General features: G+C 34.9%; 59 protein-coding genes. 17 read left to right on the top strand and 42 right to left on the bottom strand.

What is annotated here, in order from left to right; all coding sequences use genetic code 11:
• Positions 1 to 131 precede the first annotated feature (131 nt).
• The 12 genes from atpG to AABL87_RS14815 all read right to left on the bottom strand — a co-directional run bounded on the left by atpG (position 132) and on the right by AABL87_RS14815 (position 11,937).
• Positions 132 to 992: an ATP synthase F1 subunit gamma gene (gene atpG / locus AABL87_RS14870; protein WP_006257833.1), complete on the bottom strand. Its 861-nt coding sequence runs from the start codon at positions 990 to 992 to the stop codon at positions 132 to 134.
• Between the two features lie 65 nt (positions 993 to 1,057).
• Complete coding sequence (gene atpA / locus AABL87_RS14865) at positions 1,058 to 2,632, bottom strand: F0F1 ATP synthase subunit alpha (protein ID WP_006257834.1); 1,575 nt, start codon at positions 2,630 to 2,632, stop codon at positions 1,058 to 1,060.
• Between the two features lie 41 nt (positions 2,633 to 2,673).
• The gene (gene atpH, locus AABL87_RS14860) at positions 2,674 to 3,210 is read right to left on the bottom strand and encodes an ATP synthase F1 subunit delta (RefSeq protein ID WP_006257835.1); all 537 of its coding nucleotides are present in this window, start codon (positions 3,208 to 3,210) and stop codon (positions 2,674 to 2,676) included.
• A 13-nt stretch (positions 3,211 to 3,223) separates the two neighbouring features.
• Positions 3,224 to 3,724, bottom strand: coding sequence for a F0F1 ATP synthase subunit B (locus AABL87_RS14855; protein ID WP_006257836.1), 501 nt, complete (start codon positions 3,722 to 3,724; stop codon positions 3,224 to 3,226).
• A 94-nt stretch (positions 3,725 to 3,818) separates the two neighbouring features.
• Complete coding sequence (gene atpE, locus AABL87_RS14850) at positions 3,819 to 4,013, bottom strand: ATP synthase F0 subunit C (protein WP_006257837.1); 195 nt, start codon at positions 4,011 to 4,013, stop codon at positions 3,819 to 3,821.
• A 55-nt stretch (positions 4,014 to 4,068) separates the two neighbouring features.
• Positions 4,069 to 5,247 carry a F0F1 ATP synthase subunit A gene (gene atpB / locus AABL87_RS14845; protein WP_006262511.1) on the bottom strand — a complete coding sequence of 393 codons (1,179 nt, stop codon included), beginning with the start codon at positions 5,245 to 5,247 and terminating at the stop codon, positions 4,069 to 4,071.
• A gap of 105 nt (positions 5,248 to 5,352) precedes the next feature.
• The gene (locus tag AABL87_RS14840; protein WP_006257839.1) at positions 5,353 to 5,751 is read right to left on the bottom strand and encodes a hypothetical protein; all 399 of its coding nucleotides are present in this window, start codon (positions 5,749 to 5,751) and stop codon (positions 5,353 to 5,355) included.
• Entirely contained in the window at positions 5,751 to 5,966 is a 216-nt protein-coding gene (locus AABL87_RS14835; protein ID WP_006257840.1) for an AtpZ/AtpI family protein, read from the bottom strand. Before AABL87_RS14835 ends, AABL87_RS14840 begins: the two co-directional genes overlap by 1 nt.
• A 6-nt stretch (positions 5,967 to 5,972) precedes the next feature.
• Positions 5,973 to 6,368 (bottom strand): bactofilin family protein, encoded by a 396-nt coding sequence (locus tag AABL87_RS14830; RefSeq protein WP_006262510.1) that lies wholly within the window; start codon positions 6,366 to 6,368, stop codon positions 5,973 to 5,975.
• A 24-nt stretch (positions 6,369 to 6,392) separates the two neighbouring features.
• Positions 6,393 to 8,996: a type IX secretion system periplasmic lipoprotein PorW/SprE gene (gene porW, locus AABL87_RS14825; protein WP_445929837.1), complete on the bottom strand. Its 2,604-nt coding sequence runs from the start codon at positions 8,994 to 8,996 to the stop codon at positions 6,393 to 6,395.
• A 768-nt stretch (positions 8,997 to 9,764) separates the two neighbouring features.
• Complete coding sequence (locus AABL87_RS14820; protein WP_041888289.1) at positions 9,765 to 10,460, bottom strand: ABC transporter ATP-binding protein; 696 nt, start codon at positions 10,458 to 10,460, stop codon at positions 9,765 to 9,767.
• Position 10,461: 1 nt separating this feature from the next.
• Positions 10,462 to 11,937 (bottom strand): DUF5687 family protein, encoded by a 1,476-nt coding sequence (locus tag AABL87_RS14815; RefSeq protein WP_341277550.1) that lies wholly within the window; start codon positions 11,935 to 11,937, stop codon positions 10,462 to 10,464.
• A 253-nt stretch (positions 11,938 to 12,190) separates the two neighbouring features.
• Between AABL87_RS14815 and AABL87_RS14810 the strand changes: the two genes are divergently transcribed.
• Positions 12,191 to 12,598 carry a hypothetical protein gene (locus tag AABL87_RS14810; protein WP_006257845.1) on the top strand — a complete coding sequence of 136 codons (408 nt, stop codon included), beginning with the start codon at positions 12,191 to 12,193 and terminating at the stop codon, positions 12,596 to 12,598.
• A gap of 92 nt (positions 12,599 to 12,690) precedes the next feature.
• Positions 12,691 to 13,116 carry a c-type cytochrome gene (locus AABL87_RS14805; RefSeq protein ID WP_016649957.1) on the top strand — a complete coding sequence of 142 codons (426 nt, stop codon included), beginning with the start codon at positions 12,691 to 12,693 and terminating at the stop codon, positions 13,114 to 13,116.
• 75 nt (positions 13,117 to 13,191) lie between these two features.
• Here the strand turns inward: AABL87_RS14805 and AABL87_RS14800 are convergent, their stop codons facing one another.
• The 11 genes from AABL87_RS14800 to trhO form a co-directional block, all read right to left on the bottom strand.
• Positions 13,192 to 14,172 (bottom strand): TerC family protein, encoded by a 981-nt coding sequence (locus AABL87_RS14800; protein ID WP_006262505.1) that lies wholly within the window; start codon positions 14,170 to 14,172, stop codon positions 13,192 to 13,194.
• Between the two features lie 198 nt (positions 14,173 to 14,370).
• Complete coding sequence (locus AABL87_RS14795) at positions 14,371 to 15,366, bottom strand: NAD(P)H-dependent glycerol-3-phosphate dehydrogenase (protein WP_006257848.1); 996 nt, start codon at positions 15,364 to 15,366, stop codon at positions 14,371 to 14,373.
• A 329-nt stretch (positions 15,367 to 15,695) separates the two neighbouring features.
• On the bottom strand, positions 15,696 to 16,853 hold the full coding sequence (locus tag AABL87_RS14790; protein WP_341277549.1) for an iron-containing alcohol dehydrogenase: 1,158 nt from the start codon (positions 16,851 to 16,853) through the stop codon (positions 15,696 to 15,698).
• Between the two features lie 77 nt (positions 16,854 to 16,930).
• Positions 16,931 to 17,518, bottom strand: a complete 588-nt coding sequence (gene nadD / locus AABL87_RS14785) for a nicotinate (nicotinamide) nucleotide adenylyltransferase (protein ID WP_006266056.1) — start codon at positions 17,516 to 17,518, stop codon at positions 16,931 to 16,933.
• 10 nt (positions 17,519 to 17,528) lie between these two features.
• Positions 17,529 to 18,098 (bottom strand): guanylate kinase, encoded by a 570-nt coding sequence (gene gmk / locus AABL87_RS14780; protein WP_326367674.1) that lies wholly within the window; start codon positions 18,096 to 18,098, stop codon positions 17,529 to 17,531.
• A gap of 30 nt (positions 18,099 to 18,128) precedes the next feature.
• Positions 18,129 to 18,977, bottom strand: coding sequence for a YicC/YloC family endoribonuclease (locus AABL87_RS14775; RefSeq protein ID WP_326367777.1), 849 nt, complete (start codon positions 18,975 to 18,977; stop codon positions 18,129 to 18,131).
• Between the two features lie 799 nt (positions 18,978 to 19,776).
• Entirely contained in the window at positions 19,777 to 20,304 is a 528-nt protein-coding gene (locus AABL87_RS14770; RefSeq protein ID WP_006266054.1) for a dihydrofolate reductase family protein, read from the bottom strand.
• A 163-nt stretch (positions 20,305 to 20,467) separates the two neighbouring features.
• A complete protein-coding gene (locus AABL87_RS14765) occupies positions 20,468 to 20,824 on the bottom strand; it encodes an arsenate reductase family protein (protein ID WP_006262499.1) in 357 nt (118 codons plus the stop codon).
• Position 20,825: 1 nt separating this feature from the next.
• A complete protein-coding gene (locus AABL87_RS14760) occupies positions 20,826 to 21,056 on the bottom strand; it encodes a ferredoxin (RefSeq protein ID WP_041888273.1) in 231 nt (76 codons plus the stop codon).
• Positions 21,056 to 22,297: a U32 family peptidase gene (locus AABL87_RS14755; RefSeq protein WP_006257856.1), complete on the bottom strand. Its 1,242-nt coding sequence runs from the start codon at positions 22,295 to 22,297 to the stop codon at positions 21,056 to 21,058. The genes AABL87_RS14760 and AABL87_RS14755 overlap by 1 nt, the downstream gene beginning before the upstream one ends.
• A gap of 11 nt (positions 22,298 to 22,308) precedes the next feature.
• Complete coding sequence (gene trhO / locus AABL87_RS14750) at positions 22,309 to 23,667, bottom strand: oxygen-dependent tRNA uridine(34) hydroxylase TrhO (protein ID WP_006262497.1); 1,359 nt, start codon at positions 23,665 to 23,667, stop codon at positions 22,309 to 22,311.
• A 360-nt stretch (positions 23,668 to 24,027) separates the two neighbouring features.
• Between trhO and AABL87_RS14745 the strand changes: the two genes are divergently transcribed.
• Positions 24,028 to 24,357 (top strand): DUF4870 domain-containing protein, encoded by a 330-nt coding sequence (locus tag AABL87_RS14745; RefSeq protein WP_341277548.1) that lies wholly within the window; start codon positions 24,028 to 24,030, stop codon positions 24,355 to 24,357.
• Positions 24,358 to 24,420: 63 nt separating this feature from the next.
• Here AABL87_RS14745 and AABL87_RS14740 read toward each other — a convergent pair whose 3' ends face one another.
• The 6 genes from AABL87_RS14740 to AABL87_RS14715 all read right to left on the bottom strand — a co-directional run bounded on the left by AABL87_RS14740 (position 24,421) and on the right by AABL87_RS14715 (position 28,268).
• Positions 24,421 to 24,867: a DinB family protein gene (locus AABL87_RS14740; RefSeq protein WP_341277547.1), complete on the bottom strand. Its 447-nt coding sequence runs from the start codon at positions 24,865 to 24,867 to the stop codon at positions 24,421 to 24,423.
• Positions 24,868 to 24,948: 81 nt separating this feature from the next.
• The gene (locus tag AABL87_RS14735; RefSeq protein WP_253112509.1) at positions 24,949 to 25,326 is read right to left on the bottom strand and encodes a VOC family protein; all 378 of its coding nucleotides are present in this window, start codon (positions 25,324 to 25,326) and stop codon (positions 24,949 to 24,951) included.
• A gap of 82 nt (positions 25,327 to 25,408) precedes the next feature.
• Complete coding sequence (locus tag AABL87_RS14730) at positions 25,409 to 25,825, bottom strand: lipocalin family protein (RefSeq protein ID WP_253112512.1); 417 nt, start codon at positions 25,823 to 25,825, stop codon at positions 25,409 to 25,411.
• Positions 25,826 to 25,850: 25 nt separating this feature from the next.
• Positions 25,851 to 26,276 (bottom strand): lipocalin family protein, encoded by a 426-nt coding sequence (locus AABL87_RS14725; RefSeq protein WP_041888261.1) that lies wholly within the window; start codon positions 26,274 to 26,276, stop codon positions 25,851 to 25,853.
• Between the two features lie 281 nt (positions 26,277 to 26,557).
• Positions 26,558 to 27,136 (bottom strand): peptide deformylase, encoded by a 579-nt coding sequence (gene def, locus AABL87_RS14720; RefSeq protein WP_016649949.1) that lies wholly within the window; start codon positions 27,134 to 27,136, stop codon positions 26,558 to 26,560.
• Positions 27,137 to 27,203: 67 nt separating this feature from the next.
• Complete coding sequence (locus AABL87_RS14715) at positions 27,204 to 28,268, bottom strand: WG repeat-containing protein (RefSeq protein ID WP_341277546.1); 1,065 nt, start codon at positions 28,266 to 28,268, stop codon at positions 27,204 to 27,206.
• 574 nt (positions 28,269 to 28,842) lie between these two features.
• Here AABL87_RS14715 and recA point away from each other — a divergent pair.
• Positions 28,843 to 29,847 carry a recombinase RecA gene (gene recA, locus AABL87_RS14710; protein WP_006257865.1) on the top strand — a complete coding sequence of 335 codons (1,005 nt, stop codon included), beginning with the start codon at positions 28,843 to 28,845 and terminating at the stop codon, positions 29,845 to 29,847.
• Between the two features lie 414 nt (positions 29,848 to 30,261).
• Positions 30,262 to 31,143: a hypothetical protein gene (locus AABL87_RS14705; protein ID WP_006262491.1), complete on the top strand. Its 882-nt coding sequence runs from the start codon at positions 30,262 to 30,264 to the stop codon at positions 31,141 to 31,143.
• 66 nt (positions 31,144 to 31,209) lie between these two features.
• Here AABL87_RS14705 and AABL87_RS14700 read toward each other — a convergent pair whose 3' ends face one another.
• Positions 31,210 to 31,968 (bottom strand): lysophospholipid acyltransferase family protein, encoded by a 759-nt coding sequence (locus AABL87_RS14700; protein WP_341277545.1) that lies wholly within the window; start codon positions 31,966 to 31,968, stop codon positions 31,210 to 31,212.
• Positions 31,969 to 32,105: 137 nt separating this feature from the next.
• Here AABL87_RS14700 and trpS point away from each other — a divergent pair, with 137 nt between their 5' ends.
• Positions 32,106 to 33,086: a tryptophan--tRNA ligase gene (trpS, locus tag AABL87_RS14695; protein ID WP_006257868.1), complete on the top strand. Its 981-nt coding sequence runs from the start codon at positions 32,106 to 32,108 to the stop codon at positions 33,084 to 33,086.
• 69 nt (positions 33,087 to 33,155) lie between these two features.
• On the opposite strand, the gene dprA is transcribed toward trpS, so the two are convergent.
• A complete protein-coding gene (gene dprA, locus AABL87_RS14690; RefSeq protein WP_445929836.1) occupies positions 33,156 to 34,265 on the bottom strand; it encodes a DNA-processing protein DprA in 1,110 nt (369 codons plus the stop codon).
• A gap of 197 nt (positions 34,266 to 34,462) precedes the next feature.
• On the opposite strand from dprA, the gene AABL87_RS14685 reads away from it, so the two are divergent.
• The 3 genes from AABL87_RS14685 to AABL87_RS14675 all read left to right on the top strand — a co-directional run bounded on the left by AABL87_RS14685 (position 34,463) and on the right by AABL87_RS14675 (position 36,790).
• Complete coding sequence (locus tag AABL87_RS14685) at positions 34,463 to 35,404, top strand: HU domain-containing protein (protein WP_006262488.1); 942 nt, start codon at positions 34,463 to 34,465, stop codon at positions 35,402 to 35,404.
• A gap of 80 nt (positions 35,405 to 35,484) precedes the next feature.
• The gene (locus tag AABL87_RS14680; protein WP_006257871.1) at positions 35,485 to 35,997 is read left to right on the top strand and encodes an acyl-CoA thioesterase; all 513 of its coding nucleotides are present in this window, start codon (positions 35,485 to 35,487) and stop codon (positions 35,995 to 35,997) included.
• A 4-nt stretch (positions 35,998 to 36,001) separates the two neighbouring features.
• Entirely contained in the window at positions 36,002 to 36,790 is a 789-nt protein-coding gene (locus AABL87_RS14675) for a S1/P1 nuclease (RefSeq protein ID WP_341277544.1), read from the top strand.
• A gap of 88 nt (positions 36,791 to 36,878) precedes the next feature.
• Here AABL87_RS14675 and AABL87_RS14670 read toward each other — a convergent pair whose 3' ends face one another.
• Entirely contained in the window at positions 36,879 to 38,312 is a 1,434-nt protein-coding gene (locus tag AABL87_RS14670; protein ID WP_341277543.1) for a hypothetical protein, read from the bottom strand.
• Between the two features lie 238 nt (positions 38,313 to 38,550).
• On the opposite strand from AABL87_RS14670, the gene hflX reads away from it, so the two are divergent.
• The gene (gene hflX, locus AABL87_RS14665; RefSeq protein WP_006257874.1) at positions 38,551 to 39,783 is read left to right on the top strand and encodes a GTPase HflX; all 1,233 of its coding nucleotides are present in this window, start codon (positions 38,551 to 38,553) and stop codon (positions 39,781 to 39,783) included.
• 262 nt (positions 39,784 to 40,045) lie between these two features.
• On the top strand, positions 40,046 to 41,050 hold the full coding sequence (gene asnA / locus AABL87_RS14660) for an aspartate--ammonia ligase (protein ID WP_006257875.1): 1,005 nt from the start codon (positions 40,046 to 40,048) through the stop codon (positions 41,048 to 41,050).
• Between the two features lie 47 nt (positions 41,051 to 41,097).
• On the opposite strand, the gene AABL87_RS14655 is transcribed toward asnA, so the two are convergent.
• Genes AABL87_RS14655 through AABL87_RS14635 form a run of 5 tightly spaced genes read right to left on the bottom strand, consistent with a single transcriptional unit; the run spans position 41,098 to position 44,519 of the window.
• A complete protein-coding gene (locus AABL87_RS14655) occupies positions 41,098 to 41,952 on the bottom strand; it encodes a DUF3078 domain-containing protein (RefSeq protein ID WP_006257876.1) in 855 nt (284 codons plus the stop codon).
• Positions 41,953 to 42,008: 56 nt separating this feature from the next.
• Complete coding sequence (locus AABL87_RS14650; protein WP_341277542.1) at positions 42,009 to 42,524, bottom strand: DUF2480 family protein; 516 nt, start codon at positions 42,522 to 42,524, stop codon at positions 42,009 to 42,011.
• Between the two features lie 2 nt (positions 42,525 to 42,526).
• Positions 42,527 to 42,847 (bottom strand): iron-sulfur cluster assembly protein, encoded by a 321-nt coding sequence (locus tag AABL87_RS14645; RefSeq protein ID WP_006262485.1) that lies wholly within the window; start codon positions 42,845 to 42,847, stop codon positions 42,527 to 42,529.
• 11 nt (positions 42,848 to 42,858) lie between these two features.
• A complete protein-coding gene (locus tag AABL87_RS14640) occupies positions 42,859 to 43,278 on the bottom strand; it encodes a SufE family protein (protein WP_006262484.1) in 420 nt (139 codons plus the stop codon).
• Between the two features lie 26 nt (positions 43,279 to 43,304).
• Positions 43,305 to 44,519 (bottom strand): aminotransferase class V-fold PLP-dependent enzyme, encoded by a 1,215-nt coding sequence (locus AABL87_RS14635; RefSeq protein WP_006262483.1) that lies wholly within the window; start codon positions 44,517 to 44,519, stop codon positions 43,305 to 43,307.
• 188 nt (positions 44,520 to 44,707) lie between these two features.
• On the opposite strand from AABL87_RS14635, the gene AABL87_RS14630 reads away from it, so the two are divergent.
• From AABL87_RS14630 to AABL87_RS14605, 6 genes are all read left to right on the top strand, one after another.
• Positions 44,708 to 45,565, top strand: coding sequence for a heme/hemin ABC transporter substrate-binding protein (locus AABL87_RS14630; RefSeq protein ID WP_341277541.1), 858 nt, complete (start codon positions 44,708 to 44,710; stop codon positions 45,563 to 45,565).
• Between the two features lie 6 nt (positions 45,566 to 45,571).
• Positions 45,572 to 46,603 carry a FecCD family ABC transporter permease gene (locus AABL87_RS14625; protein ID WP_006262481.1) on the top strand — a complete coding sequence of 344 codons (1,032 nt, stop codon included), beginning with the start codon at positions 45,572 to 45,574 and terminating at the stop codon, positions 46,601 to 46,603.
• 2 nt (positions 46,604 to 46,605) lie between these two features.
• Positions 46,606 to 47,382: a heme ABC transporter ATP-binding protein gene (locus tag AABL87_RS14620; protein WP_006257883.1), complete on the top strand. Its 777-nt coding sequence runs from the start codon at positions 46,606 to 46,608 to the stop codon at positions 47,380 to 47,382.
• An 11-nt stretch (positions 47,383 to 47,393) separates the two neighbouring features.
• A complete protein-coding gene (locus AABL87_RS14615; RefSeq protein WP_341277540.1) occupies positions 47,394 to 48,434 on the top strand; it encodes a hemin-degrading factor in 1,041 nt (346 codons plus the stop codon).
• 436 nt (positions 48,435 to 48,870) lie between these two features.
• The gene (locus tag AABL87_RS14610) at positions 48,871 to 49,848 is read left to right on the top strand and encodes a ribonucleotide-diphosphate reductase subunit beta (RefSeq protein ID WP_006257885.1); all 978 of its coding nucleotides are present in this window, start codon (positions 48,871 to 48,873) and stop codon (positions 49,846 to 49,848) included.
• A gap of 39 nt (positions 49,849 to 49,887) precedes the next feature.
• Positions 49,888 to 51,582 (top strand): ribonucleoside-diphosphate reductase subunit alpha, encoded by a 1,695-nt coding sequence (locus tag AABL87_RS14605; protein WP_006257886.1) that lies wholly within the window; start codon positions 49,888 to 49,890, stop codon positions 51,580 to 51,582.
• A 706-nt stretch (positions 51,583 to 52,288) separates the two neighbouring features.
• On the opposite strand, the gene sufD is transcribed toward AABL87_RS14605, so the two are convergent.
• The 5 genes from sufD to AABL87_RS14580 all read right to left on the bottom strand — a co-directional run bounded on the left by sufD (position 52,289) and on the right by AABL87_RS14580 (position 57,522).
• The gene (sufD, locus tag AABL87_RS14600) at positions 52,289 to 53,608 is read right to left on the bottom strand and encodes a Fe-S cluster assembly protein SufD (RefSeq protein WP_006257887.1); all 1,320 of its coding nucleotides are present in this window, start codon (positions 53,606 to 53,608) and stop codon (positions 52,289 to 52,291) included.
• A 53-nt stretch (positions 53,609 to 53,661) separates the two neighbouring features.
• A complete protein-coding gene (gene sufC, locus AABL87_RS14595; protein WP_006257888.1) occupies positions 53,662 to 54,414 on the bottom strand; it encodes a Fe-S cluster assembly ATPase SufC in 753 nt (250 codons plus the stop codon).
• Positions 54,415 to 54,478: 64 nt separating this feature from the next.
• Complete coding sequence (sufB, locus tag AABL87_RS14590; RefSeq protein WP_036471293.1) at positions 54,479 to 55,927, bottom strand: Fe-S cluster assembly protein SufB; 1,449 nt, start codon at positions 55,925 to 55,927, stop codon at positions 54,479 to 54,481.
• 105 nt (positions 55,928 to 56,032) lie between these two features.
• The gene (locus AABL87_RS14585) at positions 56,033 to 56,362 is read right to left on the bottom strand and encodes a HesB/IscA family protein (protein ID WP_006257890.1); all 330 of its coding nucleotides are present in this window, start codon (positions 56,360 to 56,362) and stop codon (positions 56,033 to 56,035) included.
• Positions 56,363 to 56,997: 635 nt separating this feature from the next.
• Complete coding sequence (locus AABL87_RS14580; protein ID WP_341277539.1) at positions 56,998 to 57,522, bottom strand: hypothetical protein; 525 nt, start codon at positions 57,520 to 57,522, stop codon at positions 56,998 to 57,000.
• Positions 57,523 to 57,671 lie beyond the last annotated feature (149 nt).

Genomic DNA, 57,671 nt, shown 5'->3' with positions numbered 1-57,671 from the left:
TTTCTAAGCTCTTTTCCGTCAATCGACAAACAAACAGACAGCACATGTCAAAAAACGTCTTAAATCTATTAATAACACAAAAAAAGGGATACTCAGACGAGTATCCCTTTTCTAAAAGTATAATATTCAGATTAGTTGTTTAATGCCTCAGCACCACCAACAATTTCTAGAATTTCATTTGTAATAGCAGCTTGACGAGCTTTGTTGTAACTTAACGTTAATTCATCACGTAAGTCTTTAGCGTTATCAGTTGCTTTGTGCATTGCAGTCATACGAGCTCCATGTTCAGAAGCTACAGAGTCTGCAACAGCTTTTAATAATTGAGTTTTTAAAGAAAGAGGAATTAATGTATTAATAATCTCTTCTTTAGAAGGCTCATAAATATAGTCGGAACTAGCATTTTCACTAGATTCCACTGGTAACAATGGTAAAAACTGCTCTGTTACTACATCTTGTGTAGCAGCATTTTTGAACTGATTGTAAACGATCTGAATTGAATCATATTTCTCTTCAACGAAAGCTTCCATCATTTGTTCAGCTATAACAGCACAATTTGCAAAATCTACATGATCAAACAAATCACTTCTATTCTCAATTACAGTAAAAGATTTACGTAATATATCGTGACCTTTTTTACCAATTGTCAATAAATCAACATTAACGTCTTTATATTGAGTAGCTTTAAGTGTATTAATTTGTTTAATAATATTCGCATTAAAACCACCACACAAACCTCTGTTTGAAGTAATAACCACAAGAAGAACATTCTTAACCTCTCTAGTTTGAGAATATACTCCTGAATTATCACCCTCTAAAGTTGCGCTAACATTTTGAATCAATTCAGTCAACTTTTCTGAATATGGACGCATAGCCATAATAGTATCAGTAGCTTTTTTAAGCTTAGCTGCAGATACCATCTTCATAGCAGATGTAATCTGCATTGTTGATCCAATTGATGAAATCCTATTACGTATTTCTTTAAGGTTTGCCATTGTAAATTGTATATAAATTTATCTACAAGTGAAGATAATCAACACTTGTAGACAAACATTATTTCTTAATATTTTGCAGAAATTTCTTTAGCTACTTTCTCAAGCACAGCAGTAATTTCGTCTGTGAATTTACCAGCTTTTAACTGATCTAATACATCTCTATGACGAGAGTTTAAAGCATCTAAATAGTCTTTTTCAAACTCTTTTACTTTAGATACTGGTACGCTTCTAAGAAGGTTTTTAGAACCTGCATAGATAATAGCTACCTGATCCTCTACAGTATATGGATCGTTAACAGCTTGTTTTAAGATCTCAACGTTACGTTGTCCTTTAGAGATAACGTTCATTGTAGCAGCATCTAAGTCAGAACCAAACTTAGCGAAAGCTTCTAACTCACGGTATTGAGCTTGGTCAAGTTTTAAAGTACCAGCTACTTTCTTCATTGATTTAATCTGAGCAGAACCTCCAACACGAGATACAGAAATACCAACATTAATAGCTGGACGTACACCTGAGTTAAATAAATCAGACTCTAAGAATATCTGTCCATCAGTAATCGAAATTACGTTAGTTGGGATATAAGCAGAAACGTCACCAGCTTGAGTTTCGATAATAGGTAAAGCAGTTAATGAACCACCACCTTTAACGAATGGTCTGATAGACTCTGGTAAATCATTCATGTTCTTAGCGATTTCATCATCACCGATAATACGAGCAGCACGCTCTAATAATCTTGAGTGAAGGTAGAAAACGTCTCCAGGATAAGCCTCACGACCTGGTGGACGACGTAAGATTAATGACATCTCACGGTAAGCTACCGCTTGTTTAGATAAATCATCATAGATAATTAATGCAGGACGTCCTGTATCACGGAAGTACTCTCCGATAGCAGCTCCAGCCATTGCAGCATAAACTTGCATTGGAGCTGGATCCGAAGCATTTGCAGCTACGATAATAGTATAGTCCATTGCACCTTTATCTTCTAAAGTTTTAGCAATTCCTGCTACAGTAGAAGCTTTTTGTCCAATAGCTACATATATACAATATACTGGTTGTCCAGCATCGTAAAATTCTTTTTGATTTAAGATAGTATCGATACAAACAGTTGTTTTTCCTGTTTGACGGTCACCAATTACTAACTCACGTTGTCCACGTCCGATTGGAATCATGGCATCAACAGATTTAATACCTGTTTGTAACGGCTCAGTTACAGGTTGACGGTAGATTACCCCAGGAGCTTTACGCTCTAATGGCATCTCATATAAATCACCTTCGATAGCACCTTTACCATCGATTGGAAGACCTAATGTATTAACAACACGTCCTACCATTTTCTCACCTACTTTAAGTGAAGCGATACGACCTGTTCTTTTTACTGTAGATCCTTCTTTAACACCAGTAGGAGCTCCTAACAATACAATACCTACATTATCCTCTTCAAGGTTCTGTACCATTGCTTCTAGTCCATTCTCGAATACAACTAGCTCTCCGTATTCAGCGTTTGTTAACCCGTATACACGAGCAACACCATCTCCTACTTCAAGTACTGTTCCTACTTCTTCTAAAGAAGCCTCTGAGCTAAATCCAGATAATTGTTTCTTTAAAATCGCTGATATTTCAGCTGGTTTAATTTCCGCCATTTTTATCTATGTTTATACACGAACATTCGTGCGGTGATTTTTTAATTAGTTAATTCTCTTTTTAAAACTTGTAATTGATTCGCTATTGAAGCATTGTACTGTTTATCTCCCATTTTCAAGATAAATCCTCCTAAGATAGAAGCATCTACTATATTTGAAACAACAATTTGTTTTCCAGGAGCTAAACTTTGAACTTTAGATAAAACTTTACTCTCTAAAGCGGCATCCATTGGAACAGCCGTAGTAACTACAACTCTCTCTATACCTTTCAAAGCTTCGTATTGCTCTTGAAACTGTAAAGCGACTGTACCTAAGATTTCAAATCTATTGTTCGCTTTAAGCACTTTAAACAATTCTTTAGTACTTTGATCAACATTAGCGAATACTTCTAACAAAGCATTTAATTTAATCTCACCACTCACGATAGGATTAGTTAAAAACACTTTTAAGTCTTCACTTTGAGATACTGATTCAGAGATCAAGATCATATCGCTATTAATAGCCTCAGCATTTCCTTTTTGACCAGAAACTTCTAGCATTGCTTTTGCATATCTTGCAGCTGCTCTAGTGCTTACCATAATGATCCTTTTATTAGTTTAATTTAACTTCGTCTAACATCTTCTCAACCAATTTAGATTGAGCTTCCGTGTTAGCTAATTGTTCTTTTAATAATTTCTCAGCAATTTCAATAGAAATAGAAGAAACTTGAGTTTTTAACTCAACGATAGCAGTAGCTCTTTCACTTTCGATAGCAGCTTTTGCTTGAGCAATCATTTTTGCTCCTACAGCTTCACCTTCAGTTTTAGCGTCAGCTAACATTTTTTCTTTAATCTCACGAGCTTCTTTAATTAAAGCATCACGCTCAGCACGAGCTTCTGCTAATAATTTCTCGTTATCAGCTTTTAAATTAGCCATTTCTCTTTTAGCATTTTCAGCAGCTGCTAATGCATCAGCGATACCCTCTTCACGAGCCTCTAAAGCATTTACAATTGGTTTCCATGCAAATTTTCCTAGGATGAATACAATCACCAATAAAATGATGAACTGCCAGAAAAATAATCCAAAACCGAAATCGTTAATTAATTTATCCATTATCTAAAATTATACTTTTTAATACCTATGTTGTTTAATTAAGAAGTTTATCTGCAACCAACCGTTACAGATAAACTCTTTTACTTGTCTTGGATTATTTACCTAAGATTAAAGCACCGAATGCTAAACCTTCCAATAAAGCTCCAATAATGATCATTGCAGTTTGGATTTTTCCAGCAGCTTCTGGTTGACGAGCGATAGCGTCCATTGCAGAAGATCCGATTTTTCCTAATCCGTAACCAGCTCCGATTACGATTAAACCTGCACCAATAATGTTTGGTAATGTCATAGTGATTGATTTATATTAATTAAACAAATTTTATTTTTATTCTAATTTAATTCTATTAATGATGAGCCTCATCATGTTCGTGCTCTGCAACAGCCATTCCGATAAACAATGAAGATAACATTGTAAAGATGAACGCTTGTAAGAACGCTACTAAGATCTCTAATACAACTAAGAACGTTGATAAGAAGAATCCTATCCCTACTGCTCCAGCAGTACCTAAAGCTTCTTTCATCACGAAGATAATAGCGATAAGTCCAAATACTACTGAGTGACCTGCTGTAATGTTAGCGAATAAACGAACCATCAATGAGAATGGCTTAATTAATGCTCCTAATACTTCGATAGGTGCTAACATTAATTTCATTGGTGCTGGTACACCTGGCATCCAGAACATGTGCTTCCAATAATCCTTGTTAGCAGAGAACTGTGTAATTATGAATGTAAAGATTGCCAAACACGCAGTTACCGAAATACTTCCTGTAACGTTGAATCCTAGTGGAGTCAATCCTAATAAGTTCAATAAGAAAATTAAAAAGAATACTGACAGTAAGTATGGCATGAACTTTTTGTATTTGTCCTTTCCGATATTTGGAATAGCCATCTCATCACGAACATAAAGCACCATTGGTTCTAAAGCTCTTGCAAAACCTTTAGGCAAGTTGTTCGGTCCTTTTTTGTATGTCTTAGCCAAGCTTAAGAACATAAGGAAGATTAATACTGTAGTAAATAATAATGAAGCCACATTTTTAGTGATAGAAAAATCTAATGGCTTTTCATTTGTAGGATGATGTTCAGCATCGTACTCGATAGTACCAGCTGCATCAGTTTTGTATATCTTACTGTGATATAACTTGTAGTGTTGTCCATCTTTTTCAACTACTTTGTTACCGTAGTCAAATTCTGATGACATAAATACTTTAAGACCATTGTCTATTAAAATAACTGGCAGTGGAAACCCGTAGTGTTTACCAGTAGCCTCGTCTGAGAAGAATATGAAAGAGTAATCATCTGCTAAGTGGTGCGTGATGTGATCTTGCACTTTTTCAGCTTGTGTTTTCTCTCCTTCTACATGCTCTGTACCTTCTACAGCAGCGATTGTTTCTTCAATTGACTGCTCTGTTTCTTGAATAGATTCTTCAAGCTTCTGAGCATTACTTTGTGCGTACGAAAATACCGACGATGCTGTAAAAATTACAGCTGCTAATAAATTCAGTGATTTCTTCAGAGTCACCATACCTTAACTTCTTGAATATTTATGGTTCTTAAAATTTTGTGCAAAAGTACAATAAATCTTAGACTTTCATACTTTCTTGCGAAACTTTTTTTTATTATCTTTTTGTTAACTAACCTTCTTATTTAAAATACGATATGCAATAAATGCATCCCCGCCTAGATAAATCAAGACAACTAACAGAAAATTATACTTAAATAGTTCATCTACATTCTCGCTGTCTAATCCTTCTCTTACGAATAGGTAACTAGCCAATAATCGAACTGTAATAAAGCCTAAAAACACGTATCCTAAGCTATTAGGCATACTTGTTTTTATTCCTTGCATAGCAAATAACATTCCTATAGAAAAAATAAATTCAAAGCCATAAAAACCCGCTAATGAATAACCTAATTCTACAAATGACTGACCAAAATCAGTATATGTGAAAAGTGCAAAATGAATTGCAAATATAACTGCTAAAACCCCAAAAAGTTTTAAACTTAAACTTACTGTTTCCTTATCCATTAATCTTTATTTAATTGATTTACTTGTTTTATAACTTGGTACAAAGCTAATCCTACTCCAATTAACGTACAAATTTTATTTGCTAATCCGTCAACTAAATTATATTTATCATCTAACCAAGTACCTAACAAGTGAAACAAGTAAATAGTTACCCCCATCTGAATAGGGATATTAATTAAACTTAACCAACGGTTTGGCCCTGAATTTTTTTTCACTCCTACTTATTTTCCTTTCTTACCTGAACCTTGTTCTCCGTTTCCTGCTATAGCCATATCGCATTTCACTTGAATTTTAGCTCCTGGTACAACCGAAAGTCTTCCTACTAATAAGTCTCCCTTTACATCTGCAGTCTCCTTGATATGTAGTAAATCTTTCACCTTCAGAACACCCTCTACTAGGCCCTCTATATCAGCATTTTCACACTCCACATTTCCGATGATTTGGGCTTGAGGCCCTACAACCACTCTTCCTTTTACTTTTAGATTACCGTGTAAGACACCATCTAAACGCAAATCCGTCACTGCTTCAATATCTCCTTTAATTATTGTAGCCTCAATAATTCTATTTGTTTTACCTAAATGATCTATAGACCCGTCATTCTTCGTTTTTTGGAACATAATTTTTACTTTTTTTCTTCAACCTTATTCTGATGGAGCAATATATTTCTCCCAATTTTTCTTTATCTGAACGATTACGTAGTTATCAGTACTTATAGTGACAGCATTACTATCCACACTTCTTGCTGCATAGACTGCATCCTCCTTATTCTTAAATCCATGTAATACAAAGAATTCTCCAACACCGATATACGGGTCTTCAGAATACTTTATTCCCTTACTACTATTAGCAGTTGCAAACTGTATAAATCTACGGCTTATCAACTGATTACTACTCGACTCTTTGTCCTGAACTAGTAACACTACTTTCCAATTATTTGATTCCCCTGTAGAAAATTCTCTAGCTTCTAACATCGGAATCGTTGTCTTTAACAACTCCTCTGCTTCTCTTCCTTCACGAGAAGAGCTATAGGTCAGAGCCACAAAATTCAATGCTTCTTTATATGACTCGATTCCCTTCAATCGACCAATCACATGTGCTTTCAGCAACTCCAGTTTACTCACATACCCTTCATCATCGAATCGCTCTAAGGCGCGATCTATAGTTCGCAGTGCATTGTTATAGTCCGTCCCATCAGCATACACCTTATACGCCTGCGCATAAATCTGTTCTGGTGATAAGTCATCGATTTTATCCATTGACATATTCTGCAATAACTTAGCGTATCTAGAATTAGGATATTGACTGATAATTCTATCCTTCATAGCTATAGCCTTTGCCATATCTATTTCTTGATAAATCTTGTAAAGCTTATACATACTTGGTAAGATTAATCTCTCTGTAGGATCAAAGGTCAATAACGTCTCTAATCTCTGACTAGCCAAATCATATTTCTTAAATCGATCTGCATACATAGAGCCCAGTTGGAAATAAGCAAAGTCTCTATCTTTCTTGATAGACGCTATCTCTTTTTCATCTGTTGGAATCTTAGAAATATAGCTATTGATATCATACCTCGTATCATTAAACTGCTCTGTGCTATTATTTTGATTTGCATTCTCAGCTACTTGTTCCTCTGCCGCAGCATTATTCTGCGCTTCTTGTATATCAGCCGCCCATCTCCAGTTATCTACAGAAGGTCTATTCCCCCATTTTCTTCTAAACTCTGTCTTTCCAAAGGCAGCTGCTTGAGTTGAGTAGAAGTAGAATGTAGAACTACCTCCTGTCTGCTGATTATTTGTACCAAAAGCAACATCTATAGCCTCCCCGAAAGTTGCCATATTAAAATAATTCTGATTTCCTCCTCTTTGTTTTTTAAGTGTTGCCTGTAGCTTTCTAAAGTCTTCTTTTCTAAGATCATCTACATACTTCTGAAAATAAGCTATCCGCTGATCATCACTCATCGCTACTAATCGAAGTACACTATCATTGACATGAGCTACTCTTTCATATTTCACCACATCTCTTAATGCATCACGTCTCTTGGCTATTCTAAAGCGCTCCTTAGCCTTAGCAGGCATAATAGACAACACACTGTCATAATACTGACCTGCCAACGCATAACCAGCTTCATTAAAGTAAATTTCGGCTATACTCAAGTAGTTTTTAGACTTTAACTGCTTATCACCTTTACTTAACTTAACAGCTCTTTTTAGCGATTTTAATGCCTCTTTTGTATTGCCACTACCTTCATAGAACAGCCCTACCTGACGATGTAATACATCTAAGTAATCTCTGTTCTCTCTATCTCTAATTAATCTTTTATACTTCTTTAAGAACGCTACCGAATCTTTAGCCTGAGTAGGCTTCAGACCAAACTGCTGCGCATGAGACTGTATCACATAAGATCGAGGGCTCTTTCGATTCATATCGATTACGATACCGAATGCCTCATTCGCTTCCGTCTCCTTGCCTAACTTAGCATATAGCTGTCCAAGGATAAAAGTATAACGTGCATACTCCTCCTTATCCTTAGTGTGTTCTATAGCTATCTTTAGAGGCGGTATAGCAGAAGCATATTCCTCTATATTGATATAAGCCTGAGTAAGCGTAGCATTCGCATCTGCCACCTGTTGCTTCCTTAGTTTATCTTTTTTATCTCGAAGAAATTCATTTAAATTTTTAATTGCAATATCATCATAAGTAAGGCGCACATTAGATTTCTCACGCCAGATGATTGCATCATTTATTAAGCTCCCGTCTGGGTACTTATACAGAATATAATTAAAAGCCTCTAGTGCTGGTACAAAACGTCCGTCATAGTACCTAGCCTGTCCTAACATCAGATAAGCATCATCAATCTGGAAGTTGCGCTCACGCCCTTTTATGTACATAGAGTGTTTCTGAATGGCCTTAGCTGCTTTATCTTCAGCTCGTCTAAATCCTACCTCTCCCTGTTCTTCTTCACCTGTAACATTGGCTCCATCTACTTGCACATTGTCTAGAATAGATCCTTTTTTAGACTCTAGTGACCTACCTCTCTCGAACTCACGTGTAGAGTCTATCTTAATGTCGATACGCTCTACAGGCAGTATCTCCCAAAAGTCATCGTAATAATCCTTTTTTAAAGAAATTAAAGCCTCTTCATAAGCCAATTCTCCGTTATATAGAATATTATACCGAGTAGTCATCGCGTGATACCCTCTATTCAATAACTTATCTTTCTTTACAGAACAAGCTGCTCCCAAAAGAAGTAAAACTAAAAAAATCAGATATTTAAAACGAGTATTCAACACAATGAGCTTTACTTAAAAACTACAAATTCACTATTTTAGTATATAACAAAACGTAAAAATACATTACTTTTAGAAATACTTCGACTGTATTTTAAAAGTTTTTAAAGTTCTACAGAAACAAAACCAATAAAAGTAATTTACACTACTTATCGCAATATCTCAGTCAATTTATAGCATCCTATAGCAATCTAACCACATATCACTAAAACATTCTCAATATCCTATATTTTCTATTATTCTACTTCTTGGGAATCTTAGGCAATAACTATAAACACAAAACTCTAGCAAAATAGATTCACTAGAGTCCCGCTAACTAACCAATTAAGTAATATTCTCCTTTTTCGTTCGATTAATAATGAGTTTTTTGAATTCACACAATAAGCAAAAAAATCTCAAACTAAATCTAGTCTTTATCACTGTCTATTTATAAACCAAAGGTATTTTGATACTGATTTACTAGGGGATTCCTTGAGGGTTTCTTGCACCTTTCTTCGAGAAAAGCACCTTCTAGGCAAGAAAACCCCTAGAAAACTCCTAGCAATCCCCTAAGAAGTGCAAGCGAAACGCTCTCCTCTTATTCATCCATAACGAAATCGAAGCTCATCTATTAATATTTCTATCTTTATTTTAACCTAATCCCCTCAATCTAAAACAATCTCATTATACCATCATGCATAAAGCCATTGTAATCAAACTGAAATGAAAAAGAAATGCATTCTATCATACCTGAAAGAACTCTTCTAATGCATCAAATGTGATATCCTGCGTCAAGACATCTTTCATGATTTGTCCTTTTTCTAAGGCGATCACTCGATCAGACACCTCATAAGTATGTTGAAGATCATGACTCGATATAATAATCGTGATCTCTCTATCTTTCATTTTTTGTTTTACCAATTCTTTTAATCTCAACTGTGTAGTTGGATCCAGATTAGCAAAAGGTTCGTCTAAAATAACTAACTCAGGTTTTCCCATAAAGGCAGCTATAATACCTACCTTCTTTTGATTACCCTTAGAGAAATCACGCAAATATTTGCGTTGATTCAGCACTTCTCCATTGAAGAAACTTACATATTCGTTTAAATAACTCTCTATATCTGTACGTGACATCCCTCTCAGTTCTCCTACGAAATAAAAGTACTCTTCAGGTGTCAGGTACCCGATTAAGAAAGAGTCATCGAAGAATGATCCTGTATACTTTTTCCATTCCTCATTTTCACTAACTACATTTCCTTTATTAGAAATGCTCCCTTGAGTAGGTTTGATTAGATCTAATAGAAGGCTGAAAAAGGTCGTTTTACCAGCACCATTATTCCCAACTAATCCAACACTTTGCCCTTTTGTTATTTCTAAACTAGGTATATTTAAAACAGTCTGTTGACCATAAGACTTTACTAAATTATTTACTACTATCATATTACTTAGATTTAAAAGCCTCTATTGTGCTATATTTTTCTTGTTTATAAATTTTCTCTATGTACTTAAACACTTGATTTTGGAAGAACATTCCTATGATCCCTATTCCGGTTAACAAGGTAAATCCTCCCCAAAAACCATATACCCAAAACCCGATATAATAGATTAGAATAGGCAAAAAGAGCTTAGGTAGCGAGATCAGCATCACCCTAAGGTTAAATGCATTCTTATCTGCAAATACATTCTTATTCGCTGTTAAGTCGACAGGGCTTTTTAGATAAGCACCTCCCCATAATACGATATAACCATTGATACCAATATTAAACACTCCATTCGCAATGATTAAATACACTAGATCCATACTCGTCCAGATATACAATACCGCCGCCAACATAGACACGCCAGTTCCCAACGCAATAATTAACCATTTAGACTTTAAATAATTCTTATACGTGATATTCTGAGTCATCATAAAAGAGTAATAAGAAGAATCCCAACTAGGCACATACTGTCCAAACATCATTAGGAAACCACCTGATACAAAGAAGGCAACGAAGATTAACATAAAGGTCGGATACCCTCCCATTTCTGTTGGACGAAGTATAAGGAAACCGTAGAACATAAATAATACGCTCATAAGCACCGTAGTACGTGCTCGTTTATTTCGAGTAATCAATCGCAAATCATTCTTAAGAAAAGAAGCATACGTCCCAAATCCATCTAACCATTTCATCTCACGCGTAGTAGCTACTTCTACTTTGACCTTTAGCAGATCATCCATATACATATTCTTAACGTAGTAACGCACGGTCATCTTAATAACTAACCACAACACTCCACCGTAAACTAATACTAATGCAGGATATTCATACACACTATACAGTAAGTGCTGTGTGTATAAAGTACTGTCAAATAATTGGTAATACTGAATCGCGGCTAATAATCCGAATACTACTATAACAGCTATAAAAACAGATTTATATGACTCTATCAGTATATTGACAAAGTGCATCGTACACACACATAAATAGACTGCTATCATCCAAGCAATTACTCCTAAAACAGAATATCCCTGTACCATACTAACTATCGCAAATGGAAGAATAAATAGTAACTGAATAAAGTTAAACGCACTGATGAAAGAACTTCCTATATAGAAGTTCACAATCTTAATCTTAGGAAAAGGCAGTACAAGCAGCGGTTTTATAGTGGCAGTCGGCAACTTCTGAAGTGTAAACCTCATAAACATCTCCATCACCATATAATACATCCAAAACCTACTAATCACCTGTATAGGTGATCCCATACCTAGATTCATATCTTCGATAATAAAAAAACCACTCATCCCCATTATCAAAAACAGTAAACCAAAATACACTATCGCTATCCACTTAAAGACAACCAATATCGTATTCATGGTCTTATCATTGCTTCGAGACAATCTTTTCTTTTCTAGAAAAACAAACAACTTACGCATTGCTATAAATATTTATTATAACAATTAGTACTATATTTAGGCATTTTGTTACAACTAAAATAACATTATTTTTAAATTATATACTTTATCATTAAAACAAACGCAGATTATCATCATCACAAAACCTATAATTAACCTAAAAATTAACACTTAACCACTTATTTATACTACAATATTAAACCAACTCTACCTCACTTCAATGACTACGATATTTAGGACAAAATCATTTATCTTTGCCCAAAATATTAATACAATGAAAAAAGACATAGAGATTCCAGTAGTAAAAGATATAGAGATTGCAATCATAAAAGAATATAATGAAGAGTTCTTAGCAGACTCATGGTATGCATATCTATTCAATAACTCAGATCAAGAAATGGAAGCTATCCTAGTAGTATCACAAGCGATAGGTGAGATAGACGGTGAAGTAAGAGGTACAGGAGTATTTAGACATGCATTCAAATCTCTTGCTCCCAAAGAAAGTGTAAAAATAGAATTGTTAGATGAATCTGTTTTTAAACTGAGTAATTCATTTATGCTTACTTTCTTCCAAGGAGGAAAATTATATGATAAGACATATACCTTCATTCAGGACTCTCTAGGAGACGCACATTTACAGACATTACCATTTACTACTAAAAAAGGGATATTAGCGAAATAATTTAATACCCAATTTATCAACATCTTAATTTATAATCAATCCAAATGTTAGTTTGCTTAATTTGGTAAGCACAACTATAAAAATAGATGATTATGAAAATTAAAAATGTATTGAGTATTTTATGCTGTTTAGGTGTATTAGTAACATTATTTGCTTTTAGCTCGTCAACACTTGTAACAGAAAGTAAAGCAGGAGACATAGAATGGAAAAACTTAAAGGTATTGCCAAAAGATATTTCTAATGACAGCCTTAAAGGACTAATGAGAGGCTATAATGATGCATTAGGAGTGAAATGTGGATACTGTCACACTACAGTAGAAGGAACCGATAAACTAGACTTCGCTGCAGATACAAAAAAAGAAAAAGAGTTCGCTCGACACATGATCACAATGACTCAAAAGATCAATGCTGAGAACTTTAATTGGCAGAATCACCCGAAACCAGAGACCATCGATGTAGTATCATGTGCTATGTGTCATAGAGGTACTGCTAAACCTTCACAGTCTTTAAAACTATAGATGTCACTATTGATAAGATATAAGAAAGCCCTTCTGTTAGAAGGGCTTTCTTATTATATATTTGATATACTTTTATTAATCCTTTTTAGGAGGGAACATAAATGATGCTACCACTGATAATACTAATACACCTCCTATAATACTTAATGACACTAATGATTCTACATGGTAGAATGGAGATACTATCATCTTGATTCCAATAAAAGATAAGATAATAGCTAAACCATATTTTAACTTAGAGAATCTATCCATAAAGTTAGCTAATAAGAAGTATAATGATCTCAATCCTAAGATCGCAAAGATATTAGATGTATATAAGATAAATGGATCATCTGGTGCGATAGCAAAAATAGCAGGTATACTATCTACTGCAAAGATCACGTCTGTGAACTCTATCACCATTAATGCTACGAATAATGGCGTCACCATACGCACTCCATTCTTAACTGTAAAGAACTTCTCTCCATCATACTCATCACTTACCTTAAAGAACTTATGCACCATACGTACAGCAAAATTCTTAGATAAGTCTTCATTCTCATCGTGTTCCTCTTTTGCAAACCAAGACTTAATACCCGAAATCAACAAGAAGATACCAAATATGGTCAATACCACATTAATCTCTACTGTTCTACCAAATACTTCCATCGCAGGTAGATATGTATGATTAATAATCTCTACACCCGCAAAAATGAAGATAGCTCTAAAGACTAAAGCTCCTAAAATCCCCCAGAATAACACTCTGTGGTGTAACTCTTTTGGAACCTTAAAAAAGGTGAACACTAGTATAAATACAAATAGATTATCTACTGATAGTGCTTTCTCTATCCAATAAGCTGATTGAAACCTTGCAAAGTTTTCGAAGTCGAGGTAATAATAAATAACTCCACTAAAACACATTGCTAAGCCTATCCACACAGCTGTCCAGATCAGTGCTTCTTTTGTTGATACAGTGTGACTGTGTTTATTAAATACTCCTAAGTCTAAAAGTAGCATGATAATAACGACTACTCCAAATACCCCTAATAAAGCAGGGTGATTGATTAAATGATCCATCTTTTAATTTTTTACTTGACAAAACTAAATGGAATAATCTCCCCCAAGAGAACACTCCTTAACTAACATTAAATCAACAAATTACAAACAAACTTTTGTATCTCAAAATTACAGCTAAAAAAAATAACTTATTGAAAAACAATAAGTTATTTTACATTTTTAGAATAAAACCTAAACACGGCTAAATCTATATTTTTTTTAATCTAATTTCTCAGTAAGTTTTCTGAATACCTTTTTAGGGTCTTTTCCATTGTATAAAATATCATATACTGCATTGATTATCGGAGTCTTAGCACCATATTGCTTATTTAGTTCATAAGCACTCTTAGAAGCATAGTACCCTTCTGCGATCATATTCATTTCCATTTGAGCTGACTTTACAGTATATCCCTTACCTATCATATTACCAAACATACGGTTACGAGAGAACAGAGAATATCCTGTTACTAATAAATCTCCTAAATAGGCAGAGTTATTAATATTACGTTTCATTCTATGCACTTTCTTAATGAACTTCTTCATCTCACGGATAGCATTACTCATCAGTAGAGCTTGGAAGTTATCTCCATAGCCAAGACCATGAGCGATACCACATGCTACAGCATAGATATTCTTTAATACTGCTGCATACTCTGTACCGATAATATCATCCGTTGTTTTCGCTTTGATATAATGACTGCTTACACAGTTAGATATTGTCTTAGCATACTCTTCTGTTTGACAAGCAATCGTTAAATAAGATAGGCGTTCTAGAGCCACCTCTTCAGCATGACATGGACCAGTGATTACTGCAATGTTCTCGTATGGTACATTATAAGTTTGATGGAAGTGTTCTCCTACGATAAGACTCGTCTCAGGGATAATCCCTTTAATCGCAGATACGATAACTTTCCCTTCTAGGCTAACATGTAATCTACTCATCTCCTGTGACAAGAACGCAGACGGAATAGCGAAGATTACATAATCCGCATAAGAGATTGCTTTGTTTATATCATTCGTCAACCTTAATTGTTCTACATCAAATTCTACAGAACTTAGGTAATTAGGATTGTGATAATTAACTTTTATCTCTTCTAATGCAGATTCGTTACGCATATACCAAGCAATCTCAGTTAGGTTTTCGCTCAACATTTTTACTATAGCAGTAGCCCAGCTCCCACCACCTATAACTGCAATTTTCGGATATTCATTCATACACTAAATTTATTAGTTGGTCAAAAGTAAGTAAAAAACACATTGCAAACAATTAGAACAACAATAGCTTAAGCTGAAAAAACACATCATTTATTCAACAAATATTGAAATAAATCTAAGTTTAACTCAGAAACAAGCCGATAAAAAACACTTTTATTTACATATTCGCATTTTAGTTTAATTAAAAACAAAGCATATACCTTCACATTCCGTGACCGATTTTAGATTAAATTAACAGTATATAAGATATACTGCTAATTATCAACTCCTTTAAACATAAAAAAACAAAAGCACATTCACCATTGCAGTAAATGTGCTTCTCTATAGAATTATAAACTTAGCTTGACTATTTCTCTTACTTTGTCAATTGTTATATTTTTCTTTTCTCCCATTGCTAGCCATCCCCTTTCATTAAATCGTTCAGCAATCCACTCTACAGCCTTCTCTCCATCTTCAGTATAATCACTCAGTTTAGTAGCAACTCCTAGAGAATGAAAGAACGCTACCATACGCTCTATAGCCAGTCTAGCTACCTCATCATCACTCCCTTCTAGAGTAAATACTCGTCTACCGAACTGCGCTAATTTCTCTTTCTTCGTATCGAACATCACACTATATAGATTAGGGCTTATAATAGCTAATGTACGACCGTGATCTATACCATATAACACAGTTAATTCATGACCAATAGCATGTGTCACCCAATCTTCTTTTACTCCTTTCGATATTAGCCCATTTAGAGCCATCGTACAGCACCACATATAGTTCATCGCCGCATCATAATCAGTAGGATCCTTTAGTATCTTAGGGGCAACTTCTATTAAGGTCTGTAGGATACTCTCTGCAAATCTATCTTGTAAAGGTGCACCTTGAGGGAAAGTAAGATACTGTTCTAACACATGGACGAAAGCATCTGTTATACCATTAGCAATCTGCTTCTCAGGCAAAGAAGCAATCACAGTAGGATCACATACAGAGAACACAGGATATAATACCTCTCCTGAGAATGATAGTTTCTCTTGAGTAGCCTCTATCGTTACCACTGCACCACAGTTCATCTCACTACCTGTAGCAGGCAATGTCAATATCGCACCATAAGGCATAGCCTTCCAGTTTACATTTAGTTTTTTCTGAATAATATCTATAGAATTGCCATCATAGTGTACAGCTGCTGATATAAACTTAACCCCGTCTATCACACTTCCTCCGCCTACACCTAAGATAAAGTCAACCTTCTTTTTCTTAATCAAATCAACAGCTTTCACTAATGTCTCATATCGAGGATTAGGTTCTACTCCCGAAAACTCAACTACTTCATACCCTTCTAAAGCCTTTATCACTTGATCATAAACACCATTCTTCTTAATACTACCTCCACCGTATACGATTAGTACTTTACTCTTTTTATCGATTAGATTAGCTATCTCACCTATCTGTCCTTTCCCGTACAATAAACGAGTAGGGTTATATAATTCAAAATTCAACATAACTACTTTCTTTTATCTTATAAAATTAAAAAAAGGAATGCATATGCATTCCTTTTATAGTATTAAAATCTATTTAATTATTTCTTATAAAACAAGTTGTGGTCTATATACTTCCACACTTCTTTATCAAGTAGAGGCATAATATTCTTCCCCTCTTTAATGGAGTCTCTAATAAACGTAGCAGATATTTCCATGATTGGTGCATTCTCTACTAAATGTATATTAGGGTGAGCTAGAAGAGGATTAGCCTCCTCTTTGCCACTGAATATACGAGGATATACATAGATAGGATAACGCTCTAATAGTACCTCGTAGTTCTTCCACTTAGGTAGACTATCTAGATTGTCTTGTCCCATTAATAAACTAAACTCGTGTTTAGGATAGCGCTCATGTAGATGCGCCATCGTATTCACAGTATAATTAGGTTGTGGCAAATTAAACTCTACGTCAGAAGGCTTGATATAATCATAATCAGCCGTAGCCAAATTAACCATATGTATCCTATGAAAATCCTCTAATAGACCTTTCTTTTTCTTTAAAGGACTATGAGGAGTTACCACCATCCATACTTCATCTAGGTCAGTGTACTGCACCATATGGTTAGCAATAACTAAATGACCGATATGAATAGGATTAAATGTTCCAAAATACAACCCTACCTTCATACTTATCTTCTTACTTAATAAAGTTCTTTACTAACTCTACAGCCTCATTCTTAGCTGTATCTAAGTCGTAATTTTTAATAATCATATCAAACTGAGGAGCTGTAGCTAATTCTACTGAAGCTTTTGCAATACGCATATTGATCTTATCTTCACTCTCTGTAGAACGCTTTTTAAGACGAATCTTCAATTCATCTATACTAGGTGGTTTCACAAATACAGCTAAAGTCTCATCTGGGAATTTACGCTTAATACGAAGACCTCCTGCTACATCGATATCGAATATTACATTCTTACCTTCTGCCCACAGACGTTCTACTTCACTACTAAGTGTACCATAGAAGTTATCTCTATATACCTCTTCCCATTCTAAGAACTTTTCCCCTTTTATATTTTGTTTAAACTCATCAAGAGAAATAAAATAGTAATCTTTACCATTCACCTCTTCACCTCTTGGTTCACGAGATGTACAAGAGATAGAGAACGCTAGGTTCAGATCTTCTTGCTCTAATAAATGTCTTACTATTGTAGTTTTACCTGAACCAGATGGAGCAGAGAAAACGATTAACTTACCTCTTTGCATAATAATATTCTGTCGTGTTGTATATATAACCTAAAGTACGTTTAGTACTTGCTCTTTTATTTTCTCTAATTCATCTTTCATCTTTACCACTATTTTCTGCATCTCAGCGTGGTTAGATTTAGATCCCATAGTATTAATCTCACGTCCCATCTCTTGACCAATAAATCCAAGTTTACGACCATTAGCCTCAGCTCCTTCAAGTGTTTCGATGAAGTAATCTAAGTGTTTACTCAGACGTACTTTCTCCTCTGTGATATCCATCTTCTCTAGATAGTAGATCACCTCTTGCTCATATCTATTCTCATCGATATTTAACTGAAGTTCTACTAAGTTCGTACGCAATCTTTCTTTTACAGTCACGATACGCTCTTTATCTAATACAGATACCTCATCCATATACTTACGGATGTTACCGATACGCAGTCTGAAGTCTTGCTCTAATGAAGCTCCTTCACTAGCGCGGAATTCCTTCATATTAGCGATAGCCTCAGTGATAACCTTTTCTATCTCTTTCCACTCATTCTCGTCTAGCTCAGCACGCTCTACTTTTAAAGCATCAGGCATACGTACAGCCATTTTCATAAGCTCTGTAGCATCTGCATCAGGGATAATCTCCTTCATTTGATCAATATATGCCATCACGATAGGGCCATTAATCTTATTAGAAGTTTCTTCTGCTGTAATCTCACTATATAATGAGAAATCTACTTTACCACGCTCTAATTCTTGTGCTATAAGATTACGAAGAGGTAGTTCTTTCTCTCTATACATCAAAGGCAATCTAACATTTAGATCTAAGCTTTTGCTATTAAGCGATTTTACTTCTACTGTGATTTTCTTTGTTGGTAATTGCAAACATGCCTTACCAAATCCTGTCATCGATTGTATCATATATTAAAAAATAATAGCTACAAAGGTAACAAAATCATTACTAACTGACTTATAAATAGCACAAAATACTGCTTAATAAGATTACAGATTAACTCTAAGTCAATATATCTGTGATAATACACCTGTTTATCTTCTATAACTTCAAATAAAAGCTCTTTTATTAGTAAATACATTCATACCCAAAGGAATAAAACACAAATTATAAATAAATAGAACCTATAAAACACTAGTAATAGCTTCTATGCTTCTGATTCCTATACTTAAGTGATGTAAAGCTCTTAAACAGGCTAATAAGAAATAACAGATACACATAAAAAAAGAGAGCTATATAGCTCTCTTTTGTGTTTTATACTCCTATTATTTGTTCGTTCCATCGCCTAGAATAGGAGATAACCAAAACAACCATAACTATGAACTACGCCTTCTAAGTCCTTATTTAGACCACCACAATCTACAAAGTCAGCAATAGTAAAAGTCGCGATGAAACTATGTGAATTAAATTTTTTACTAAAACAACCTAACCTTAACTCTTCTGTTTTAATTTAACCCCCAAACACTTAAAACTTTTTCTTTTCTTTTTTATAAAGGAATTAATAGCAATTCTTCCCTTTCGTCTTCGATATTAAGACAACAAGCATCGCATTTGGTCACATCAAAAAAAGAATATTTTTTCAAAAAAGTATTTAATCGACAGATATACAGATATTTGCATGTGTAAAAAACATACTTAAAAATACTAACAAACCTATTTTAATAGAAGTCAATCAGCAAAAGAATACTTCATAAACTACTTAATTAGGCTATAACATAATTGTACTAATCCTGATTCAAAAGACTTTGTATTCTCTAGCTTTAACTTAGACTCTGGTATACCGATATCAAATAGTCTAGTACCTTCACCTAATAATACTGGGATAACAGATAATACGATCTTATCTATAAGTCCATCCTTCAATAATCTGTTGACTAACTGTGCTCCACCATCGCAAAATATATCTTTACCTTCTTGTGATTTCAGTCTAGATACAAGTTCTTTTAGATCACCATTATAGAAAGTCACATTACCTTCTTTAGGTAGACTTTGTCTAGTCATGACATACGCCTCTTTATCCGCATGATGAAACCCATGTCCTTGACTTACTACCCAATCATACGTACGTTTACCGATTAAGACCGTATCAATCGTTTCTACAAAAGCGGTATAACCATAATCTTCTCCTTCTCGCTGTACAGCATCCAAAAAACTCAAATCATCCCCAGGTTTAGCGATATAACCATCCAAACTACTCGAAATGTATAATACTACCTGTCTCATATATCTTTGATTTTAAAACACAAAATTGCAAACTTTTATCCTCCTATAAACAAAAAATTACCTCAGCAGGTAAAAAACTTATCTGAACCGTTTATATAATTCATTGCATTAATGTTTACCTTATAACAAAAAAGAGCCAGCACATGCTGACTCTTTTTCCTTACTATTTATTCTTTACTTGTTCGATAGCAGCCTCTACTACTTTCTTACTATTCCCAACATAGATGTTACCATCGATAAACATCACAGGGCGGTTAAGGAAAGTATATTGCTCTAGAATAAGTTTTTTAAAATCATCTTCTTGAAGATTCTTGTCTTTCAACCCTTCACTTTTGTACAGTTGAGCACGCTTATTGAATAGTTTTTCATAGCTACCCACTTGCTTATACATCTCTTCTAACTGTGGCTCTGTTACAGGGTTCTTCTTAATCTCTTGTAGTTCAAACGTATCTAATTCAGGCATCTCAGCCATGATACGCTTACATGTCGTACAAGTACTTAAATAATATATCTTTCTCATATTATACATCTTTTACGGTAATGATATGTACTGGACAAACTTTCTCTGCTTGTTCACATGCCTCTAAAATAGTATAATCTGGCGACTTAAGTGTATGAAATCCTTTATTATTCAAAGATTTCAATAAAACAGTCTTTCCATCTTTCTTAGACATCTGAAACTGCTGAGGAGCAACCTCAACACAATAATTACATCCGATACACTTATCTCGTTGTAGCGTGACTATGACCATTATGCCTCTACTATTTTATACAGCTTATCAGATAAGCGAATTCTAAATGGAATCTTGATAGTACAGTCATCTCCTTTAGTCGCTTTCTCTACCTTCTGCTCATTGACGAATAACTCTTCTACGATTAACTCTTGTGCTCCCGTACTAGGTCCAGTGATAAGAATCTTATCTCCTACCTTGATATCATAAGCTTCTATTTTAAACTCTCCGATAGACGCTTTCTGGAAGTAGTGAGCAGCTTTACCTACATACACTTTTTTCTGAGTTGCATTACTACCAGGGTTATCACTCCACTCTCCCAATTTCTGTCCTAAGTAATATCCACTCCAGAATCCACGGTTATACACCGTTTCTAAAGCTTTCATCCATTCTGCTACTTTCTCTTGAGAGTAAGTACCATCAGCGATAGCATCAATAGCCTCACGGTAAGTACGAATCACAGTTGCTACATACTCAGGAGCTCTACCTCTACCCTCTATCTTCAGTACCTTAGTACCAGCATCGATCACTTGATCTAAGAAATCTAAAGTACATAAGTCCTTAGGTGACATCATATACTCATTATCTATCTCGATCTCAAAACCACTCTCTTGATCTATTACTGTGTATTTCTTACGACAGTTTTGTTTACATGCTCCTCTATTTGCAGAAGAGTTATGTGAGTGAAGGCTTAAGTAGCACTTACCTGATACTGCCATACACAATGCTCCATGACCGAAGATCTCTATCTCTACCAAATTACCAGAAGGCCCTTTCACTTGTTCTCTTTCGATAGCTTCAGTGATCTTTTTTACTTGTCTCAAGCTTAGCTCACGAGATAGTACGATAGTATCAGCGAATAAGCTATAGAACTTAACAGTCTCAATGTTTGTGACATTTAGTTGAGTAGAGATATGTACTTCTAACCCGATCGCTCTTGCAGATGCAATTACTGCTTGGTCAGATGCGATTACTGCTGTAAGCCCTGCCTCTTTTGCCTTATTCAATAAAGTTTTCACCACTGATAAGTCATGGTCATAAACGATAGTGTTTAATGTCAAATAAGTACGTACATTCTTCTCTTTACATCTTCTCGCAATCTCTTCTAAATCATCAATAGAAAAGTTTACCGTAGAACGCGCACGCATATTTAACTGGTCTACTCCGAAATATACTGAGTCTGCACCGTTATCTAATGCGGCCTGTAAAGACTCGAAGTTACCTGCAGGAGCCATAAGCTCTACTCTTCCTGAAACTGTCATATTCTTTATGCTTAATCTATTATTTTATACAATTGGTCGTTTTTACGAATACGGAAACCTAATTCCATAGTCATCTTATCTCCATTATTAGCTTTACTAACTTCCACTCCATTTACCATCATCTTCTCTATAGTTAGTCTCTCATCACCTGTAGTAGGTCCTACAATAGCTACTTTATCTCCAACATTTAACTCCTTGTCAACAATAAACTGCCCTACACTAGCTTTAGTAAAGTAGTGTTGAGCTGTCCCGATTAGAACTTTTCGCTCTACTTGTTTCTTGCGGATTTGTGTTACTGCACTTACCTTCACTGCTTTAATCTCATCAGTAGCACTGCGTTCTCCTTGGAACTTTAATGCTTCTGAACGCCCTTTCTTGAATACTAAGTTTCCTTTTTGTACTCCTTGACGTAAGCGTTTTTGTTCATCTTCTGGTAACTGAATGATATCTAAACACTCATCAGAACAGCATCCATGCATCTTCTCAGCACACTCATCACACTGAATGAACAGTAAGTGACATGCCTCGTTAGCACAGTTTACGTGAGTATCACATGGTTTACCACACTGGTGGCAGTTAGAGATAATATCGTCTGTAATACGCTCTCCTAGACGGTGGTCAAACACGAAGTTCTTTCCGATGAACTTACTCTCTAATCCTTCTGCCTTTACCTGACGAGTGTATTCAATAATACCTCCTTCTAATTGGTATACATTCTTAAACCCGTTGTGTTTAAAGTAAGCTGATGCTTTCTCACAGCGGATACCTCCTGTACAGTACATCAATAAGTTTTTCTCCTCTTTGATGTCTTCTAATTGGTCTTTAATGATTGGCAGTGATTCACGGAATGTGTCCACGTCTGGAGTGATCGCTCCTACGAAGTGCCCTACTTCACTCTCATAGTGGTTTCTAAAGTCCACTACTACCGTGTTAGGGTCTTCTAATAATTCGTTGAATTCTTTTGCCTTTAAGTGAATTCCCTTATTCGTAACATCAAATGTATCATCGTTTAGACCATCAGCTACGATCTTGTGTCTAACCTTCACTGTTAGCTTTAAGAATGATAAGTCATCTTGCTCTACAGCTACATTCAGACGAATTCCTTTCATGAAGTCATACTGCTCTAACGTCTCTCTGAATGCATCAAACTTAGATGCAGGTACAGACATCTGAGCATTGATCCCCTCATGAGCTACATAAATACGTCCTAAAGCGTCTAATGCATCCCAAGCTAGGAATAAATCGTCTCTAAATTGTTGTGGGTTTTCTATTTTGGCGTACGCATAGAAAGATAAAGTCAAACGGTTCTCTCCCGCTTGCTCGATAAGTTCAGCTCTTTCCTCTGCGCTTAATGTGTTATACAGTTGCATGCTATATACTTTTAAGTGTAGATTATATATGTTTGAAATCCTAAATGGAAGAATTTCGGTGCAAAGATAGTATTTAGATTTAAAAATGAGAATTGAACCTTATAAAATTTACATAAATAGTTAACTATCAAATTATTCAATCCTTTTTTTAGAACCTCAGCTTCTATTTTAAGCATCTCCTCTACAAAAGGTATTCTGTAAGAATACTTGACCTTATAGATTTATCTTTTGTTATGAATTGAACGCGATAATACACTACTTAAATATCCCCATAAACAGCCATTTTTGCGAAATAGACAAGTCTAAACAATAATATATGAGACAATTATACAGATATTTGTTTCAAATAAAACTCATAAAATGGACAATAAAACTTTATCAATCGTATCATACATCACATTAATTGGATGGTTAGTAGCATTCTTTGTAGGAAAAGACAAAGCTGATGCTCTATTAAAATTTCATTTAAAACAATCATTTGGTGTATTAATCTTAAGCTTCGTTTTATCACTTGTTATACGAGTAATAGCAGGTATATTCCCAATCATTGCAGGCATGATAGCACTAGTGTTATACTTAATTATTCTTTTATATATGATTATGGGAATACTTAATGCAGCAGGAGAAAAGAAAAAACCATTACCTCTTATCGGTGAATGGTCAGATAAGACACTTAGTTTTATTAAGTAATACACAGGTATTATCTAAACAAGAAGAGGTTGACTGTATAGGTCAACCTCTTCTTGTTTATCCCTATGCCTTAAAATCAAAATCATCGAATATCTGACCTAAATGGTGTTCTAAATGACTTACATAATCTTCTACTAAAAAGGCAAGCGTATGACCATTAGCCATTTTAGTATTCAAAACCTCAACAGAAATATTACAAACGATCTCTAAGAGAAATGCATTATACAACTTCCATATTCTAATCACAGAGTCTTGTGACATTTGCTGATAAGCATTCGCTTCTACCCACTCATTCTGCGCATAAGAAACAAAAGGATTATCCTCAAACTGACCTCTAACAAAACGGTGATGATTATTAGTCGCACTATCGATAAGATGTCCTACTATCTCTTTTTTACTCCACTTTCTCTCTGTTTCTTTATAAGAAAACTCTTCTTCTGTAAACTGCTCTAATCTAGCTGGTAACACATCTAAATAATATTGTAGTTTACTCAAGTCTGTTGTCGTCATATCTATCTTTTTATGACTAGTAAAAATAGAAAAAGCCACCCAACAGGTAACTAATAATTATACTAAGTCCATTGGACAGCATTAGATATTATGTGCTATACGCCACAGCACTCCAGAAGGATCTATTAATACAAAGTCTCTCATCATCCACTCCCTATCTTCTACAGCCGTCAGTCGGATAGCATATTTTGACTGAAGATCTAGGTTTTGCAGATGTGTGTACCAATCATCTGCATTCTCTACTTGCAAATGAAACATTAGGTTCTCTGCAGCCTCTTGATTATAAAAATTCTGTAAAAAGAACTTCTGCGTTCCACAATCTAGTAAACACAGTTCTTCACTCTGCCATACTATCTTAAATCCAATAGCAGTATAGAACGCTTTAGATACCTCAAAGTCCTTACACGGGATAAACGACTTTAGCTCTACTACCGACAAATTAAGTTCCTTATGTTCCATCTTTACCTTTACATTATACTTACAAAAATAACGAAAGCTACCCTTTTGAGGTAGCTTCTGTTTATATAAATAATAGTAGTCCTTATTGTTTAGTGAACACTTCCGTCACACCATTAGCAGTAAGCTTTAATGTATTCTGATCTGTCATCTCATATGTAAACGTAGCAGACTTCACAGAAGTAGAATCAGTACCTACCATCGCTGTTTCGAAGATAACAGTATTATCTACCATCTTCCATTTAGTGAATTCGTTAGTCTTATCCTTGATAGAAGACATTGTCCCGTCCTCTTTTAGTTCGAATCCTTGTAGTAGACTTGCATCTGCTCCATTTGGCAGTGTCCATGCACCTACCAAGTGTTTCATATCAAGAATGACAGGAGTAGACTCAGATACTGTTTCTGTTGGTGTAGTTTCTTCCACTACTGGAGCTTCTGTCTGTTGTTTACAAGAAGCGAAAGCGATAGCTACAAAAGCTAAAGCAAGAACTGTTTGTTTCATTTGTACTTAAAAAATCTAAATTAGATTACTTTTTAGTGAATGAATCTTTTGACTCACCATTCACTAGGTTTAATGTTTTACCATCAACCACCTCAAATTGGTATGACACAGTATCTACACTAGATGTACCATTACCTATACTCTCTTGTTCTAAGAACAATTTATCTCCTTCTACCCACCACTTATTTGTTTTAAGTGTAGCCATATTAATAGAAGTGGCAGTTCCGTCCTCTTTTAGTTCGAATCCTTGTACTTCTTTATCATTAATAGGGTTTGGTTGAGTCCAAGACGCAACTAATACTGTAGTGTCCACAGCCTCAGGTGCTGTAGTCTCTTCTACTACTTCAGTAGTTGTTGTTTCTTCAGATACAGGAGCTTCAGTTTGTTGTTTACAAGAAGCGAAAGTAATAGCTACTAATGCAATAGCTAAAGTCATTTTTGTTAATTTCATAGCGATATAAATCTTTGTTTTTGTTGGATCAAATGTAGGATAGAGAAGTGTGAAAAAATAAAATTAAGAATAATTTAACCAAGCTCATAACAACAAGTAAAACAATCAATTACAAATAAATTTTTCTTATAAAAATCGTTTTTTAGTTAAAAAAAGAACAGGCCTATTCTGCCCACATTCTCAGAGAGATTCATCATAATATATACTTCTTCTATATCACGCTATCCTAACCCTATATACCGAAAGCAAAAAAGTCGCTATAAAAGCGACTTTTGTATTTCTTATGGTTTCATTTTATAATCAGTAAATACCTTACCATTCATAATTTTATTAAGCTTTGTACCTATCAACTTTTTAGTCAATGAGCTTAATCGATCTGTAAATAAAACCCCTCTCGTATGGTCGTACTCATGTTGTATAATACGCGCTGTAGTACCGTGGAACGTCTTAGTATGAGGTTTAAAGTCTCTATCTAGATATTCTATCGTGATAGACCATGGGCGTGTAACACGCTTAAAAATATCAGGAATACTTAGACATCCTTCTATCTCATCCCATGTCTCGTCAGACTTACCGATAATACGTGCGTTGATAAACGTCTCGCGCATTCCTGTATCTCCCTCTGCGAAATTAGTTTTGCGCTCATCCTCTTCTGCATTCTCATACATCACGATACTATCTACTACGAATAGCTGCTTAGTCTCTCCTATCTGGGGAGCTGCTAGCCCGCATCCATAAGCGTTCTCCATAGTCTCCCACATATTATCGATTAGCTTATTTAGGTCTTCAGAACTGCTATCTATCTCATCACAGTCTACTTTTAATGTTTTATTTCCGTATGCTAATATTGGTAATTTCATTGTCTTTCTATTTGTTACAAAAGTCGGGATAAGTTACTTCCTACACAAAAAACTAACCTTAAATAATTTAATAACGCTTGCCATTACGTAAGTCTACATAGAAGTATTTATCATCTTGACGCACCTTTACATAATGCTCTTGTTCTATCTCGAAGATTACATCGTAGGCTATTGGTAATACGATATCACCTTTTTTATTCAGGATTCCCGTCTTTGCCATCACAGTGGTATACACTAGTCCATGACCTACTGATAGTATAAAGTCACACTCCTTACTGAACAACGTCTCTCCCGAAGTATTAATACAATGAAAAGTATTAGAATCATCCTCTCGTACGAAAGCAATTCCATCTTTAAAATCACTTGCATCTACATATTTATAGTCGATAACTACCTCTCCTGTCTTATTTACATAACCATAAGCATCTCTATTACGTATAGGGGCTAAACCATTTCTAAAGATTCCGACATAACCAATTTCTTCAGAGAAATGCTTGAGAACATCTCCTTTATCATTGATAATAACACGACTGTTATCGTCTAGACTCATACTAGCTAATCCCTCAGAAAATTGTGTCCCAAAAGAATACTGAGGCTCTATAACCCACTCTCCTTTTGGGTTAATAAACCCATAGTGATTATTACTACCAACTAATCGATAACGGTCATTCTCAAAAATAGTATCAGACTCGATAATCATCTCCAGAGTAGAAGTAATCTTATGGCCTCCCTCATCATATATCGTAGTCTTATGGTCTTTTTGTGTCATAAAATATTTCGCCCCCCGTCTATCTACATGAGTGGTGATGATTAGATACTTTGGTTCTACCATCCACTCTCCTACTGTGTTTATAATACCATACTCACCATCACTTACACTCGCTACAGCCATACCTCTACTAAACATCCAAGCGTCGGCATACTGAGGTTCTATCACCCAATTCTTATCCTCATCTACATATCCCCACTTTCCATCCTTATCTTGAGAAGGAATCAATATAACGTCTTCTGTACCTTCTATTACATTACTTATTACTAATCTATCTCCTAATAAACCATCACAACTACAGAATGAAAACAACACTACTAGAGTGAACAGCAATATTTTAAAACACTTTTTTACCTGATACATATATTATCCTAATAACGCTAAAATTAAGTGCTAAAAATACATAATTCTAAAATAGTATAGACCCCATCACTTCTTCCTCCAATACAGTCAATCACTTTCTATAAATAACCAATACTACAAATGCAACACCATACACTTAAAATCACATACTATCTCCTAAAAGAACGAAGCCATCATGTCTTATTTTTCCAATCATAATTGAGGTGGTCGGCTTATGATCGGCTTGTGATGGGCATTTGGTCGGCTTAAAAGTGCATAAAATAGCCCATCACTAGCCTATCAAATACTGATCATTCCCTTATCACTCAAAACAACGTCTAAATCTCATTACCCATTGTCTAAACCTTATCTTAAGGTGCATTCACCTAAAATTCAAAACCTTATTTTTAGGATTATTTCTCCTACATCATACTATCACAAGGACGAGGTTAAAAACAACACATTGCTATAAATTATATCATAGCAAAGAGATTACACTCACCTGCTATAATTCATAGCATAATGATACTACTCTCTTGGACTGTAATTAAATTATATTACTTTTACATCAGTAAGAATCTAATTTTTATAAAAAATGAGTGCAGATAAAGAAGCAAAATTAAAAGCGTTACAACTTACACTTGATAAGTTAGACAAAACTTATGGTAAAGGAACAGTAATGAAGTTGGGAGATACTGCTGTAGAAGAGGTAGAAGTTATTTCTTCAGGATCACTAGGTATTGACCTTGCATTAGGTGTAGGAGGATTCCCTAGAGGAAGAATTATAGAGATATACGGTCCAGAATCATCAGGTAAGACGACTTTAACTTTACACGCTATCGCAGAAGCACAAAAAGCAGGTGGTATCGCAGCATTCATTGATGCGGAGCACGCTTTTGACCGTTTCTATGCACAAAAACTAGGTGTAGACATCGACAACTTAATTATATCTCAACCAGACAATGGTGAGCAAGCATTAGAGATCGCTGAGAACTTAATTCGTTCTGGAGCTATTGACTTAGTAGTAATTGACTCTGTTGCTGCCTTAACTCCGAAGAGTGAAATCGAAGGAGAGATGGGAGATTCTAAAATGGGATTACACGCTCGTTTAATGTCTCAAGCTTTGAGAAAGTTAACTTCTACTATTAGCAAGACTAACTGTACTGTATTCTTCATTAACCAGTTACGTGATAAAATCGGTGTAATGTTCGGTAACCCTGAGACTACTACAGGAGGTAACGCATTGAAGTTCTACGCTTCTGTACGTCTAGATATCCGTAAGTCTACTCAGATTAAAGATGGTGAGAATGTGATCGGTAACAGAACGAAAGTAAAAATCGTGAAGAATAAAGTAGCACCTCCTTTCCGTACTGCTGAGTTTGATATCATGTATGGTGAAGGTATCTCTAAAGTAGGTGAAGTACTGGATATGGCTGTAGACTATGAAATCGTGAAGAAAAGCGGATCTTGGTTTAGCTATGGTGATACTAAATTAGGACAAGGTCGTGATGCTGTGAAATCAGTGATTAAAGACAACCCTGAACTAATGGAAGAACTTGAACAATTAATCAAGGACGAAATCAAAAATAAAGAAGCTTAATTGTTTCTATCCTTAAATATGAATCCCTTACAATAGTATTGTGAGGGATTTTTTTATATATCAACCTATAAATCCTGCTAGTGCAGCATATCATAACGTCAATACTACTATATACATAAAACCAATAACATAGAGTTTTACAAGGAATTAGAAAAACTCCTTTACCTTCTGCAATGATAAACAAAACAGAAAGGCCTAATAGCATAGGTAAACTACTAAATATTCCTCTCAACACAATTTTCTTATGCTGTCTATCTAAAGCCATATATCTATTAATCAATACATAATAACGTTAAATAGTACAAAAAAAGTATCTCAACAATACCAACGCCTTTTATATAATAATCCATTAACACTAGGCACTAAAAGGAGAATCACTTAATTTTGTAGTTCAATAAAACACAAATCAATAATATGAAATTACGATTATTAGCACTATTGCTAACAATTATGACCTTTATTAGCTGCGACGATCCGTTTAAAAGACATGATTTTTATCTATCTAACCCAACTGATAAAGAGATTACAGTATCACTAGATAATCAAAAATATACCCTAGCCCCAAATACCTTTGAGGTATTAAAACTAGATAATGGTGTGCACGAATTAGACTACAACGGACAAAAAAACAAGTTCAATGTATTCAAACAAAACTCTGGTGGTATCATCAACCCAACTTTAGAACCGCACTATATCTTCTCGATGGTATATGCTACAGAAGGTAACTTTGACAAATTTGGTTCTACTGCGAGAGAAGTAGTTATTGATGATGTACTTTATACAAATAATATTAAATCGACTAACGCTCTATTTATAGATAATAACCTATACAGATGTACTTACTTCTTAGGGGAAGAATATCCTGAAGAGCTGATTACACATAATAAGAATGCTGTTGGTAACTTCTACAATAAATTCTTTACTAAAGCTGAATTTATCACTTTTTATGAAGAAGAGTTCTCAGCAGAGAGCAAAGGTTTTCACCAACAGAACATGGTTGCAGGAGGAGCGTGTACGATTACAGAACCTAATGCATTAGAACTAAAGCTACCAGACGTGCCACAAGAAGATGTGATTGCTTCTTATAAACAAGAGATGGCACTAGTAGAAGAGTTTAAAACTTCAACTGATGCAGGCCGTCAAAAAGAGATTCAAAAAGAACTATTTGATTTATCAATGAGCCGTTCTAAACTTGATATTAATTACAGTAAACTGTCTACTGAACAGAACCAATCTATGAATGACTTCGTTCATGCAAGTGGTAGAATTTCAGGAGCAGGTATTATACAACTGTGAATCCATAAACCACACTATAACTAAAAAAGCGGTGAGATCTTCGTTGTCTCACCGCTTTTTGCATTATTACGCTTTATATTCCTTCTCCCATTCTAGCACAGGATCATATAATAGATTAAAAGCCATATCTCTTACTTCTTTTTTATTCTCTAAAGTCAGACCTTTCGTTTCTATACAAGGGAATATCTTGACTGGTACCACTCCTGGGTGCCCAATCCCCCACACAAAAGGGAAATAATGTCTCAACCTACCAAACGCTAAAGGAGCTATCGGTATCTGATGATCTATAGCAAGCCGAAAAGCCCCATCCTTAAAACTGTCTAGTATGATCGTTCTATCATCTGTCACGCCTCCTTCTGGAAAAATGCAGATGCTCAGCCCTCTACTTAAACGCTCTTGTGCACTGTCGAATACCTGCTTCTTACTTCTTGCATCCTTTCTATCTACTAGAATACAGGCACGCTTATAAAAGAACCCAAACACTGGAATACTCGATAATTCTTTCTTACCTACAAAGACAAAAGGATTGTCCTTTACAAGGATAAGCATCATCATAATGTCTAACATCGAAGTATGATTAGCAATAAACATATAGCTCTTCCCTTTCACTAACGGAGTCTCCTCTTCTATCCTATACCTCATCCCTATTCCGTAAAATACGAGAATAGCCCAGATACGAGCTACTTTAAAAAACTGAGGATATGTCTTCTCTGATCCAATCGTTATCAATAAAAAAGGAGATAATATTAAAATAACGATTACCATCCAGATATAAAACCACAGTCGCCAAAGTGAACTGAAAAACGCACCTATACTTTTCATCATTTGTATTACAAATTCTATCTTTTACTAACTTCAAAAATAAACAATTCTATCGCCATATAACCACATTAGCTAGTAAAAACAAGGCAAATAAACTTCAATTCACTTATCTTTGCTTTTTAAATAATTAATATCACGCAATGGCTAAAATTCTAACAGGAGTTCAAAGTACAGGAACTCCACACTTAGGGAATCTTTTAGGAGCTATTCTACCAGCAGTAGAAATGGCAAACAAAAAAGAGAATGAGTCTTTTATTTTTATTGCGAACTTGCACTCTGCAACGCAAATTAAAGACGCTAAAACTTTACAAGAAAATACCTATAGTGTTGCGGCTACTTGGCTTGCTTGTGGTGTAGACGTTAATCATGTAACTTTTTACCGCCAGTCAGATGTACCGCAAACAACTGAGCTTACTTGGTACTTAAGTTGCTTCTTTCCATACCAACGTCTAACATTAGCTCATTCGTTTAAAGATAAGGCAGATGTTTTATCTGATGTTAATGCAGGGTTATTTACTTACCCAATGCTGATGGCTGCGGATATCTTACTATACGATGCAGAATTCGTACCAGTAGGAAAAGACCAAATGCAACACTTAGAGATCACACGTGATGTAGCATCTCGTTTCAATCATCAGATGGGAGAAACTTTTGTATTACCAGAGGTGAAAATACAAGAGGAAGTAATGGTAGTGCCTGGTACAGATGGAAACAAAATGTCTAAGTCTAGACACAATACCATCAATATCTTCCAAACAGATAAGGTATTGAGAAAAGAAGTAATGGGCATCGAGACAGATAGTACTCCTCTAGAAGATCCTAAGAACCCTGATACTTGTAATGTATTCACGATCTATAAACTATTAGCTACTCCAGAACAAGTAGAAGCGATGAGAGCTAAATACTTAGGTGGTAACTATGGTTATGGACATGCAAAACAAGAGCTTTTCGAACTTATCGTTGAGAAGTTTAAAGATATTCGTGAGAAATACGAGTACTATATCAATAACTTAGAAGAAGTAGATCGTCTACTAGGTATTGGTGCAGAAAAAGCGTCTGTAATCGCTACAGGAACTTTAAATAAAGTAAGAGAGAAACTAGGTTACGGAAGTGCTAAATAGTCTTCTATAACCTTTCTTTAGATATCTTATAAGCCTTACCTCAGTGTAAGGCTTATTTGTTTATCATCACTATAGTAGTTCAAAATACTTCCCTGGCAATGGTCTTACTACTCCTAGCATTTCTAAATTAAGCAGGATACTACTTACCTTATAAATCGGAAGTGAACAACTGAGTGCTATAATATCAAGTAACTCACGTTCGTGCTTACTCAAAAAATCAACTATCGATTGTTCTTCAGGATTGAGATCAAGAAATAGTTGGGGTTGAATAACTTTAGGAGCTTTAGCTTGAGCATCCCAGTTTAAGGTTTCTACAATCTCCTTAGCAGAAGTTAATAATTGTGCTTTATTTTTTTGAATTAGATGATTACACCCTGCACTCATAATATCACCAACTCTCCCAGGAACTGCAAATACGTCTCTGTTATAATCATTAGCAAAAGTCACCGTAGACATAGAGCCTCCCTTAATAGCACTTTCTACAACGATAGTCGCTTGAGACATCCCAGCTACAATGCGATTGCGCTGAATAAAGTTCTCTCTATCTACCTTACTACTTACCCAAAACTCAGATAGACAAGCTCCACCCTGTTCTTCAATACGCCTAGCTACAGCTGTATGAACATCTGGATAAACTCTATTCAACCCATGTCCAAGAACAGCATAAGTATCTAAACCATTGTCTAAAGCAGCAACATGTGCAGTAATATCTACTCCGTAGGCTAGACCACTCACAATAATAGGATTATACGGCTTCAGATCACTTATTAATTCCACACAGATATCCACACCTCTTTTGCTTGGATTACGAGTACCTATGAAGCTAATGACCTTTCTATTGTCTAAACTGATACTGGGTCTTGTACTAAACAACAGTAAGGGACTATCCTCACACTCTTTCAACAAAGAAGGGTAACAACTATCTGTATAATCAAAACAAGACAGGTGATACTTCTCGATATTTCTTAACTCTTGTTCTGCTCTTTTTAAGACGTTGCTATCTTGAAGATTGCGCCATAGCATATTACCAATGCGATGTACAGCAATTACATCCTTCTCTTTTGCTAAAAAGACTTCTTTAGGAGAACCAAAGTAATCTAATAATCGCTTAGCTGTTATCGGCCCTACGCCCACAGTAGATTGTAATGCCAACATATAAAATAACCTTTCTTCTTCCATAGATAAATTGGTAATCAATTATAGTATTTGTATCTTCACATCACAGCCTCAAAAACCTATCCAACATCATGTCAACCCGCGATATTCTTTCATTTGTTTTAGTAATATAACTTACTAGATATAAAAAAGTTATCGGTGGTTAAAAATAATAGTGAATATTTTTTTGATTAGTTATTGTTTAATGTAATTTTGTCTTTATGAAGATCGAAAAATACATATCAGCTTTGCTTTATCGATACCAGTGTGTAATCATTCCTGGTTTTGGAGCTCTATTGACAGAAATCAAGTCATCATACTACAGTGAGGAGAAACAATGTTTCTTCCCTCCACAGAAGAGTCTTTCTTTTAATGCGAATATTAAGCATAACGATGGGTTATTAGCTAATCATATCGCTGTAGAAGAGAATATCTCTTATGATGAAGCTGTTCTTTTAATCAATCAGAGTATTAAAGGATGGGAAGTAGAGTTGCGCAATATCGGTAGTTTAGAATTACTGAATGTGGGTATGTTCCAAACAAATTCTGAAGGTAATCTAGTATTCGAACCTGCTTCTAATAGTAATTACTTAATGACCTCTTTTGGTCTATCTACAGTAATGGCAAAGACGATAGAGCGATCTCCTATCATCCCACTTGCTGAAACTGTAACTGTGCCTACTGTTAAAACGAATAAGAAGTACACATTCTTTAAATATGCGGCTGTAGTAGCTTTATTCATTAGTACAGCTGGAGTCTTTGTAAACAAAGGTTATGAAGCGTACTTAAATGATGAAGCGTACACTGTAGGTAAAAATGTTCAGAATAGAGTAGAGAATAAAATACAACAAGCTACTTTCATTATAGAGCCTACTGCTACTACTATCTCTATCCCTGTAAAAGAAGAAGAGGTAGTCTTAGAAGATACTGTAAGTACCCCTTATCACGTTATCGCATGTGCTTTTAGATCAGAACAAACTTCGCTATCCGAGGCTAAGAAACTTCAGAAAAAAGGGTATGAAGGTGCAAAAGCACTATCTCGTACGAAGTATGGAGTGTATCCTGTCTCTTATGGTAGCTATACGACCCAACAAGAGGCTCAACGAGAAATGAGAAAAATACATAATACTATCAATATTGATGCTTGGATTTTAGTACAATAAATAGTTAAAACATATATCCCGAATCTGAAAAGGTTCGGGATTTTTATTTAATGTGCCTATATTTGTCGAAAATAATAACAATGGAAGCAAAATTAGTATCTGAATCAGCTACTTTAATGACAGACTTAGTTCTACCAGGAGAGACTAACCCACTTAATAATATGTTCGGTGGAGAATTATTAGCTCGTATGGATAGAGCTGCTGGTATCGCTGCTAGAAGACACTCGCGCAGAGTATGCGTTACTGCATCAGTGAACCACGTCGCTTTTAACAGACCTATTCCTCTAGGAAGTGTAGTAACTGTGGAGGCTAAAATATCACGCTCATTTAACTCGTCTATGGAAGTATACTTAGATGTATGGATCGAAGACAGAGAATCAGGAATAAAGAAAAAAGCAAATGAAGCTATCTATACATTCGTAGCTGTAGATGATACAGGTCATCCTGTAGCTATCCCTGAGCTAATCCCTGAAACAGATTTAGAGAAAGAAAGATACATCGGAGCCTTAAGACGTAAGCAGTTAAGTCTAGTTATCGCAGGAAAGATGAAACCGAGTGACGCTACAGAACTTATAGCTCTATTTAACGAATAATATTATGAAGAAATTATTATCCCTATTTGTAGTTGCATTCTTCGCATTACAGACAGCTAATGTATTTGCTTGGGGTACTACTGGTCACAGAGTAGTAGCTGAATTAGCAGAAAGAAACTTAAGCAAAAAAGCTAAAAAACAATTAAAAGAAATCATTGGTAACCAACAATTAGCGTATTGGGCTAACTGGCCAGACTTCTTAAAGTCAGATCCTTCTTGGAAGTTCGCAGATAGCTGGCACTATATCAATATGCCAGGTGATCTAGATAGACAAGCATTCGATAAAGAACTAACTAACTCTACAGATGAGAACTTATACAAAAGAGCTCTTATCCTTATCGAAGAGTTAAAAGACAAGAATCTTCCGTTAGCAAAAAAACAAGAGAATCTGTACTTTTTAATCCATATCATCGGTGATGCTCATCAACCACTACACATCGGTAGACCAGAGGATCTAGGAGGAAATAGAGTAAAAATAGAATGGTTTAGAAAAGCAACTAACTTACACAGTCTATGGGACTCTGCTCTAGTTGACTTCGATAAATACAGCTATACAGAATATGCTACTGTACTAGATGTACACGGTGCTAACTACAATCAAAAAATCACTTCTGGTACATTAGAAGATTGGATTTATGATTCGTATACGATGGCTAATAAACTATACGCTAGTGTAGAGCCTGAAGAATCTCTAAGCTACAGATACCACTTTAATCACAAAGACAACGTAGAAAGTCAATTATTAAAAGGGGGATTAAGATTAGCTAAAATCTTAAATGACATCTTTAAATAAGACAATTCTAAAGCATATAAAAAAGGCGAAGTAATGATACTTCGCCTTTTCTTATTTATTGCTAAAATTAGCTTATTTACTCTTTTAATTATCGACTATAACTAGATCTAGACGATGAAGAACTACTGCTTCCTCCTCTACTGTAGCCTGATGAACTACTTCCAGAAGATGAGCGGCTATAGCTACTACTTGATGAACTACTAGGGTAAGAGCTACTAAACGAGCGACTGTAGCTACTGTTACTAGAACTACTCGGATAAGAAGAGCTACCTCTACTATAACTAGATCTTGAAGATGAGTTACTTGGATAAGAAGAGCTACTAGAAGAACGGTTATAACTACTATTACTAGAGCTACTAGGATAAGATGAGCTTCCTCTACTATAGCTAGATCTAGAATAAGAGGAATTATTAGACGATGAGTTCGTATTATTAGAAGAGTTACCTCTACTGTAGCTAGAACGAGAATTGTTACTTCCTGTATTCGATATCGCCTCTCCTCTATTATAAGAACCAGAACTAGTATTATCTGTAGAACTACTACCTCTGCTGTAGCTAGAACGAGAGTTGCTGCTTCCACTATTCGCTATCGCCTCTCCTCTGCTATATGAACCAGAACCATTAGTATCTGTAGAACTACCTCCTCTGCTGTAACTAGAACGAGAGTTACCACTTCCATTACTAGATGTGCTACTATTATCCGTATAAGCAGATCTTCTATAATTTGGATTTTGGTTACTGTCCACTGAGTATTCACTACGTGAGTTAGAACTACCTCTTGTATCTGTTAGATCTTTTCTATTGTAGAAACTATCTTCTCCATATCTAGTTCTAAAGGATTGATTTGGATTCTGGCTTTCATAAGAGTTCTGAGCTACATCATAATACATTCTTTGTGCACGTGTACTATATCTATTACTAGAATAATAATAATTATTATAATGATTAATCTGGATGTGTACATGACTCATATATCTGTCTGTACTATAAGGAGAATAATGGTAGTAATAGTCAGGATAATATCCCCAACCCCACGATGAGTGATAAGCTCTATAATTATTCGTCCAGAATAAAGTAAACATAGGAGGTCTACTTAAATAAACAGGCTCGTAAATATAATTAGGACCATAGAGATAAGAGTTCCCTACTACTTGCATTAATACTACATTTTCTCTAGTATCTTTTTCTACTTCAATAGTTGCAACATCTTGGAAAAGATCCTTGCCTAATACTGCCTGAATGACAATAAGGTGTGTTCTTCCTTCCACTAATTCCACAACTCGTAGATAATCTACATAACCATCTCTATTCAAATCGAGGTTATTGATTCTCAAGTTAGGGTCATTCAGCCTGAATTCAAAGTCAGCTAAATCTTTAGACTCTCCAAATATAGAAGCTACAGCCTGAAGGTCTAGATTATCGCTAATGTCATAGTTATTAGCTGTTACAACAGCTCTCTGGCCAAAACCTAAAGCCCCAGTAAGAGAAAAAATAACTAAAAATATATATTGTATTGTTTTCATTTCAAAAAGTATAAAATGTTATCACTTCTTCTATAATGGCAAAAAATGTACCATAACAATCTATAGCAAGATACTGAAAAACAAAGAGTAAAAGTTATTTGATTTCATAAAAAGAGCAAATATTTTCATAATATTCCACCTTTTAAGGGTAGTGATAACAAATTAAAAGACAGTATTTTAAAGTATCTTCTTATTTAGTCTTACAATTTTAGTAATTTTGCACTATAATATAGTTTATATGATTGATAGAGAAGAAATAAATTTTGAACGTTCTGTAATCGTTGGAATCATTACACAAGATCAAGATGAATCAAAGCTAAATGAGTATTTAGACGAATTAGAGTTTTTGACATTTACTGCAGGAGGACAAGTATATAAGCGTTTTACACAGAAAATGGACAAGCCGAATCCTAAGACCTTTGTTGGTACTGGGAAGATGCAAGAAATTCATAATTATATTGTAGAGAACGATATTCATACCGTGATATTCGATGATGAACTATCGCCTGCTCAACAAAAAAATATTTCTAGAGAACTAGACTGTAAAGTACTAGATCGTACTAACCTAATCCTAGATATCTTTGCGCAAAGAGCACAAACTTCTTATGCAAGAACCCAAGTAGAGCTAGCACAATTCCAGTATCTATTACCTAGACTATCTGGTATGTGGACTCACTTAGAAAGACAACGTGGAGGTATCGGAATGAGAGGTCCTGGAGAGACAGAGATAGAAACAGATAGACGTATCGTACGTGACCGTATTACCCTTCTAAGAGATAAATTAAAGGTAATCGATAAGCAAATGGCTTCTCAAAGAGGAAACCGCGGAGCAATGGTACGAGTAGCCTTAGTAGGATATACTAACGTAGGAAAGTCTACACTGATGAATGCTGTAGGTAAAAGTGAAGTATTCGTAGAGAATAAGTTATTTGCAACCTTAGATACTACTGTACGTAAAATCGTAATCGGTAACTTGCCGTTCTTATTGTCAGATACTGTAGGATTTATTCGTAAACTACCTACTCAGCTAGTCGAGTCATTTAAAAGTACCTTAGATGAAGTTAGAGAAGCAGATCTATTATTACACGTAGTGGATATATCTCATCATGACTTCGTAGATCACATCGAATCTGTAAATGAGATCCTTAAAGATATCAAGAGTAATGACAAGCCTACTATTATGATATTTAACAAAATAGATGCTTATCAACCTGAGAGAATCGAAGAAGACGATCTAATGACAGAACGCACTTCTAAACACTATTCAATAGAAGAATGGAAGAAGACTTGGATGAATAAAGTAGGTGAAAACAATGCTATTTTTATCTCAGCAACAAACAAAGAAAACTTTGAAGAGTTTAGAAAGAAAGTTTACGAAGCAGTACGTGAAATCCACATTACACGTTTCCCTTACAACAACTTTTTATTCCCAGATTATGATCATTTAATTGAATCTTCAGAAGAAGAATAAAATATTTGTTTATAAATTAATTAGTAAAAGAAGATTAGATAATAATATTTTTTCTATTTTTACAGTATTGCTAAAAAGCTGATTATATGTATTTATCAATGAACAATAATTTCTCTAATAATAATTTGAATCGTTTCTACGACTCGAAGAGGAATCCTATTGGCATTGATTTAAGTTAATTATATATTATTTCATTATCCGTTTAAAGGCTCCTCTCTGAGGAGCCTTTTTTATTTTAAAACAAATTCAAAAACAAAAAATCATGAGCAAAAAAGAAATTTTACAAACAGAAAAATCCATTGCATTAGTCAAAGAACAATTCTCTAAAGGACTATGTGATGCACTTAACCTATATCCTATATCATCACCTATGATCGTAAATGAAGGCACAGGTATTAATGATGATCTAAATGGTATAGAGCGTCCAGTGTCATTTCCTGTAAAATTTCTAAATAACAATCGCGGTGTAGTAGTTCACTCATTAGCAAAATGGAAAAGAATAAGACTACAAGAGCTAGAGTTAGATGCTCATGAGGGAATTCTAACAGATATGAAAGCTCTTCGTCCTGACGAAGATAGTAGTCCTATACACTCTATCTATGTCGATCAATGGGACTGGGAGTTACGTATTGAAAAAGCAGATAGAACATTAAGTTATTTGAAAAATATAGTACGTTCGATCTATCAAACATTGCTAGACACAGAACACAGAATATATGAAGAACTAGGAATAGAACCTATCCTGCCTAAAAAACTGTCTTTTATCCATTCTGAGCAACTTTTACAACTATACCCTACTCTTGCTCCAAAAGAAAGAGAACATGCAATAGCGAAAGAATATGGAGCTATTTTTATTATAGGAATTGGAGGAAAGCTATCTAATGGCATTCCGCATGATAGCCGATCTGCTGACTATGATGATTGGACTACTCCTACAGAAGATGGTTATAAAGGACTAAATGGAGATTTACTAGTTTGGAACCCTGTTCATGGTAAATCATTAGAACTATCTTCTATGGGAATTAGAGTAGACAAAGAAGCTTTAGAACATCAATTAGAGTTAGCAGGAGCTTTAGATAAAAAATCATTGTTATATCACAGCTTATTACTTGAGGACAAGTTACCTCTTTGTATAGGTGGAGGTCTTGGTCAGTCGAGAATTTGTATGTTTTTATTACGCAAAAAGCATATTGGAGAAGTACAAGCGAGTATCTGGCCAGAACAAGTAAGAAAAGAAGCTGAACTAAAAGGGATTAACCTATTATAATAAAGAAAAGGTTGGCATCTGCCAACCTTTTCTTTATATATATTCTCTTAGAAGTTGTAGTTTACTCCTACTCCAACCATTTCTCTAACTTGGAAGCCTTTATAAGCTAAGTCATCATAGATTGTTTGGAATGTAAAGTTTGTAGAAAGATATTTATTAATCTTCATCACTACATTCAACTGATAATCAATTACCACATTCTCTGGTTTTTTCAGATAGTTAGAATATAAGTTTAAGATATTCTCAACAGATACATTCTCCATAATGTCGAATTTGTAGTATCCATTAACAGACATCCCCAGTTGGTATTTCATTGATTTACCTTTTTCAACACCAAAAGCATCACCAAACTCTGTAAAGTGGTCATGAACAAAAATGAAACGCGAAGTAGCTGGTGCTATATTCACTTTCAAATTATCACTCTTTTTCCACAACATACCAGGTCCTACTTGTAAGTAAGCTGGAGACATAAAGTGTGAGTTGTATACTCCATCTTTATCTATCCCTCGATCCATCTGAGTCTTGAAATTCAAGAATGCAGAATAGAACCAATTACCTTGAGCTTTTTTACCTAGTAAAGAGTTAAACTCTAATCTATCATCCGTTTTTTTCTGATCTTGCCCTTTTAACTTAGTAAGACCATAACTAGCAATTATTTTATTATCCCAGTTCCAATCACCTTGTTTGTAATTGAAATCGTAATTCACTTTAAAACTTCCAGATACGTTATTATCTCCACCTGCTTGCCAATTTGAGAAGCTAGATTGGTTAAGTAAAAAAGTAAAATTACCCGTTCTTGTCCATGGGCTAACAGCTTCTGTTGCTGTATTAGCCTCAGTTTCCTGAGCCTGAGCTGAATACACTGCTAAGAAAGCGCACACTCCTAATAAAAGTCTCTTCATATTGTTAAAATTTTAATCAAAAATAATAACAATAAGTTAAAATAGCAAAGAATGAACTACTTTTTAATTGTACGTTTATACACAGGTACTGCAGAACATGCTTCTCCAAACATCACTGAACGTGCATGATTCATCATTAATTGTGTTGCTAAAACATACGCCTCCTCTGGGATTTCTTTCTTTGAACAACCTTTAATAATTACTGGTAAATCTGCATATTGAGAATAATCTAAAGAAAATAATAATTCCTGATAAATAGATTTTTCCAAATGTGCTCTATCACCTAAAAATATACGTTTCGCAACTGGTTGAAGATGACTGGTCAAAAGCATATATGCCCATCCTGGAAGAATAGCGTCTGTAGAACAGAATAATCCTACATAGGCATTCTCATAAACAGACCAATCTACTTCTTTTAATGAAGCTCTGAATTCTTTCTCTCTAAGAACAAATCCTTGGTATAACCACTGTGCTATATCTATATCCATACGAGGATTCGTAGGATACAACTCTTCTAAGTCAAAAACTTTAAGAGCGCTATTAGCAACCTTATTTACAATTTCTCCTTCCATAATTAAAGCATTCCTAACTCTAATTTAGCCTCTTCACTCATTAAATCTTTTGTCCAAGATGGCTCAAAAGTTAATTCAATCTCAACACTTTTTACATTGTCTATTGATCTTACCTTCTCCTCTACTTCCATTGGTAGAGTCTCTGCTACAGGACAGTTAGGTGAAGTTAATGTCATTAAAATCTTAACATCGTAATTTTCATTAACAAAAACATCATAAATCAATCCTAACTCATATATATCTACAGGAATCTCTGGGTCATAAATAGTTTTAAGCATCTTAACTATATTCTCCCCTAATTGTTGTACATCTACTTCTTCCATATTCTATAAATTTATTGTTTAGCTTGATAAGCTAAAGCATACATTTTAATTTGTTTGATCATTGAAACTAATCCATTCGCTCTAGTAGGAGACAAATGTTCTTTTAGACCTATCTCGTCAATAAAAGACATATCTGCATTTAGAATATCTTCTGTTCTCTGTCCTGAAAACACTCGAATCAAAATAGCAATAATTCCTTTAGTCAAAATAGCATCACTATTCGCAGTAAAAACAACCTTACCTTCTTCTAACGCTGCATGTAACCACACTTGTGATTGGCATCCTTTAATCAAGTTCTCTTCTACTTGATACTGAGGATCGATTAACGGAAGGGTTTTCCCTAATTCTATAATATATTCATAACGTTGCATCCAATCGTCGAACATTGAAAAATCGTCAATTATCTCTTCTTGAATTTCTTTAATTGTCATATCGTTATATTTTCTTTATTTACTTATTATGATAACATCATTTGTGCTTTCTTCACTGCTTCTACTAACACATCGATTTCTTCTTTTGTATTATAAAAAGCAAATGAAGCTCTAATCGTACCAGGAATACCGAAAAAGTCCATGATTGGCTGTGTACAATGATGTCCTGTACGTACTGCTACACCCAGTTTATCAACGATAACTCCAACATCATAAGGATGAATACCTTCTAGATTAAAAGAAATCACAGAAGTCTTCTCTTTAGCAGTTCCATATATTTTAAGCCCTTCTATTTCAGATAAACGTTTCGTTCCATACTCTAAAAGTTCATGTTCATAAGCAGCTATATTATCAAACCCAATTCCGTTTAAATAATCTAAAGCAACTCCTAACACAATTCCTCCAGCAATGTTTGGTGTACCTGCTTCAAATTTGTGAGGTAGACATGCATATGTAGTCTTTTCAAAAGTAACAGTCTTGATCATCTCTCCTCCTCCTTGATAAGGAGGTAATTTATTTAACCACTCTTCTTTTCCATAAAGAACCCCTGTTCCTGTAGGTCCACACACCTTATGGCCTGAGAACACATAGAAATCACAATCTAGGTCTTGTACATCAGGTTTAATATGCGGTGTTGCTTGAGCACCATCTATTAACACAGCGGCTCCAACTTGATGAGCTTTAGCTATAATTTTCTTAATTGGGTTGATAGTACCAAGCGCATTAGAAATATGGGTTACAGCTACTACTTTTGTATTAGAGTTTAATAGCTTGTCGAATTCTTCCATAATTAAATCACCATCCTGATTCATTGGAATAACTTTCAATGTAGCTCCTGAACGTTCACAAGCGAACTGCCATGGTACAATATTAGAATGGTGCTCCATAGCTGAAATAAGCACCTCATCTCCTTCCTTAAGTAAACTACCAAAACCACTTGCCACCAAGTTTATTCCAAACGTAGTCCCTGCAGTAAACAGTACTTCATAATCATACTTAGCATTCACATGAGCTTGTACTTTTTTACGAGCTTCTTCATACGCATCCGTAGCCAATTGACTAAGTGTATGCACACCTCTATGAATATTTGCATTGATAGTTTCGTAATATTTAACAATTGCATCCTCTACCACTTTTGGCTTTTGTGCAGTAGCTGCATTGTCAAAATAAACTAAAGGCTTGCCATTTACTGATTGAGTAAGAATTGGAAAATTCTTACGTACCTCCTTTATATCTAACATATTACTTTTCATTTAATTAAAAATACTCGTCATACTTCTTTAGTATGCAAATGTAAAAGCAAAGATAAGGATAACTATACTTTAGCCTACTAAATATTAATTTAAAATTAATCTAAATATGTTTTGTAACGCGTAAAAAAGATTCTATTTTTGCCATAATTTAGAACTATTTCAAATAAACAACTCAAATGAAAAAACTAACAGCTTTATTCCTAATCGTTACAGCAATGATGAGCTGTAATTCTAAAAAAGAACAAGAGTCAACACCAGTTGAAACGACTCAAGTAAAAGAAAGAATTATTTCTCTAAATGGAGCAATTACAGAAACACTTGTTGCTCTTGGAGAAAAAGAAAATATAATAGCAGTAGATGTAACTAGTACTTATCCTGAGGACATTAAAACAACAGCTCAAGATCTAGGACATACTTCTAAAATATCTATCGAAAGCATTATGGCGTTAAAACCAACGATTATATATGCTACAGAAAAAGACCTTAATGATGACTTTAAAAGTCAATTAGAAAAAACAAAAATACGCTTAGAAGTTATTAAACAAGAGTTCTCTTTAGAAGGAACAAAGACATTAATAAAAACAGTAGCTCAATCCTTAAACAAGGAAAACTACCAACCACTTCTAGACAAAATAGATCAAGATTTACAAGATCTTCCTTCATTTGAAAACAAGCCTAAGGTATTGTTCATCTATGCTCGTGGAGCTGCAACATTACTAGTAGCAGGAGACAAAACACCAGTAAACAATATAGTAGGTCTAGCAGGAGGACAAAATGCTGTAACAGAATTTGAAGATTTCAAACCTCTTACACCAGAATCATTACTAAACAGTAACCCAGACTATATCCTAATGTTCACTACAGGATTACAAAGTATGGGAGGTATCGATGGAGTATTAAAAATCGATGGTATCAACAAAACAAATGCTGGTAAAAACAAAAAAGTAATTGCAATGGATGGCTTATTATTAAGTGGATTCGGTCCAAGAGTAGGTCAAGCAGCGAAAGAATTAAATCAATTACTATCTGAATAAATTATAATGAAAACCAAACTCTCTTTTTACGCAATAATATTATCTGTTATCTTAATTGTAATAGCCATTGCGTCTATATTCATAGGAGTTTATCAATTTGAGTCTGGATCATTTCAGACTTTATACCAAATATTGTTCACTAAGCAAGAGGTAAATCCAAGCGACTATTATGTATTTTTTGATGTCCGACTTCCCAGAGTTCTAATGGCAATCTTAACTGGCGCTGGACTATCTCTTGCCGGAACAACACTTCAAGGGATGTTTAAGAATCCTCTAGCCTCACCTGACCTTATAGGTATTACAGCTGGATCTGTATTATTTGCAGCAGTTACTATTGTTTTAGGATCTCACATTAAATCCTTGATACCAGAAGCTGTACACTACTCACTACTGAGTATCATGAGCTTTATAGGAGCCATCATCACGATGACTTTTGTGTATAAAATGTCCACCACAGCAGGTAAGACGAATATCAGTGTCTTACTACTATCAGGAGTAGCTATTACATCACTAACAGGTGCTGCAACAGGCTTGCTTACTTACCTATCAAGTGATGAAGAATTGAGAAATCTGACATTCTGGACCTTAGGTAGCTTAGCAGGAGCGACTTGGACTAAAGTTAGTATCCTTGCAGTAGTAATACTAGTATCTATAACCTTGTTAATCAACAAGGGAAAAGCTTTAAATGCAATGATGCTAGGGGAACGAGATGCTACCCACTTAGGAATACCAGTAGAGAAAACAAAGAAAAAAATAGTACTATTATCTGCCCTTATGGTAGGTACCATAGTAGCATTCACTGGAACTATAGGATTCGTAGGATTAATAGTTCCATATATACTTAGACTTGTTTTTAAATCGAACTATTACTTTATCCTACCCCTGTCTACACTATGTGGTAGTATATTATTATTAGTTGCAGATACGATAAGCAGAACACTAGTGCCACCTTCAGAGATTCCGATAGGTATTCTTACTTCGATTATGGGAGCACCAGTATTTATTGCTATATTAATCAAGTTTAAAAAATCACTCTAATTATGATTGAAGCTTTTAAAATAAACTATTTAGCAAAAGGAAATTATATCATCAACGATATAGACTTCGAATGTAAAGAAGGTGAGTTTATTGCGATATTAGGTCCTAATGGAGCTGGTAAGTCTACATTCTTAAGTATACTTGCTGACGAATTACACGAAAAAGGAAACAAGGTTTTATTGAAATCATGTGAATACCCTAAATGGTGTACGAAAGAACTACCAAAGCACAAAGCTAAGTTTTCACAACATCACAATGGAGATATCCCCTTAAACGTAGAAGACGTAGTGATGATGGGTAGATATCCTTACTTTGACCACATCCCTACAGAAGAAGACAAGACTGCAGTACAGCAGAGTATGGACTGTATCGACATCTGTCCACTACAGCACAGAGAGTATAATCATCTGTCTGGTGGAGAGAAACAACGTGTCCACTTAGCTAGAGTATTATCACAGTTAAACAATAATGTTGAGAATAAGCTGTTATTCTTAGACGAACCATTGAACAATCTAGATGTACTACATCAGCATCGTATCATGGATATCATTAAAGAATTTACGTCTAAAGGAAATACAGCTATCGTAGTAATACATGATCTAAATTTAGCAGCACAGTATGCTGATAAAATACTCTTGCTACAAAAAGGGAAAAAAGTAATCTATGACACACCTGCAGAAGTATTAACTCAAGAGATCATCTCTGAGGTATATAACTTCCCATGTGTAGTAACTAAAAACCCTGTTAGCAATAATCCTTTAATAATATTTGGTATCTAAAAACAACAATTATGAGTACAAGAACACAAACATTAAAAGAACGTTGGGACGCTCTAAAGGTGACCAATCCACATATTAGAATACGCAATGCAGCCAAAGAACTTAACGCTAGTGAAATGGAACTGCTTGCTACACAAATAGGAGAATCTGTTACACGATTAAAACCTGAATTTGAAGCCATACTATCTGAAATAGAAACTTTAGGAAAAGTAATGGCACTTACACGTAATGACGAATGTGTACACGAGAGAAAAGGTGTGTATGCTAACCCTGATTTTAGTAGCCCTCACGCTGGTCTATTCGTTAACCCTGATATTGATCTAAGAATATTCTTAAGCCACTGGAAGAAAGTATTCGCAGTAGTAGAGAAAGCAGGAGACAAAGACAGAATGAGTTTACAGTTCTTTGGTAAAGACGGTGAAGCTATTCACAAGATTTATTTAGTACCTCAGAGCAACGAAGAAGCATTCCATGCATTAGTAAAAAAATATACTTCAGAGAACCAATCAACTGAAGAAACAACAGAACCTTACTTACATAATCTAGACGAAAGATTAGATGAAGAGATAGATGTAGAAGGATTCAGAACAGAGTGGAAAGAACTAAAAGATACACATAACTTCTTTTCACTATTAAAGAAATACAACCTAACTCGTACCCAAGCATTAAGATTAGCTCCAGATGAGTACTACGCTAAGCAGATTACTAAAGATGCTATCGTAACCTTGTTAGAAGGTGCTTCAGAAGCTCAGACACCTATTATGGTCTTTGTAGGGAATAGAGGTAATATCCAGATTCACACAGGTGAAGTAAAAAGAACGATGTGGCATCAGAACTGGTACAATGTACTAGACCCAGACTTCAATATGCACCTAGATATGGATAAAATAGCACAGACATGGATAGTGCGTAAACCAACAGAAGATGGTATCGTAACTTCTGTAGAAGTATTCAACGAGATTGGCGAAATCATCGTCCAGTTCTTTGGTAAGAGAAAACCAGGAATACCTGAATTAGAACAATGGAGAGAACTAGTTGCTAAACTAGCTTAATATACTAAAAAGTGGAAGGCATACCTTCCACTTTTTTTATTTTCAGTAGGTGCCCTTCTATTCAACAGAAATAGAAAATTACATATTTTTTAAGACTATTCTGTAAAAACTAGGAATAACAAAATGGCATTAAGACAATATCATCACAATAAACCTACTCTTAAATGATATCACCATAAAATCGACAATCACAACATTTCAACAAAGAATAGTTATCAACAGATGTTTAATAACTAATTATAATTTTCAAAGATTTTCTATTGATTTAGTCCTTAGTAAACAGTAAATTAGCTAAGATAACTTCGTCAATCTTATCTACTTACACACAAGGCTATCGCAGTGTTTAGAAGGGTTATTCACTTTTACAAAGTGGTCTTGCCAGACGTTTTAACTAGAAAAAGATTGTCCTAATTATATAATCTAATAAAATTAAGCTATGTCGATTTTTGATAAAAGAGTAAACTACAAACCGTTTGAGTATCCTGGAATTTACCAATTCACAGATGCAATTAATAAATCATTTTGGGTACATAGTGAAGTTGACTTCACAGCAGATACACAAGATTTCCACTCACACTTAACGAAAGAAGAACAACTAGCTATCAAGCACAGTTTATTAGCTATTGCTCAGATAGAAGTTGCTGTTAAGACCTTTTGGGGAAACTTATACTTACACTTTCCTAAACCAGAATTTAATGGACTAGGAAGTACATTTGCAGAATGTGAGTTTAGACACTCAGAAGCATATTCTAGATTATTAGATGTATTAGGATATAATGACGAGTTCGAGAACTTATTAACTGTCCCTGTTATTAAAGAAAGAGTAGAATATTTATCAGAAGTATTAGAAAACTCTGGTAACTATACTGACCGCAAAAAGTATGTAGTATCTCTTATCTTATTCTCTTTATTGATTGAGAACGTATCTCTGTTCAGCCAGTTTGCCATCATCTTATCTTTTACTCGTTTTAAAGGACTAATGAAAAATGTGAGCAACATCATTGCATGGACATCAGTAGACGAGCAAGTACACGCTAACGCAGGTATTTATATCGTTAATGTGATTAGAGACGAGTTCCCAGACTTCTTTGATGATGAGTTAATCAATCATGTGAATGAAGTAATCCATAAATCTATCGAGATAGAAAGCAGAATCTTAGACTGGATCTTTAGCACAGGAGAAATAGAAACGGTAAACAAAGCAGATCTATTAAACTTCATGAAGTTCAGAGTAGACGAAAGTATGCAAAAGATTGGCCTTAAAAAGGTATTTAATATCACCCACGAACAATACAAACCAATGGCTTGGTTCGAAGAAGAAGTGTTCGCAAACAGTTTAGATGATTTCTTCGCTAAGAGACCTGTTGACTATACTAAGCACGATAAGAGTTTCTCTGCAGACGACCTATTCTAAACCAAAAAATTCACTATCAAAAAAATCTAAAAGAATTCTATGAACAATTTCTCATTACCATTATTGACAGAAGACAACGATAACCTAACAGAAAAACTTTGGTGGAAAAACTCTGAAAGTGAACAAATCCTTAATAGAGGATACTTGCTTAAAGGAGAAACAGTAGAAGGTGCTATCGACCGTATCGCATCAGCTGCTGCCAGAAGACTGTATAAACCCGAATTAAAAGAATCATTCCAAGAGATGATAGAACGTGGATGGATGAGTCTGAGCTCTCCTATCTGGGCTAATATGGGTACAGAGAGAGGTCTGCCTATTTCTTGTTTTAATGTACATATTCCAGATGGTATAGAAGGAATCACACACAAGCTTGGTGAAGTGATTATGCAAACCAAAATTGGTGGTGGTACATCAGGTTACTTTGGAGCGCTTCGCGAGAGAGGTAGTGCTGTAACAGATAATGGTAAGAGTAGTGGTGCTGTAAGCTTTATGAAGTTATTCGATACAGCTATGGACACCATCTCACAAGGAGGGGTACGTAGAGGTGCTTTTGCAGCATACTTAGACATAGACCACCCTGACTGTGAAGAATTCTTAAATATAAAAAATATCGGTAATCCTATTCAGAACCTATTCTATGGAGTATGTATACCAGACTACTGGATGCAAGAGATGATAGATGGGGATAGAGAGAAGAGACAGTTATGGGCTAAAGTACTAGAGAGTCGCCAACAAAAAGGTATGCCATACTTATTCTTCTCTGATAATGTGAATGGGCATAAACCACAAGTATACAAAGATCTTAATATGCGTGTGAACGCAAGTAATCTTTGTTCTGAGATTATGCTACCTTCTTCTGATGACGAATCGTTCATCTGTTGTTTATCTTCTATGAACCTAGAGTTATACGACGAGTGGAAAGACACAGAAGCTGTTAAACTAGCGATCTACTTCTTAGACGCAGTACTTCAAGAGTTTATAGAAAAAACAGAAGGAAACTACTATTTAGCTGCTGCTAATCGTTTTGCTAAACGCCATAGAGCATTAGGTTTAGGAGTACTAGGATGGCACTCATACTTACAGAAGAATATGATCCCATTCGAAGGACTACAAGCTAAAATGCTTACGAATCAAATATTCGATAATATCAGTGCTAAAGCGGACAAAGCGTCTCAAGAATTAGCACGCATCTATGGTGAACCAGAAATCATGAAAGGATATGGTAGACGTAACACGACTACTATGGCTATCGCTCCTACTACATCATCATCTGCTATCTTAGGACAGACTTCTCCAGGTATAGAACCTTTTAGTAGTAACTATTACAAAGCAGGACTATCTAAAGGAAACTTCATGCGTAAGAATAAATACTTAACGAAGTTACTAGAAGAAAAAGGTCTAGACAACGAAGAAACATGGAGAACTATCATGCTTAACGGTGGTAGTGTACAGCAGATAGAAGGTCTTACTGAAGAAGAAAAAGCAGTATTCAAGACATTCAAAGAAATCAGTCAACTTGAAATCATACAACAAGCTGCTGTAAGACAGAAGTACGTAGACCAAGCACAAAGCTTAAATCTAAACATCCCTTCTGCTCTACCGATCAAGGAAGTAAACAACCTAATGATCGAAGCGTGGAAACTAGGAGTTAAAACATTGTACTACCAGCGTAGTCAGAGTGTCTCTAAAGAGATGGTAACTAACCTAGTGACTTGTAGCAGTTGCGAATCTTAAGCACTCAATCTATATTATCTTATAATCTATAAAGAGAGAATCTTCACACAGAGGGTTCTCTCTTTTTATATCCCTACTCTTCTACCTCATCGTAGTATACAGTATGTCAAAGAACGTATGAACTATAATTCTGTAGACAAAACTATCACTTCATACTTTCTTTATTCTCTACACTGACTTTTATGACTCTATATGCACACTTCTAGTCTATTATGGTCGCATAAAGTGGGACACATACCACAGCATCATATAGTACCTTTTAAGCCAATATCTCTTACTAAAAGCACACTATATAAGTAATTGTCGAAAAACAGCATATTAACACCTCTAAACACGCTCTGTGCAATACCCTTTTCTTATTTACTCACTAGCAGCAATACACAATAGCAATTCAGCTATACTGACATTTAATTGCAGTATAAAAATACGAATACTAGTAATCTCTTAAAATATAGTTAAAAAAACAACACTTTATACCCTCAAATACTAAAACACAGCACGTTACATTTTTTGGCACGATATATGAAATATACTTTGTACAACAAAAACAACAAACTTTCTTTTTCTTAAGCGACCTAGCTCCCCCAATAGCTAGGTCGTTTTTATTATCATACCTAACCAATATGACCATAGCATTTAATAAATGCAAAAAGAGACTGCCTAAGGCAGTCTCTTTTATATTTGACCAAGTATAAAAAACGTGAAATTAAATTTCAAATCCCATAGATACTCCTAATTTACCAGCAATTACTTTTGCTACCTTAGATTTTAACTCAGGTACTTTTACAGACTCCATTACTTCATCTGTGAAAGCATACATTAGTAATGCTTTTGCTTCTTTCTTAGGAATTCCTCTTTGACGCATATAGAACATCGCATCTTCATTAAGCTGCCCTATAGTACATCCATGCGAACACTTCACATCATCAGCGAAGATTTCTAACTGTGGTTTAGCATAGATATTAGCTTTCTCACTTAGTAAGATATTATTACTCTGTTGGAAACCATCTGTTTTCTGTGCTATTTTATCTACATAGATCTTACCATTAAATACTCCTGTAGAATTACCATCATAGATACCTTTGTAGTTCTGGTGGCTCTCACAGTTAGGTTGGTTATGAGATACTAATGTGTAGTGATCCACGTGTTGTTTATCACTGATTAGTGTCACACCTTTTAACGTACTATCAATGCGCTCTCCGTCTTGATAGAAGTTTAAGTTATTTCTAATCAACTTACCTCCGAATGAGAAAGTATGAACAGAAACTCTACTCTCTTGCTTCTGAGTAATATATGTATTGTCTACTAGTGTAGCTTCTTCATTATCATTCTGTAACTTATAGAAATCTACGATAGCACGTTTATGCGCTACGATCTCAGTTACAGCATTAGTAAGTACAGTAGAGTTAGTCAAGTTCTGATGTCTTTCTACGATCTGTACATGAGCATTCTCTCCTACTACTACTAAGTTACGAGGTTGTACTAACAGAGCTTTATCCGCTACCGTAGAGAAGTATATAATCTCTATCGGCTTAGCCACTACTTTACTCTTAGGAATATTAATAAATGCTCCCTCAGTAGCAAAAGCTGTGTTTAACGCCGTCATACTATCTGTCTTATCAGCCGTATTGTTATAAAAGGCATCGATCACCATTTTATATTTAGGCTTAGTCAGTGCAGATGACATTAAACATACGTCTAAACCATCATGAGTAGTAGATGATAAATGAGAACTGAACACTCCATTGATAAACACCAATTTATACGTGTCAGAATCACTTAAGAAGTATTTCTTTACATCTTTATACTCTATCGCTGTCTCCTCTTTCTGTAATACGCGAAATTCATTCTTTAAAATTGAATTCAATGAAGTGTACTTCCACGCTTCTACTTTCTTAGTAGGAAATCCTTTATCTTCGAATGTCTTTAATGCTTCTAAACGAATATCGTGTAAACCTTCATGTTCACCTTTTAAACCTTGTTCAAAAGCCACAAAAGACGTAATTAATTTATCTTTAAGCTCCATAATTCTTTCTTTGCAATTAGATTAAAATGATTGATTCTTGAGATCTAGTATTCTTACTTCTCTAAAGAAGCTTTGATCCAATCGTATCCTTTTTCTTCTAATTCCAATGCCAATTCTTTACCTCCTGTCTTAACGATTTTACCATCGTATAATACGTGTACGAAATCTGGCACGATATAGTCTAATAAACGTTGGTAGTGCGTAATTAACACTACTGCGTTATCTTCACTTTTTAGTTTGTTCACTCCATTCGCTACGATACGTAGAGCATCGATATCTAGTCCTGAGTCAGTCTCATCTAGGATAGCTAACTTAGGCTCTAACATAGCCATCTGGAAGATCTCATTACGTTTTTTCTCACCACCAGAGAATCCTTCGTTAAGAGAACGAGATAAGAACTTTCTATCGATCTCTAATAACTCCGCTTTCTCCTTGATTTTTTTCAACATCTCGTTCGCAGGCATTTCTTCTAATCCTTGTGCTTTACGTGATTCGTTGATTGCTGTTTTCATAAAGTTAGTTACAGAAACACCAGGAATCTCTACAGGATATTGGAACGATAAGAACACCCCTTTATGAGCTCTTTCTTCTGGTCCTAATTCTCCTAACTCTTCTCCTTCTAAAAGAATCTCTCCTTCAGTAACTTCGAATGCTTCATTACCAGTGATCACAGATGATAATGTACTCTTACCAGCACCGTTAGGTCCCATGATAGCGTGTACTTCACCAGCTTTTACTTCTAAGTTAATTCCTTTTAATATTTCTTTATCTTCAACACTTGCGTGTAAATTTTTTATCTGTAACATAAATTGTCTTATTTAATTTTGTTGAGGTAATCTGATTTTTTGAACTCTTTAGTTTAGGCGTAGATTAACCTACACTTCCTTCTAAAGAAATCTCTAATAATTTTTGTGCTTCTACAGCGAACTCCATTGGCAACTTATTCAACACATCTTTAGAGAATCCGTTAACGATAAGTGCAATCGCTTTTTCTGTAGGAATACCACGTTGGTTACAATAGAAGATTTGGTCTTCACCAATCTTACTAGTTGTTGCCTCATGCTCAATCTGAGCAGTAGTATTCTTAGCCTCAATATAAGGGAATGTATGAGCACCACACTCATTACCCATTAATAAAGAGTCACATTGAGAGAAGTTACGAGCATTCTCAGCTCTAGGTCCCATATGAACCAATCCTCTATAACTATTTTGAGATTTACCAGCAGATATACCTTTCGAAATAATAGTAGACTTCGTATTCTTACCTAAGTGTATCATCTTAGTACCTGTATCCGCTTGTTGGAAATTATTCGTCACAGCGATAGAGTAAAACTCTCCGATAGAGTTATCCCCTTTTAATATACATGATGGGTACTTCCATGTCACAGCAGATCCTGTCTCTACTTGTGTCCACGAGATTTTAGCATTCTTCTCACATAGACCACGTTTAGTCACGAAGTTAAATACTCCACCTTTTCCTTCACTGTCTCCAGGGAACCAGTTCTGAACAGTAGAATACTTAATCTCAGCATCATCCATAGCGATAAGCTCTACTACAGCAGCGTGTAATTGGTTCTCGTCACGTGATGGTGCCGTACATCCCTCTAAGTAAGAAACATAACTACCCTCATCAGCGATCACTAATGTACGCTCAAACTGACCTGTACCAGCTTGGTTAATACGGAAGTATGTAGACAACTCCATAGGACAACGAACACCCTTAGGAATATAACAGAATGAACCATCAGAGAATACTGCAGAGTTCAGCGCCGCATAGAAGTTATCTGTCTGTGGTACCACAGTACCTAAATATTTCTTCACTAACTCTGGGTGAGTCTTGATCGCCTCAGAGATAGAACAGAATATAATACCTTTCTCAGCTAGAGTATCTTTAAATGTAGTCGCTACAGACACAGAGTCCATCACGATATCCATCGCTACACCAGTAAGACGCTTCTGTTCGTTAAGCGAAATACCAAGTTTATTAAAAGTCTCTATCAGTTCTGGATCCACCTCATCTAAGCTCTTATACTCATCCTTCTTCTTAGGTGCAGAGTAGTAAGATATAGCTTGAAAATCAGGTTTAGTATAGTTCACATTAGCCCATTCTGGCTCCACCATCGATTCCCAAATACGGAATGCTTCTAATCTCCAATCAGTCATCCACTCAGGCTCACCTTTCTTAGCAGAGATCGCTCTAACAATATCTTCATTTAACCCAACAGGAAATGTCTCTGACTCTATATCTGTATAGAATCCATACTCATACTCCTTGGTTTCTAATTCTTTCTTTAAATCTTCTTCTGTATACTTACTCATATATTTATACTTAAAAGCCACTACTTTCTCGTACGCTTCTTTTATTAAACTAATTATCAAAAGGAAAGAAAGACAGACGTACATCCGCCTTTCTACCTTGAGGTCTTATAATGAAAAGCTTTCTCCACATCCGCAAGTTCTACTTGCATTTGGATTGTTGAAATAAAAACCTTTACCGTTCAATCCTCCAGAATACTCTAAAGTCGTTCCTACTAGGTACAAAAAGCTTTTCTTATCCACAGCGATTCTTACACCATTGTCTTCGAAAACCTTATCGTCTTCTCCTATCTCGTGATCAAATTTTAATTGATACGAAAGTCCGGAACATCCTCCGCTAGTCACTCCTACACGTACATAATCTGTAGTATGGTTAAACCCTTCATCTTCCATCAAAAGGGCCACGCGTTTACTCGCTATATCTGAAACTTTTATCATACCTTTTTTAAAATAGATTAGTTCTAAAATTTGATTTACAAAGGTATTATAAAAAAATGGTTTCTTGTACTAACTAACATATTTATAACGATTAGAAGTTTTAATACTAATATCGATAAAAACTATCGTTAGAACTCCTTTTTTGATATTCTTTCCTAACTACTTTAGTAAAAAACCTACTGAAAACTAATCACTTAATTCGATTATTTTGCTCTACTAAAATACTTTATTGCAAATATTGTACCTTTAATTATACTATTCAAGGACATTTAAAAGAATGTATTGAACAAATCAAGGCAATATTTTTTTAAAAAGACAAAGTTATCCTTTATCAATAAAATATAAAAGCGAAAAATAACAAATCTCTATCTCTAAGTATCCATTAAAAAGAAGAAGTCCCCATCCCCCATATCAAACAACATCAAAGTAGAGACGGATTATCATCCGTGTCAAACAAACAAATCATCATCCATATCAAACAACCCCATTCAACATCAAAGTAGAGACGGATTATCATCCGTGTCAAACAAACAAAATAACACAAACAAACACAATCAATATCAAAGTAGAGACGGATTATCATCCGTGTCAAACAAACAGATCATCATCCACATCAAGCAAACAAAACAACCCAATCAAAACTCATTATAAAACCTGTCCTTATTCCAACGTGAAGGATTAGTATGAATATAATTAGCAATATTCTGATACGCAGAAACTGTTCTGATGATATGATCATGATACCCATCTTGCCAAAAGAACACTATACCAAGACTATTAGCCTCTTTCTTTACTCCTACTTTAACCCCCTTTATTATACTTCCTAAACTCCCAGATACGTTTTTAAACTCCTTGTTATTATCAACATTCTTAGTTTTATCATTCCCTCTATTAATATGTAAGATACCATGCACATGATTTGGCATTACAATAAATGCATCCAAAACAACAAATGGATAATAATGAGGGATACTAAACCAACAATTTAAAACACATCTCCCTAAATCATTTAAGTACATCTTATCTTGAAATATATACCCAAAATAATGTTTCATATCTCTTGTACAAATAGTTATAAAATACGTTCCATCATTTGTATAGTCCCACCATTTAGCTCTATTCGAAGATCGATTATACACACCTTTAAACTTCTTATTCATAATTGTTTTTTATGAATAAATACAGCAAAAAGCAATCCTTACTTATGTGTATATTAAATATTTACAATTTAATAATATTGATATGGCTACTTTGTTTGACACGGATGATAATCCGTCTCTACTTTATTGACCATACAATTAACTGACCT

The sequence above is a fragment of the Myroides sp. C4067 genome, assembly GCF_038039665.1.
Lineage (GTDB): Bacteria > Bacteroidota > Bacteroidia > Flavobacteriales > Flavobacteriaceae > Flavobacterium > Flavobacterium odoratimimum.
Note: the sequence above shows the minus strand (reverse complement) of the source record. Positions and strands in the feature narration are given on the sequence as shown.

Excerpts from the sequence above, each read along its gene's own strand:
- hflX (WP_006257874.1), top strand. The coding sequence starts at position 38,551 with ATGATTGATAGAGAAGAAATAAATTTTGAACGTTCTGTAATCGTTGGA.
- sufB (WP_036471293.1), bottom strand. The coding sequence starts at position 55,927 with ATGAGTAAGTATACAGAAGAAGATTTAAAGAAAGAATTAGAAACCAAG.
- def (WP_016649949.1), bottom strand. The coding sequence starts at position 27,136 with ATGAAATTACCAATATTAGCATACGGAAATAAAACATTAAAAGTAGAC.
- AABL87_RS14740 (WP_341277547.1), bottom strand. The coding sequence starts at position 24,867 with ATGACGACAACAGACTTGAGTAAACTACAATATTATTTAGATGTGTTA.
- AABL87_RS14675 (WP_341277544.1), top strand. The coding sequence starts at position 36,002 with ATGAAGAAATTATTATCCCTATTTGTAGTTGCATTCTTCGCATTACAG.
- AABL87_RS14840 (WP_006257839.1), bottom strand. The coding sequence starts at position 5,751 with ATGGATAAGGAAACAGTAAGTTTAAGTTTAAAACTTTTTGGGGTTTTA.
- nadD (WP_006266056.1), bottom strand. The coding sequence starts at position 17,518 with ATGAAGGTAGGGTTGTATTTTGGAACATTTAATCCTATTCATATCGGT.
- AABL87_RS14755 (WP_006257856.1), bottom strand. The coding sequence starts at position 22,297 with ATGACAGTTTCAGGAAGAGTAGAGCTTATGGCTCCTGCAGGTAACTTC.
- AABL87_RS14610 (WP_006257885.1), top strand. The coding sequence starts at position 48,871 with ATGTCGATTTTTGATAAAAGAGTAAACTACAAACCGTTTGAGTATCCT.
- sufD (WP_006257887.1), bottom strand. The coding sequence starts at position 53,608 with ATGGAGCTTAAAGATAAATTAATTACGTCTTTTGTGGCTTTTGAACAA.
- AABL87_RS14815 (WP_341277550.1), bottom strand. The coding sequence starts at position 11,937 with ATGCGTAAGTTGTTTGTTTTTCTAGAAAAGAAAAGATTGTCTCGAAGC.
- AABL87_RS14725 (WP_041888261.1), bottom strand. The coding sequence starts at position 26,276 with ATGAAATTAACAAAAATGACTTTAGCTATTGCATTAGTAGCTATTACT.
- AABL87_RS14580 (WP_341277539.1), bottom strand. The coding sequence starts at position 57,522 with ATGAATAAGAAGTTTAAAGGTGTGTATAATCGATCTTCGAATAGAGCT.
- dprA (WP_445929836.1), bottom strand. The coding sequence starts at position 34,265 with ATGGAAGAAGAAAGGTTATTTTATATGTTGGCATTACAATCTACTGTG.
- AABL87_RS14735 (WP_253112509.1), bottom strand. The coding sequence starts at position 25,326 with ATGGAACATAAGGAACTTAATTTGTCGGTAGTAGAGCTAAAGTCGTTT.
- atpB (WP_006262511.1), bottom strand. The coding sequence starts at position 5,247 with ATGGTGACTCTGAAGAAATCACTGAATTTATTAGCAGCTGTAATTTTT.
- AABL87_RS14705 (WP_006262491.1), top strand. The coding sequence starts at position 30,262 with ATGAAATTACGATTATTAGCACTATTGCTAACAATTATGACCTTTATT.
- AABL87_RS14760 (WP_041888273.1), bottom strand. The coding sequence starts at position 21,056 with ATGGTCATAGTCACGCTACAACGAGATAAGTGTATCGGATGTAATTAT.
- atpE (WP_006257837.1), bottom strand. The coding sequence starts at position 4,013 with ATGACATTACCAAACATTATTGGTGCAGGTTTAATCGTAATCGGAGCT.
- AABL87_RS14775 (WP_326367777.1), bottom strand. The coding sequence starts at position 18,977 with ATGACAGGATTTGGTAAGGCATGTTTGCAATTACCAACAAAGAAAATC.
- AABL87_RS14810 (WP_006257845.1), top strand. The coding sequence starts at position 12,191 with ATGAAAAAAGACATAGAGATTCCAGTAGTAAAAGATATAGAGATTGCA.
- AABL87_RS14655 (WP_006257876.1), bottom strand. The coding sequence starts at position 41,952 with ATGAAGAGACTTTTATTAGGAGTGTGCGCTTTCTTAGCAGTGTATTCA.
- AABL87_RS14630 (WP_341277541.1), top strand. The coding sequence starts at position 44,708 with ATGAAAAAACTAACAGCTTTATTCCTAATCGTTACAGCAATGATGAGC.
- atpA (WP_006257834.1), bottom strand. The coding sequence starts at position 2,632 with ATGGCGGAAATTAAACCAGCTGAAATATCAGCGATTTTAAAGAAACAA.
- AABL87_RS14820 (WP_041888289.1), bottom strand. The coding sequence starts at position 10,460 with ATGATAGTAGTAAATAATTTAGTAAAGTCTTATGGTCAACAGACTGTT.
- AABL87_RS14680 (WP_006257871.1), top strand. The coding sequence starts at position 35,485 with ATGGAAGCAAAATTAGTATCTGAATCAGCTACTTTAATGACAGACTTA.
- sufC (WP_006257888.1), bottom strand. The coding sequence starts at position 54,414 with ATGTTACAGATAAAAAATTTACACGCAAGTGTTGAAGATAAAGAAATA.
- AABL87_RS14620 (WP_006257883.1), top strand. The coding sequence starts at position 46,606 with ATGATTGAAGCTTTTAAAATAAACTATTTAGCAAAAGGAAATTATATC.
- AABL87_RS14650 (WP_341277542.1), bottom strand. The coding sequence starts at position 42,524 with ATGGAAGGAGAAATTGTAAATAAGGTTGCTAATAGCGCTCTTAAAGTT.
- atpG (WP_006257833.1), bottom strand. The coding sequence starts at position 992 with ATGGCAAACCTTAAAGAAATACGTAATAGGATTTCATCAATTGGATCA.
- AABL87_RS14700 (WP_341277545.1), bottom strand. The coding sequence starts at position 31,968 with ATGATGAAAAGTATAGGTGCGTTTTTCAGTTCACTTTGGCGACTGTGG.
- AABL87_RS14685 (WP_006262488.1), top strand. The coding sequence starts at position 34,463 with ATGAAGATCGAAAAATACATATCAGCTTTGCTTTATCGATACCAGTGT.
- AABL87_RS14855 (WP_006257836.1), bottom strand. The coding sequence starts at position 3,724 with ATGGATAAATTAATTAACGATTTCGGTTTTGGATTATTTTTCTGGCAG.
- AABL87_RS14640 (WP_006262484.1), bottom strand. The coding sequence starts at position 43,278 with ATGACAATTAAAGAAATTCAAGAAGAGATAATTGACGATTTTTCAATG.
- asnA (WP_006257875.1), top strand. The coding sequence starts at position 40,046 with ATGAGCAAAAAAGAAATTTTACAAACAGAAAAATCCATTGCATTAGTC.
- AABL87_RS14625 (WP_006262481.1), top strand. The coding sequence starts at position 45,572 with ATGAAAACCAAACTCTCTTTTTACGCAATAATATTATCTGTTATCTTA.
- AABL87_RS14635 (WP_006262483.1), bottom strand. The coding sequence starts at position 44,519 with ATGTTAGATATAAAGGAGGTACGTAAGAATTTTCCAATTCTTACTCAA.
- atpH (WP_006257835.1), bottom strand. The coding sequence starts at position 3,210 with ATGGTAAGCACTAGAGCAGCTGCAAGATATGCAAAAGCAATGCTAGAA.
- AABL87_RS14790 (WP_341277549.1), bottom strand. The coding sequence starts at position 16,853 with ATGTTGAATTTTGAATTATATAACCCTACTCGTTTATTGTACGGGAAA.
- AABL87_RS14615 (WP_341277540.1), top strand. The coding sequence starts at position 47,394 with ATGAGTACAAGAACACAAACATTAAAAGAACGTTGGGACGCTCTAAAG.
- AABL87_RS14765 (WP_006262499.1), bottom strand. The coding sequence starts at position 20,824 with ATGAGAAAGATATATTATTTAAGTACTTGTACGACATGTAAGCGTATC.
- AABL87_RS14770 (WP_006266054.1), bottom strand. The coding sequence starts at position 20,304 with ATGAGACAGGTAGTATTATACATTTCGAGTAGTTTGGATGGTTATATC.
- AABL87_RS14605 (WP_006257886.1), top strand. The coding sequence starts at position 49,888 with ATGAACAATTTCTCATTACCATTATTGACAGAAGACAACGATAACCTA.
- AABL87_RS14715 (WP_341277546.1), bottom strand. The coding sequence starts at position 28,268 with ATGTATCAGGTAAAAAAGTGTTTTAAAATATTGCTGTTCACTCTAGTA.
- AABL87_RS14585 (WP_006257890.1), bottom strand. The coding sequence starts at position 56,362 with ATGATAAAAGTTTCAGATATAGCGAGTAAACGCGTGGCCCTTTTGATG.
- trhO (WP_006262497.1), bottom strand. The coding sequence starts at position 23,667 with ATGCAACTGTATAACACATTAAGCGCAGAGGAAAGAGCTGAACTTATC.
- trpS (WP_006257868.1), top strand. The coding sequence starts at position 32,106 with ATGGCTAAAATTCTAACAGGAGTTCAAAGTACAGGAACTCCACACTTA.
- AABL87_RS14805 (WP_016649957.1), top strand. The coding sequence starts at position 12,691 with ATGAAAATTAAAAATGTATTGAGTATTTTATGCTGTTTAGGTGTATTA.
- recA (WP_006257865.1), top strand. The coding sequence starts at position 28,843 with ATGAGTGCAGATAAAGAAGCAAAATTAAAAGCGTTACAACTTACACTT.
- AABL87_RS14645 (WP_006262485.1), bottom strand. The coding sequence starts at position 42,847 with ATGGAAGAAGTAGATGTACAACAATTAGGGGAGAATATAGTTAAGATG.
- AABL87_RS14795 (WP_006257848.1), bottom strand. The coding sequence starts at position 15,366 with ATGAATGAATATCCGAAAATTGCAGTTATAGGTGGTGGGAGCTGGGCT.
- AABL87_RS14830 (WP_006262510.1), bottom strand. The coding sequence starts at position 6,368 with ATGTTCCAAAAAACGAAGAATGACGGGTCTATAGATCATTTAGGTAAA.
- AABL87_RS14670 (WP_341277543.1), bottom strand. The coding sequence starts at position 38,312 with ATGAAAACAATACAATATATATTTTTAGTTATTTTTTCTCTTACTGGG.
- AABL87_RS14745 (WP_341277548.1), top strand. The coding sequence starts at position 24,028 with ATGGACAATAAAACTTTATCAATCGTATCATACATCACATTAATTGGA.
- gmk (WP_326367674.1), bottom strand. The coding sequence starts at position 18,098 with ATGCAAAGAGGTAAGTTAATCGTTTTCTCTGCTCCATCTGGTTCAGGT.
- AABL87_RS14730 (WP_253112512.1), bottom strand. The coding sequence starts at position 25,825 with ATGAAACAAACAGTTCTTGCTTTAGCTTTTGTAGCTATCGCTTTCGCT.
- AABL87_RS14800 (WP_006262505.1), bottom strand. The coding sequence starts at position 14,172 with ATGGATCATTTAATCAATCACCCTGCTTTATTAGGGGTATTTGGAGTA.